Origin of the sequence: Sinorhizobium sojae CCBAU 05684 (assembly GCF_002288525.1) — a bacterium.
Taxonomy (GTDB): domain Bacteria; phylum Pseudomonadota; class Alphaproteobacteria; order Rhizobiales; family Rhizobiaceae; genus Sinorhizobium; species Sinorhizobium sojae.
Genome location: NZ_CP023068.1, coordinates 1,945,250 through 2,001,256, shown reverse-complemented (window position 1 = coordinate 2,001,256; position 56,007 = coordinate 1,945,250). Strand labels below are relative to the sequence as shown.

Below are 56,007 nucleotides of genomic sequence, written 5' to 3'. Positions count from 1 at the left end.
CGCAGAAGAGAATGATTTTCGCCACTTCCTCGCCGCTGAAACCCCAGCGCGAATAGAAGCGGTAGCGGACGGCTCCGCTGCTCAAGGCCGCCACGCCCACATTGTGGCCGATCGCGAGGCTGGTGAAAGAGGTGATGGCCACCCGGCGGTAGGCGAGCCTTTGCCCGACATAGCGCACCGCCAGCGCGTCGAACAGCGTGAGGCAGAAATAGGAGAGGCAGACGAAACCAATGCCGGCGAGGAGACGGCCCAGAGGGATTTGCAGGACCGCGTCCAGGATTTCGCCGAATGTGTATCGGCTGAGCGCCCGGTAGATCAGCCAGGCGGCGACTCCGACGGCGGCGAATATGAATAGTCTCGCAATGATCTTCTTCGGCAATGGTCCCGTTCCTCAGTCGCGTCCATCGGAACGAAAAGCAGGTCCCACGTGTTCCCGGATGCGAAAGGGCCGTACTGGAATGCCTCGACCGATACGCCTCCTGACCTATAACGTCCACAGCTGCTTCGGCACCGACCGCAAGCTCGACCCCGGGCGCATCGCCGAGGTGATAGGCGAATGCAAGCCCGACATCATAGCGCTCCAGGAGGTCGACGTCGGCCGCGCGCGCAGCGGCGGAATGGACCAGGCGCACATGATCGCCGCGCATCTGCGCATGGAGGCGCACTTTCATCCCGCTCTGCATCTGAAGGAAGAACGGTATGGTGATGCGGTGCTGACGGCCTTGCCGATGCGCCTTGTCAAGGCGGAAGCCCTGCCGTCGTCCGGAGAGCCCAGAGGCGCGCTCTGGGTGGAGGTCGACATCGGCCATGTCACACTTCAGGTCATCGTCACCCATCTCGGGTTGGGTGGTTCCGAGCGTATCCGGCAGATGACGACCCTCCTTGGTCCCGGGTGGCTTGGAGGAATACGGCAATCGGAATCGCGCGTGGTCTTGGCGGGCGACCTCAACGCGATTGCACGCTCGGCCGCCTACAGGGCTCTCGCCGGCCATCTCAAGGATGCCCAGCTTCTTTCGAATGCCAAGCCGCGGCCGACCTTTCCGTCGCGATTGCCGCTTCTTCGTCTCGATCATGTCTTCGTCGGCGACGGAATAGGCGTGAAGGCCTGCCGGGTGCATGACAGTGCGATGGCGCGCTCGGCCTCCGACCATCTTCCGGTGCTGGTCGAGCTCGAAATCGAACCTCACAGGAGGTCAGTCGAAAAGGACATCCTGCCCACTTACGGAAGCGGGGCGCCGCCGCTCCCATAGCGCACCGAAAATTCGAACCGATTATCGGAACGCACGACAGGAGTTCAAAGAGGTACAGCGCCCTGTGTGCATCCAGCGGCGCCGTAACTCTGGGGGCCGGCTCAATAGCCGCCCACGATCGGCAGGATTTCGCCGGTGATGTAGCTGGAGCAATGTGGCGAGGCCAGGAAGACATAGGCCGGCGCGATCTCCTCCGGCTGGGCTGCGCGCTTCATCGGCGTGTTCGAGCCGAATTTTTCGACCGCCTCGGCCGGCTTGTCGGAGGGATTGAGCGGCGTCCAGACCGGGCCGGGTGCTACCGCATTGACGCGGATGCCTTTCGCCACGAGCTGGCCGGAAAGCGCACGCGTGAAGGCGTGGATGCCGCCTTTGGTCATCGAGTAGTCCAGAAGGTCCTTCGATCCCTCGAGCCCCGTCACCGAGCCGGTGTTGATGATCGCCGATCCGTAGGGCATGTGCGGGATCGCGGCCTTGGCCATGTAGAAATAGCCGTAGAGATTGGTCTTCAGCGTCTCGTCGAAATGCTCCTCGCTCAGATCTTCGATGTCATAGGTATGAACCTGGAAGGCCGCATTGTTAACGAGCACATCGAGATGGCCGAACGTCTTCACGGTCTCTTCCACCGCCTGACGGCAGAAGGCCGGGTCCTTCACGTCGCCGCGGATTGTGAGGCAACGCCGGCCTTCCTTCTCGACGGCGCTCCGGGTGTCGCTCGCATCCTGGGTCTCGTCGAGATGCGCGATCGCCACGTCCGCGCCTTCGCGCGCGAAGAGCACGGCCACGGAGCGGCCGATCCCGGAATCGCCGCCGGTGATCAGTGCGACCTTGTCCTTCAGCTTCTCCGATCCCTTGTAGAAGGGCGCATCGTACATCGGCTGAAGCGGCAGCTCGGCTTCGCTGCCGGGCTTTGGCTGATGAACCTTCGGAAGCGGCGGTTCGGGATAGCGCCGGGCGCCTGCCTGCATCGAACCCTTGCTTTCAGGCTTGCCCTTTTTGTCGGCGGCCGCCACTTCGGTCTGGATCTCGCGTTGCTTCTTGGCGGTAGCGGAAGATTTCATGGGGAGGCTCCTTTCGGTTCTGGCTCTAGAACTCGTCCGGAGGGCAAAAGTTGCGCGGTCAGTAGAATGCATCGCTTTCCACGGTCGAACTAACCCTCCAGATCTCGCCGACGCCGCGGAGCCCGCGATTTCCTGGATTCGGCGGATGGCAGGTGTTCTCTGAATCCATTGGTGCGGGCGAGGCGAGCGCGCATACAGCGCCGTGGGTTCTGGGGCCGATTTCAAAGCCGATACGCTACCGGGTCCTGAGACTAGAGTACGAGCATAGCGACCGTGGCAAGGCCCATGACGATCGCCGTGAGGCCGCCGAGGGCCGCCATCCACCAGGGCGCGGTCAGTCGCCCCATGATGCGCGGATTGATGGCCATGATAGTAATGGCCGCGATCAGCGGGGCAGCGAGCATACCGTTGATAACCGCACTCCAATAGAGCATCAGGAAAGGATCGAGGCCAACAAGGAACACGGCGACGCTGCCGAGCGTCGCTGCGGCTATGGTCCCGTAAAATGCCTTGGCCCTTTTAAGCGGTCGATCCAGTCCCTGCGGCCATTGAAAGAGTTCGGCAACGGCATAGGCAGCGGATCCGGCCAGGACGGGGACTGCCAACATTCCCGTGCCGATGATTCCGGCGGCGAACAGGATGAAGGCAAACTCGCCGGCGATCGGCCGGAGAGCCTCCGCTGCTTGCGCCGACGTTTCGATGTGGGTCACGCCGTTCCGGTGAAGCGTGGCGGCCGTCGCCAGTATGATGAACAGCGCGACGAGATTGGAAAAGCCCATGCCAATAAGCGTGTCGAGGCGGATACGCGCCAGTTCCGGTGCGGCTGTCTCGGGATCGGCCTTCAGTCTTGCCTGCTGGCGACGGCGGAGCTCCTCGATCTCCTGCGCCGCCTGCCAGAAAAACAGGTAGGGGCTGATGGTAGTGCCCAGGATCGCCAGCAGCGCCATTGCGTGCCGACCGTCCAGGGAAATTTGCGGGAGAAAGATGCCGCGCAGTGCCTCCGGCCAGGGGATCTCAACGGCGAGGATGACGGCGACATAGGCAAAGAGCGAGAGGGTCAGCCACTTGAGTAGAAGCGCGTACCGCCGGTAGGGCACAAACACCTCCAGCCAAACGCAGAGAAACGCGAAGAGCACGGCGTAGAGGACCTGTGGGCCATCGATAAGGAGGTAAAGTGCGGCCCCCATGGCCGCGAGATTGGCGCCTATATTGACGAAATTTGCGGCAAACAGCATCGATACGGCTGTCCTTGCCAGCCATAGGGGATAGTGCCGGCGCAAGTTCTCGGACACGCCACGGCCGGTCACCGCGCCTATGCCGGCACTCAATCCCTGGACCGTCACCATCAGGGGATAGGTAAGGATCATCGTCCAGCCCAGGGTGAAGCCGAATTGCGCGCCGACTTGGCTGTAGGTGGCGATGCCGCTCGGGTCGTCATCGGCGGCCCCGGTCACGAGCCCTGCGCGGAGCCCTTTGAAGATGTTCAGCGCCTCGTGTTTTTCGGCTTTTTGGGGAGACGAGGTTTCCGCCATATCAGGCCGCCCCATACGTCTGATCGCCGGCAGCCGGCACGGACGAGCCGCTTCCCCGCCAGCGGCGTAACTCGGCACATTCGTCTAAAGTCTTCCATCCACGAGTGGCCATCCAGGGCTTTCCGACGCAATTCATTCGCGCTCAACGGTGTCGCCTTGCAAGCGAGCCGCGGGAATAATGCCTTGGACACCACCTTGTTCCCTGTTCAGGCGATTGGCTGCACCGCCCTCCCGACGGTCGGTGCCGCGCGAAACGCTCACGGCGCCGTGACGACGATTGCGGAACACCGTCCGCTTCCGCTTCGGCAGTAGCTGTGGCTCACGCTGGAATCGAAATAGGCGGCGTCCCCTTTTCCGAGCAACACGGTCTCCTTGCCCACCGTCAATTCGAGCTCTCCGTCGGTTACGAAGACCAGCTCGGCACTTCCGTGCTGGTGCGGGTCGGACGGTCGCGAATCCATCGGAAATTCCGCATAGAAGCTCTCCATCCGGCGATCGGGAGCCGGATAGTCGAGGCTCTCGAACAGGTAGGCCGGCTGCCCCTTGGCCGGCGGAACCGGCAGGCGCAGGCGCTCGCCAGCCCGAACGACTGAGACCCGCGGCCGCTGCGTTTCCTGGCTGAAGAAGTGGTCCAGGCCGACGCCGAACACCATTGCGATGCGCACGAGGGTCGGAAGCGTGGGGAAGAGCCGCCCCCGCTCGATCTTGGACAGCATCGCGGTGGACAGCCCCGTATGGGCGGCAAGCTGCGTCAGGGCGAGCTTCTTCTTGAGGCGAAGCGCGCGAAGCCGGGGGCCGATCTGATAGCGCTCCAGTTCCGTTTCGAGCGTCTGCGAAAGTCCGTCCATCAAGTCGTTTTCCTCTCATGCCTTGTCTGTCGAGAAGTTTATCATGGCATGAAAATAAATGTAACTTTCACGAAAAGTTGAGTGGAAAGAAAAACTCCTTTCTCTACATGAAAGTAGAACCGTGTGGCATGAGGCCGACGGTTCCGAACAGGAGTCCAAGCAAATGACGTTCAAGTTTGCACAGAAAGCGGCCCTTGCCGTCGTAACCATGGGACTGGTTCTCGGGCTGAAGGCCGGCATCGCTGCAGAGAAGGATATCGTCGACACGGCCGCCGGGGCCGGGCAATTTCAAACGCTCGCCGCTGCTATCGACGCTGCAGGTCTCACCGAAACGCTGAAGGGCGCCGGTCCATTCACGGTCTTCGCCCCGACCGATGACGCTTTTTCCAAGCTGCCGGCCGGCACGGTCGAAAACCTTCTGAAGCCGGAGAACAAGGAGAAGCTGGTAAGCGTGCTGACCTATCACGTGGTTCCGGGCAAGGTCTTGGCGGCGGATGTGGTGAAGCTGAACGAGGCGAAGACCGTCAACGGCAAGATGATCACGATCAAGGCGTCCGGCGACGGCGTGATGGTCAACGACGCCAATGTCACGGCGACCGATATTGGCGCCTCGAATGGCGTCATCCACGTCCTCGACGAGGTGATCCTGCCGCCGGAAGGCTGACAAATGAGGCTCAACACTCGAGGGGTGCGCGTCGGCGCCCCTCGATGGAGGAAAAGATGAAGACTGTGAATCTGATTACACTCGCCCTCGTCATTGTGGGCGGAATGAACTGGGGTCTCCTAGGACTTTTCGGATTCGACCTCGTGGCTGCACTGTTCGGCGTAGGCTCGGCGATTTCGCGCATCGTCTATAATGCAGTCGGTGCATCCGCCGCGGTGCAGCTCGTGCCGCTCCTCTCAACCTTGGGCGGCGGCAGATTCACCGCCGAACGGGGCTGATGCCGTTACTGCTCCGCGCGTGTTTTTCGGATTCAAAGGTCGCTGTAGCGCTTCGAATTGCTGCGTGTCTTCTCCTCAAATCGACGTCGATTGCAGGAGACATGCGGTCGGGGAGCGGTTCGGCCGGCCGCTTCCCGGCGAGGGCATCACCAAAGGCGAATGATCATGTCTTGCACATGGGTGGAAGTGAACGACCGCATGCAGCAGGGCTACCGATACGCGCTGACTGCGCCGGTAGGGCAACACTTTCACGCGGACTTCACGCCGGACCTCACACCCGCAGAAATGCTGGCGTTCGGCGTTTTCGGCGGTAAGTACATGACGGATTGCCAGGACGAGTTCCCGAAGGAGTGGTTCGCGGCCGCGCGGCTGTCGCCACGACGGAACGCTCGGCTCAATTTCTTCGGAGTCGAAGCCAGCCAGCGGCTCAGCTTGTGGCGTGCCAAGGGCTGGCTCCATCCCGACGATCCGCGCGGCTGGTTTCAGTGGTACTGCCGCTACTTCCTGGGCCGGCGGTTGCCCGGCGAAGACGAACGACAGATCGGACGATGGAAAGCCATGCGGCGCCACCTGGCCCAGCTTCGCCGCCATTGCGAGCCGTGCGACTGGCACTGCCGCCCGCGGCAGCGTCAGGCGCTGCTGCAATGGGCATATGACAGCCGCGGTCTGGATGCCGCGGTGCCGAAGTGGCGAGAGGAAGGGAACTCGGGCCCCGTTCGCGGCTTTAGCGGGAGCAGGTGCCGACGGATGCCTATCGAGGCGGCACCTTTGACCGGTGTGGGAGAGGGTCCATGTTGTTGCGCGCGCGGGAGGAGATCATGAGCGAGGGGTTGGCGCTATCTCGTGGCGCTTGCGCTCAATCTCGCCATCGCCCTCGCTGAACTCATCGGCGGCATCCTGTCCGGCAGCCTAACGCTGATCGCCGACGCGGCCCACAATGCGAGCGAAGGCCGATGCGCTGAGGAAGCGCATCAAGGAGCCGCTCATCGACCGCTACGGCATCGGCCATGTCATGCTGGAAATCGAGTTTACGGCCAGCGTCGATCACAACCGCGACGTCATCGGCAACGAGCATTGAGGAGGGAACCCGCGGCGGCCGCATCGGGAACGGAATCGCCCGTCGGTGGTTTGGCATTCACAACACAAACCACTGGAGGAGCACATGCTGAAGAAATTGCTCGTTGCGGCCGCACTCTGCGCGGGCCCCGTATCGCCGGTCTTTGCCCAGGCGGACCTCATATGCGATCAGGACGGACTACAAGCGCTTGAGGCCGAGATCGCGCAGATCGAGGATCTGCAGCGAAAGAGCCAGGCGGAACAGGCGCTCGCCGAGGCGAGGGCGGCCCTGGCCGCGAACGATATAGACAATTGCAAGCTCCATATGGGTGAGGTCACCACGGCAGCCAAGCCGCAGAGCGATCCGCTCTGACGCCGACAATCGGGACCTGATTTCCTATAGGGGACCGAAGCCGGGGCATGAGCCCCGGCGCTTCACCGATTCCAACCTTTGTTTTCCGCCCTTTTCGTGCCCGCCGAACCGAACTCGGCTGAGGCAGGGCCGCCTTGGCGCCGGTGCGCCGAAGCGGGCTGCGGCGGCGCCTCGGCCCCGGAATGCAGATAGCCGGCGTCGAATTCCGCAATTCGCGCCAGACCAGCCGGATCCAGGATGACGATGCCGTTGCGGTGCTGTTCGATCAGCCCCATCGCCTTGAGCTTGCCGATCGTACGGCTGACATGCTCCGTCGTCAGGCCGAGAAAGTCACCGATCCACCTCTGTTGCAGCAAGATGCGTTTCGAACGCGAAGGCGGCACACCCGCGAGTTCGCGACGCAGGCGGAATTCGGTCAGCAGATGCGCCAGTCGCCGGATCGCGGGTCGTCGGCCGACGCTCAGCAGGCGCTCGAACAGGATGGAACGGCTCCGGGTCTCCTGATGCAGGAGCAGGATTGGTATCTGCGGATAGCGCGCAAAGAGGTCGAGAACCCTGCCGGTCGAGATCTCCACGATTTCCGCGTCCGTGAGCGCGGCAAGAAAATGGTCCGACTCGCCGAAAAGGATGCAGCCGAGGTCACAGAACCTCGTCGGGAAAACCAGATCGGCACTCTGTCTCTCGCCGTTCCGGAGAATCCGATACTGAACCGCCAGCCCCTCGACGAGTATTCTCGCGACGTCGCCGGGTTCGTCCGGCCTGTATATCGTATCACCTCGCTGGAACCGCCGGATTTCTCTCGGGGTATTCAGGATCGCCTGCTTTTCCGATTCAGCGAGAGGCAGATGACGGACAAATCGTATCATACGTCCCTTCCGTTCGTGATCGTCTCCTGTCGGCCATAGGGTGGACGGCCTGCGAGAGCGTTCGAATGGCCTTTTGGCAAGGCGAGGGCCATCGGTATTGGCTGTCCATGATCTGGATCAATGATCGCTGTGGATCATTTTCGTTACTTTAGCACGGCATAAAACAACAATCGCCCTGGGGATCATGAATTGGGAGAAGACGATGGCTGGATACTCGGTACACCGTTTTCGCGGATTGGAGCGTCAGGAGGAGACCGGACCTGGGCCGGATTTCCGCGTAACCTACTCCAGAAGCTCAGGATGGCAGATCGAGATTGTCTCACGACATGCGCATGAATGGGCCAAGGCAAACGCCAGCCCGGCACTCTTTAACAATGAGGGCGGTCGCATCTCAACCGACCTCGCTGGCGTCAATCATCTCGTGTACAATGCGCGCACGGATGGTTTGAAGACCGAATATATCGGCCCGCGTCGTATCCTCACATTCTGACCGCGCACCTTTTGCGCAACGACCCCGTCGCTGGCGGCTTCCAGGAGGGAGCCGCCGACGTCCCAGCGGAGGGAACGGCCATGAACCGGCACGTTGCAGTACCGACAGAGGTGTGGGCTGCGATTGCCACTTATCTGCGCGACAGGCGGGGAACGCTCGTGGAGATCAGCGATGCGGTCAGTGTCGTCCGGCGCGGAGTTCCGCCTGTCAGGCTGAGCGATCGGCAACTCGGCGATGCCATCGCGGGCGAGGCGGTGAAGATCAACTGTGCTGTCTTCTTCGACACTTGCTTTCGGAAAGATGGTTGACCGCACCGGGAGCGAGCCGTCAAGACAACTGCATCGGCCCCGGGGGCAGATGCGGCTTGACGCTGGTCAATGCCCCTCGACGCGTCGGATGCAATGCTAGAAGTAGTTTGCTCCGCAGCGCCAGAACAGGCGCATCGGCTCACCTCACCCTTTCCGAATGGATGGTCGGGCATATCTTATTTTAAATTTCGCTCCGACGGTGCCCTCCGGCATTTTGACGAAAGTGCCGGATATTTCGTTCCGACGGCAGCATCGGCCCGAAAACCGGAACCCGTTTCTCGGACGCACGATACGCGGATGCACGGCTTTTCAGCGTCCTTTGTGCGTTCCGAGGGACGCGGAGCTGCAATTCCCAGCGGAAGGCGAGGATGATGCCGCGCAACGCAGAACGGACGGCAGCCCCTGAAAAGGTTTCGGAGGCCGGCTCGGCCCGTAAGGAGGAGCCCTATCGCCAGAGTGTCGGGCAGGTCGCTGCCGCCCTCGAGACCGACACGGAACAAGGCCTTAGCGCCGAGGAGGCGGCACGGCGGCTATCCCGTTTCGGGCGCAACGAACTGACGGAGGAGAAGCCGCCCTCGCGCTGGCGGCGATTTCTCTCCCAATTCAAAGACGTTCTCGTGCTGCTGCTGATTGCGGCGGCGCTGATCTCCGGGCTTCTGTGGCTGGTCGAACCGGACACGCAACTGCCCTACGAGGCCATCGCGATCCTGGCCATCGTCTTCCTCAACGCCGCCATCGGCTACCTGCAGGAGGCACGCGCCAGCGAAGCCGTTACCGCGCTGCGGCAGATGACGGCAGTTCAATCGACGGTTCTGCGCGGCGGTGAGCAGCGGGAGATCGCCATTGCCGAGCTGGTGCCCGGGGACGTGCTTCTGCTCGAGGAAGGCGATGCCGTTTCGGCGGATGCGCGGCTGATCGAGACGGCGAGCCTTCGCGCAATCGAGGCGGCGCTCACCGGAGAAAGCCAGCCGGTCGCCAAGGACACCGAGCCGCTCGCACGGGCGGCTGCGCTCGGAGACCGCAGCAACATGGTCTTCAGCGGGACCTCCGTCGCCCGCGGACGGGGCCGCGCGATCGTCACGGCTACGGGCATGCGGACGGAAATGGGGCGGATCGCCGGCCTGCTCAAGGTGACGCGGGACCAGCGGACGCCGCTCCAGCGCGAGCTCGACCGGGTTGGCCGCCTCCTCGGCGCAGCGGTCGTCGCCATCGCCACCGTCATCATCGCGATGATCCTGTTGATCGAAGAGATCGACGGGCTCACCGCCCTGTTCGACGTCCTGATCTTCGGCGTCGCGATCGCGGTCGCCGCAGTGCCTGAAGGGCTTCCGGCGATCATCACGGCCGTGCTCGCGGTCGGGGTACAGCGCATGGCGGTGCGCAATGCCGTTATCCGGCACCTGTCGGCGGTCGAAACACTCGGCTCCGCCGACGTCATCGCCTCCGACAAGACCGGCACGCTGACCCGCAACGAAATGACGGTCCGGCGGGTCGTGACGGCGAGCGGGGCGGTCGAATTCGAGGGCACGGGCTATGCGCCGCAGGGCGCCATGCACCGGCCCGGAGGCGAGGCTGTCGAGGCGGCGTTGAAGGAGGAGGTGCTGCTTGCACTGGCCGCCGGCGCCCGCGCCAACAATGCACGGATCGAGGAAGTGGAAGGTCGCTGGACGGTGAAGGGCGATCCAACCGAGGGGGCGCTCGTTGTCGCCGCATGCAAGGCGGGCCTCGGCAAGGAGGTCGCCGACCGCTTTGAGCGGGTGCATGAACTCCCCTTCTCCTCCGAGCGGAAGCTGATGAGCACGATCCATGAGGATGGCGATGCGGGCCCCTTTCGCCTCTTCACCAAGGGAGCGCCGGAAGTGCTCCTGTCGCGCTCGACGCAGGAACTGGTCGGCTCGGAGCCTCGGCCGCTTACCGAGGAACGGCGCTCGCAGATTCAGACCGCCAACGAAGAACTCGCGGGGCAGGCGCTGAGAACGCTTGCGACGGGCTATCGTTCGCTGCCTTCCGGACAGCTGGGCGGAGCCGACGGCAGATCGGCGGAACGGGACCTCATCTTCCTCGGCCTCATAGGCATCATGGATCCGCCGCGCGAGGAGGCCAGGCGCGCGGTCGCGCGCGCCCGCTCGGCAGGAATCCGGCCGGTCATGGTCACGGGGGACCATCCCCGCACCGCGGCCGTGATCGCGCGCGAGCTCGGCATTACCGAGGACGAGCGCGCCGTGACCGGCACCGAACTCGAGACCATGTCCGATGAGGACCTCGACCGTGTCGTTGCGGAGACCTCGGTCTTTGCCCGTGTCGACCCGGAGCACAAGCTGCGCATCGTCGAGGCCTTCGGGCGTGCGGGCCTCACCGTCGCCATGACGGGCGACGGCGTCAACGACGCGCCGGCGCTCAAGGCCTCCGATATCGGCATCGCCATGGGCATCACCGGCACGGATGTTTCCAAGGAAGCCTCGGACATGGTGTTGGCTGACGACAATTTCGCGACAATCGTCGCTGCCGTCGAGGAGGGGCGGACGATCTTCGCCAATATCCGCAAGTTCATGCGGTACCTGCTCTCCTCGAACATCGGCGAGGTCATGACGATGTTCTTCGGTGTGCTCCTGGCAGAAGCGATCGGGCTTAGGGCGGCGGGAAGCGGCGGCATCGTGCTGCCGCTGCTTGCCACTCAAATCCTCTGGATCAACCTGGTCACGGATGGAGCCCCCGCCCTGGCACTCGGGGGCGACCCGGCCGATCCCGATGCGATGAGGAGGCCGCCGCGACCGCGCGACGAGGGGGTGGTCACGCCGCGCATGTGGATTGGGATCGCCTTCGTCGGCGCCATCATGGCCGCAGGCACGATCCTGGTACTCGACGCCTCACTTCCGGGCGGCTTCATCGACGGCTCGGGCACGCTCGCCTATGGCCGGACCATGGCGTTCACCACCTTGATGCTGTTCCAGCTCTTCAACGTCTTCAATGCGCGCTCCGACGAGCAGAGCGCATTTGTCGGCCTGTTCGCCAACCGATGGCTCTGGGCCGCGGTGGGGCTCTCGCTCGCCTTGCATGCCGCCGTGATCTACGCGCCGTTTCTGCAGGCAGCCTTCTCCACCGTTGCGATCGGCATCGGCGACTGGGCGCTCTGCGCCGCCGCGGCAAGTTCCGTGCTGTGGCTGCGGGAGATCGAGAAGTTCTTCACGCGGAGGCTGGCCGGCCGACATCGGCGCCGCGCAGACGACGGGATGGCCGATGCTTACTGAGCGACGAATCCGCCGTCGACCGGGATGTTCGCCCCGGTCACGAAGGATGCGCGATCGGAACACAGCCACACGATCAGTTCCGCGATCTCCTCCGGCGTTCCAATGCGGCCGATGGGGTGCAGCGGGTTCATCATTTCGCGCGTCGTCATCGCGCCACCGGTCGCTTGTTCGGCGAGCGAGTCGAGCATGCGCGTGTCGACGCCGCCGGGACAGACCGCGTTCACTCGGATGCCCTGCTTTCCATATTCGAGGGCGGCATTCTTGGTAAGCCCATTAACCCCGTGCTTCGACGCGACATACGGCGCCAGGCCAGGAAAGCCGATCAGGCCGGCAACGGAGGCAAGGTTGACGATCGAACCGCCGCCATGCTTCAGCATCTGCCGGATCTCCGCTTGCAAGCACAGGAATGTCCCCCGCAGATTGACGGCGATGATGCGGTCGAAATTGTCAAGCGGTTGCTCGACCAAGGGAAGGATTTTGCCTTCGATGCCGGCATTGTTGCAGGCGCAATCGAGCCGGCCGAAGCGTTCGATCGTCCTGGCTACGAGCGCATCGACCTCCTCGGGCAGCGAAATATCGGCTTTCACGAAGAACGCCTCGCCACCACGCTCCTCGATCATGGCGACCGTCTGCTCGCCACCCTCGATGTCGACATCGGATACCACGACCCTTGCTCCCTCAGCGGCAAAGGCCAGGGCGGCGGCACGTCCGATGCCGGCAGCCGAGCCCGTCACGAGAGCGGATTTTTCGGATACCATGTCCATACCGGTCTCTCCCTTGTTTGGAACGGAAAATCCAGACTAGCACAGGCGGCCCGGCTCGGATTGACCGAGGTCAAGCGCGAAGCCCCAGTCATGCCGCCTCGACTCGCTGCAGCATTCGCTTCAATTCTTTCCGGCTCGAATAGGAGTTCTGGGTCCCCGCGCGGGACACCGGATACCGGCGCCCACTGCAAAGGTCCTTAAACTCGTCCTCGCAGACGTTGTTTCCTCTCCGAGGGAACAAGGCCGCGCGTTGATTGTTCGGGTAAAATCAGGAATCGGCCAACTCATCTCGGGAGGAGCCAGAATGAGCAACGAAGACAATCCCCGCGTGCCAAGCGATCCATCCGGCCTGCCAAAAACGTCACCGGGTGCCGACGCTCCACAGGGCGAAGGCATCGAGAGGACGGGTGAGAGCGGGGCGGAACGCGACCTGCAGAAAGCGCTTTGGGACGACCTGGACGAAGGGCGGCGGTTTGCCAAGGAACAGGTCGAGCAAGTCAAGACGGACGTCGCCCGCAAGGCGGAAGGCCAGAAGAACGCGGCGGCACGCCAATTGAGCGGCGTCGGAACGGCCATCGAGAAAGTCGGCGCCGAGCTCGAGCAATCCGATCAACCGGCGCTTGGCCGCTATGCCAGGCAGATCGGCAATTCGCTTCGCAAATATGCCGGCGACGTGGAGGGTCGAAGCCTCGGCGAGATCGCTGCCGTGGCCGAAGATTTCGGCCGCAGGCAGCCACTCGCTTTTCTGGGCCTTGCGGCTATCGCGGGTTTGAGTGCCAGCCGTTTCCTCGTCGCCTCTTCGGAACGCCGCACCCGACGGGAGCCCTCCGGACAATCGCCCTCACCGGATCGGCCGCATCAAGTCCAGGAGGTACTGCGCAATGGTTAATCAACGAGACGATCGCCCGTTGACCGAGCTTCTGACGGGGCTGGTAACGGACATATCCGGGCTCTTCCGCAAGGAAATCGATCTTGCGAAAGCCGAGGCATCCGAAAACCTCAACCGCGCCGTGGGCAGCATTGAAACGCTTCTCATCGGACTGGTCTTCGCCATCGGCGCCATCGGTGTGCTGCTGACCGCGGTCGTGCACGGTCTGGCGGCATTTCTCGTCGCCCAGGGCATGACCGAGCCGAATGCCGATGCGCTGTCCGCCGCCATCGTCGGCGCCGTGGTCGCATTGCTCGCATGGGCAATGGTGTCGCGCGGCCTTTCGACATTGCGGGACAGCAGTTTCAAGTTCGACAGAACGGCCGCGTCGTTGCGGCGTGATGTCGACGTCGTGAAGGAGAGAGTGCAATGAACGCTTACGCGCACTCGGCTGCCGAGCTGCAGCGGGAGATCGCGGCCGACCGCGAGAAGATCGAGGCAAGGTTGCATGCGATCCAGGATCGCATGTCGCCCGGCCAGCTGATGGACGAGGTGATCCACTACGCCAGGACGAGCGGCGGCAACGACTATCTGCACAATCTCGGCGTGGCTCTGCGGTCGAATCCGATTCCGGTCGCGCTGGCCGGGATCAGCATTGCATGGCTGATCGCCAATCCGGGCTCACGGGCGCCGCAATACAACGAACCGGAGAGCGAGCCGGACGACTATCCTCTGGCAACGGTCAACGGCCTGATCAAGCGCACCGGCCCCGTGGAAGAGAGTTTCGGCGAACGCTACAGCCACTTCGCCGATGAAGCGGGCAACCGCTTCCGGGCGCTCACCGATGCCACCGGACGTCGCGCAGGGCACTTCGTCGACCAAGGCGGCAAGATGTATCGTGGCTTTGCCGACGCCGCCGGCAAGCAGATCGAAGACATACGCGACGAGACCGGCGCCCTGTTTGACGAGGCCACCGGCTGGACATCGAGGACATGGCGGCAGGTGAGTGAATCGACTGGCCGCATGGCCCACTCCATAGCCGAGACCGGCAGATCCGTCGCCGGAAGCGTACGCAACGCCGGCAGATCGCTGGAAGAGGAGAGCGCCCGCGTGAATGCGGCGATTCTCAAGCATTTTCGCGATCAGCCCCTGGTCGGCGGGGCGCTCGCATTCGCCGTCGGCGCTGCCATCGGAGCCGCGCTGCCCCGTACCGAGACCGAGGACGAGGCAATGGGCGAAGCATCGGACCGGATGCGCGAAGACATCGCCGACAGGGCGAGTGAAGCGGCCGGCGAGGCGGTGGGTGCTGCCGAGAAGGTCGTGCAGAAATCCAGCGATGCCGCGCTTGAAGCGCACGACGCCGCCCTGGAGCGCCTGCGGGAAACGCTGCGGGAATGATCGGTGCTGTGCGTCCTAAGGGACGCACACGCAGTGGCTGGCAATGCGAACGATGGACCGGCAAACGATCGGGACTGGGATCGCCTGATGAATCCTCGTGAAAAAGCAAACGAGGCGACGATGAACGCGCGGCAGGAGGCGGAGGGGGGACGAAACCCCATCTCGATGACTGACCTGCGCGACGTTTTTTGGCGTCTTGTGGCCCAGATCAGGGACGACCGCGTGACGCTGGTCGCGGCCGGCGTCACCTTCTATCTCATTCTCTCTCTGTTTCCAGGGCTGGCCACGCTCGTCTCGATTTACGGTCTCGTCTCGGATCCGGCCACCATCGCCAATCAGATTTCCTTCCTCTCGGCGGTCCTGCCGTCCGAGTCGCTCGAAATCGTCACGGACCAGTTGAATACACTGGCCTCGCAGACGGCATCGAGCCTCAGCATCGGCTTCCTGGTGGGGCTGCTCATAGCGCTCTGGAGCGCGCGCAACGGGATGTCGGCGCTCTTCGAGGCGATGAACATCGCCTATGACGAGAAAGAGGAGCGCGGCATCGTCCGGCTGACGCTGTTGAGCCTCGGCTTCACGCTGGGCGGCCTGCTGATCATCGCCGTCCTCATCGCGGCGATTGCGGTCCTGCCGGCATTCTTTGCGCTGTTTCCCGGCGAGCCCTGGCTGGAGAACGTGGCGAAGCTCGTGCGATGGCCCGTGCTGCTCCTGGTTCTCGGCGCCGGAATCATGGTGCTCTACCGCTACGGTCCGAGCCGCGATCCGGGCAAGCTCAAGTGGCTGACCTGGGGCGTGGGTTTCAGCCTGGTCTCGTGGCTGGCCGCTTCGGTCCTGTTCTCCTATTACATCGACAACTTCGCGAACTACAATGCGACCTACGGCACGCTGGGTGCCGCGATCGGCTTCATGCTCTGGATCTGGCTTTCCACCCTGATCGTGATCGTCGGGGCAGAACTCAACGCCGTGCTGGAACGCAAGACGGCGCGGGACCCCGGGCAGACCGGCGAAGGCGACACGCCCGCCACGGACAGGGCCGGCGGCGCGAAGGATTAGCAAAGGCGACCCTTTCTCTCCGCCGCCCATTCCTCCTATAGTGGCGGTGCGGAATCCACAACGAAGGCGGTCGCAATGTTGAAGCGCGCGATGGTCGCCCCGAACGACTATGACTACTGCGTGATCGGTGGCGGCATCGTCGGTCTGGCAACGGCCGGCGAACTGCTTCGGCGCGAGCCGGGAGCCCGGCTGCTCGTGCTGGAAAAAGAGGATCGAGCGGGCCTTCATCAAACCGGCCATAACAGCGGCGTCATCCATGCGGGCATCTATTATCAGCCGGGGTCCTTGAAGGCGCGGCTCTGCCGGGAGGGAGCGCGGGCGACGAAGGAGTTCTGTTCGCGCAACCGGATCGCCTTCGAGGAGTGCGGCAAGCTTCTCATCGCGACGAACGATCTCGAGATGGAACGCATGGAGGCGCTGGCCGCCCGCGCCGTGCAGAACGGAATCGTTTTCGAGCGCTTCGATCATGGCCGGCTGCGCGCTGCCGAGCCGTCGATCACCGGCCTTGGCGCATTGTTCGTGCCGTCCACCGGCATTGTCGCCTACGGCGCAATCTGCGCGGCCATGGCCGTGGACATCGCCGAGAGAGGCGGCCAGGTCCTGTTCCAGGCGCGGGTGACCGCAATCGACGAGCATGAGAGCGGCGTCACGGTCAAGGCGGGCGGCGAGACGTTCCGCGCCGCTCGGCTGGTCGCCTGTGCCGGCCTGCAATCGGACCGGCTGGCGCTTCTCGCCGGGCTGGCGATCGACCATCGGATCGTGCCCTTCAGAGGCGAATATTACACGCTGCCGGCGAGCCGGGCCGGGATCGTCCGGCACCTGATCTACCCGATCCCGGATCCGGACCTGCCCTTTCTCGGCGTGCATCTGACGCGCATGATCGACGGTAGCGTCACAGTCGGGCCGAATGCCGTGCTCGGCTTTGCGCGCGAAGGCTATGAAAAGGGCAGCGTGGATTGGAAGGACATGGCGGACATGGCCGGCTTTGCCGGCTTCTGGCGCGTGCTTGCCAGGAACTGGCGCTCCGGCCTCGACGAATTCGGCGGTTCTCTTTCCAGACGGCGCTACCTCGAAAAATGCCGCAAATATTGTCCGTCCCTGACCCTTGCCGATCTGACGCGGCCGGGTGCCGGCATCCGGGCGCAGGCGGTTCTGCGCGACGGGTCCCTGGTGCATGATTTCCTGTTCGTGGCGTCCGAGCGCATGCTGCATGTCTGCAACGCCCCGTCGCCCGCGGCCACATCCGCCATCCCCATTGCAGGCATGATCGTCGATCGCCTGCTCGAGAAACCGGTGATGCGGGAGACAGAGGAACCAATCCTGAAGCCGGGTTGATCGGAGAACCATTCGCAAGGCCGGCGATCGCGGTGTTGCTCCGGCCGGCGCGGGCACGTATTTCTCTTGTCGACAAGAGGAATGCCAGATGACCCATAGCAGTACCGACACCACTTCCGGCCCGGAACGCAAGCGCGGTTCCGGTGTCAAGATCGTCTATGACGTCTTGCGCGACGAGATCCTCGATCTCGTGCTGCCGCCCGGCAGCCCGATCGACGAGGTGCAGCTCGCCGAGCGCTTCAAGCTGTCGCGCACGCCGATCCGCGAGGCCCTGGTGCGGCTCGCAGGCGAGGGGCTGATAGACACGCTTCCGAACCGATCGACGATGGTGTCGAACATCGACTTTCTGAACCTGCACACCTATTTCGACGCGCTGGTGCTGATGTATCGGGTAACGACGCGATTGGCGGCCGAGTACCATCGTCCGGAGGACCTGGATCCGATCCGCGCGCGCCAGGCGGAGTTCGCCGCCGCCGTGGAGGCCCAAGATGCGCTGGCTATGATCGCCACCAACGCTGCCTTCCACTCGGCCATCGCCGAGGCCGGACGCAATCTATATTTCACCGGTCTTTTCAATCGGCTGCTCGACGAGGGACGGCGAATCCTGCGGCTCTACTATCAATCCTATGACGACCGGCTGCCGCAGCGCTTCGTCGACGAGCACGAGGAGATGATCGCCGCCATCGCGGCGCGCGACGTCGAGGCGGCCGACCGGCTGGCGCGGACGCATGCCGAGCAGATCGTCGAGCAGATACAGAAGCTTTTCGCCCGCAATGGGCGGCTGGATATCAGCCTCACTCCAAATTCTGTCGACAAATAAAATACAAGATGTATTATCGCTTCGGTTCGGTCGGACGAAGTGCCGGTGGCGGCGCCTTTTTCCCGCTGTAAATCTTTGAATAGACGCATCGAGCCTTCCGAAATTCGGTGCTGACTTTCGGGCCGATGCGCGAGAGCCAACAGGAGTTTGCGGAATGAAAGCGAAGATTTTTTCCGGTGTCGTGCCGGCGCTGATGACCCCTTGCAAGGAAGACCGCAGCCCGGACTTCGATGCCCTGGTCCGCAAGGGCAAGGAACTGATCGGAGAAGGCATGTCCGCGGTCGTCTATTGCGGCTCGATGGGCGACTGGCCGCTCCTGACGGACGCGCAGCGAATGGAGGGCGTCGAACGGCTGGTGCAGGCGAGCGTGCCCGTCATCGTCGGCACAGGTGCCGTCAACAGCGCATCGGCTGTCGCGCATGCGGCGCATGCCGAGAAGGTGGGCGCTGAGGGTCTCATGGTGATCCCGCGGGTCCTCTCGCGCGGGCCTTCGCTCGCGGCGCAGAAGGCGCATTTCAAGGCGATCCTCTCCGCCGCGCCGAACACGCCGGCGGTGATCTACAACAGCCCCTATTACGGCTTCGCGACCCGAGCCGATCTGTTCTTCGCGTTGCGCGCCGAGCATCCGAATCTCGTCGGGTTCAAGGAATTCGGCGGGCCTGCCGACTTGCGCTATGCGGCCGAACACATCACCAGCCGTGACGACGACGTTTCCCTGATGATCGGTGTCGACACCGCCGTCCTCCACGGCTACGTGAATTGCGGCGCGACCGGCGCAATCACCGGCATCGGCAACGTTCTGCCGAAGGAGGTGATCCATCTCTGCAGGCTGTCGGAGGCTGCCGCCCGCGGCGACGTGGAAGCGCGCCGGCGTGCCCAGGAGCTGGAGCAGGCGCTCGCGGTCCTCTCCTCCTTCGACGAAGGCCCGGACCTCGTCCTCTATTTCAAGCACATGATGGTGCTGAAGGGGGAGAAGGAATATACCCTTCATTTCAATGAAACCGACGCGCTGACCGATAGCCAGCGCGGCTATGTGGAGGCACAGTTCAAGCTGTTCAACAGCTGGTATGCCGAGTGGAGCAAGTGCTCCGGCGCCGTGGAAGCCTAGCGCGTGGCCCGAAAGTCGGACGCTCCACGCTGACGCGGTTCGCAGAAAGGAAATTCGAATGGCGGTCACCCCCAAAGGCGATTACCGTGCTGCGAGCCGGCGATGACGGGCGAAGCCGACGTCATCGTAATCGGTGCCGGGGTCGTCGGGCTGTCTGTGGCGGTCGCTGCTGAGGCGCGCGGGCTGTCGGTCACCGTGCTCGACCGTGAGGGACCGGCGGCCGGGGCTTCCGCCGGCAATGCCGGCGCCTTCGCCTTTACCGATATTCTGCCGCTCGCCTCGCCGGGAATCCTGAGGCAGGCGCCGAGATGGCTTCTCGATCCGCTCGGGCCGCTGACGGTGCCCCCCGCCTACGCACTCAGGATCGCGCCGTGGATGTTCCGCTTCTGGCGCGCCTGCGCGCCCGGGCGAGTCGCCCGTTCGACCGCGGCGCAAACGGCCTTGATGGATCTCTCGAAGGCCGAACTGGAGCCGTTCCTGAAGCGGACCGGCACGATGCCGATGCTGCGCAAGGAGGGCAACCTGCAGGTCTATGAGGGCGAAGCGGAGTTCAAGGCCTCGCTTGGCGGCTGGAAAGCGCGGGCGGAGCACGGCATCGTGTTCAACCACCTCGACGCGGCCGGCATGGCCGAGATCCAGCCGGGCCTCGCGCCGCGCTTCACCCGCGGGACCTTCACGCCAGGCTGGTACTCCATTTCCGACCCGAAGCTCTATACGCTGGCGCTTTCGGATCACGTCCGCGCCAAAGGCGGCGCGATCGAGCGGGCGGAGGTCATGGCGCTTCAGCCGGTCGAGGGCGGGGTGGACGTGCTGAGTGCGGACGGAAGAGCCCGGCGAGCGGCACAAGTCGTGCTTGCGGCGGGGGCTTTCTCCCACCGGATCGCCCGAACGATCGGCGAGCGCATCCCGCTCGAGACCGAGCGGGGCTACAACACGACGCTTCCATCCGATGCCTTCGATCTGCGCACCCAAATCACCTTCGGCGGCCACGGCTTCGTCGTCACGCGTCTGTCGACCGGCATCCGCGTCGGCGGTGCCGTGGAACTCGGCGGTCTCGAAATGCCGCCGAATTTCCGCCGGTCTGAGGCCATGCTGAAGAAGGCGCAGGCCTTCCTGCCGGGGCTGAAGCCCGAGGGCGGTGTGCAGTGGATGGGGTTCCGCCCCTCGTTGCCTGACAGCCTGCCGGCGATCGGCCGCGCCCGTGCGACGCCGAGGGTGATATATGCTTTCGGCCACGGCCATCTCGGCCTCACCCAATCCGCAGGCACCGCACGGCTGGTCGCCGATCTGCTGAGCGGAGCGCCTCCCGCTATCGACATCGCATCCTTTTCGCCGCAACGCTTCTGACAGAGGTTTCGAGCATGGCCACCCATACCTTCTCCTGCATCGACGGGCACACCTGCGGGAACCCCGTCCGGCTCGTTTCGGGCGGCGGTCCGCGTCTCGAGGGCGCCAACATGCTGGAAAAGCGGGCGCATTTCCTGCGCGAGTTCGACTGGATCCGCACCGGCCTGATGTTCGAGCCGCGCGGCCACGACATGATGTCGGGCTCGATCCTCTATCCGCCGACGCGGCCGGATTGCGACGTGGCGGTGCTTTTCATCGAAACTTCCGGCTGCCTGCCCATGTGCGGACACGGCACCATCGGGACGATCACCATGGGGATCGAAAACGGCCTGATCACCCCGCGCGAGCCCGGAAAACTGTCGATCGATGCGCCGGCCGGCCGGGTGGACATCACCTATCGGCAGGAGGGACGCTTCGTCGAGGAAGTGCGGCTTACCAATGTTGCGGGCTTCCTTCATGCCGAAGGGCTGACGGCAGAGGTGGAGGGGCTCGGCGAGATCGTCGTAGACGTCGCCTATGGCGGCAACTTCTATGCCATTGTCGAGCCGCAGAAGAACTTTCGCGACATGGCCGACCACACGGCGGGGGAACTTGTCGGCTGGAGTCCGAAGCTGCGGGCAGCCCTCAACGCCAAATACGAATTCGTCCATCCCGAACATCCGCAGATCCGGGGCTTGAGCCATATCCAGTGGACGGGCAAGCCGACGCAGCCGGGCGCCCATGCCCGCAATGCGGTGTTCTATGGTGAAAAGGCGATCGACCGGTCGCCCTGCGGCACCGGCACCTCCGCCCGGATGGCGCAACTCGCCGCCAGGGGCAAGCTGAAGGTCGGCGACGAATTCGTCCATGAATCGATCATCGGCTCGCTCTTCAAGGGCCGGGTCGAGGCGGCGGCCACGGTCGCGGGTCGCGATGCGATCATCCCCTCGATCGCCGGTTGGGCGCGGATGACCGGTTACAACACCATCTTCATCGACGACCGCGATCCCTTCGCGCATGGCTTTGTGGTGAAATGATCGAGCAGCAAGCGGCGCGCGGCATTCTCGGGGGTTCGGCCGAGGGGCCGGTCATCTTCGCGCGCGAGGCGCTGAGCTTCTGGGGCGGGGTCGATCCTGCGAGCGGGCGTGTCATCGACGTGCACCACCCCTTGCACGGCGTCGCGCTCAGCGGGTCCATTCTCATGATGCCGTCGAGCCGCGGGTCCTGCTCGGGATCGGGCGTGCTCCTGGACCTCGTGCTGACGGGCCGTGCTCCCGCCGCGCTGGTGTTCTCGGAAGCCGAGGACGTGCTGACGCTCGGGGCGCTGGTCGCGTCTGAAATGTTCGGAAGGACGCTGCCGGTCCTGCGCCTGGCGCCGGATGCATTCGCGGCCCTTGCGCGGGCGGAGTCCGCTCGGATTGGCGACAAGGCGATCAAAGCAGACGGCCTGACGATTCCCGTCTCCCCGCCCGCGACCGCCGCGCTCGACCTCTCGGAGGCCGATCGGGCCATGCTGGACGGGCGAGAGGGCATTGCGGTGCAGCAGGCCATGCGCATCGTCTGCGCCATGGCGGTCGGGCAGGGCGCGCGCGATCTCGTGGACGTGACCCGCGGCCATATCGACGGCTGCATCTATGCGAGCCCCGCGAACCTGACCTTTGCCGAGGCCATGGCAGGACTCGGTGCCAAGGTCCGGGTGCCGACCACCATGAACGCCATTTCCGTCGATTATGCCGGTTGGCAGCAGCAGGGCGTGCCGCCGGCATTCGGCAATGCCGCGGCGCGGCTTGCCGACGCCTATGTCCGCATGGGATGCCGGCCGACCTTCACCTGCGCGCCCTATTTGCTCTACGGTGCGCCCGGGGCCGGCGACGTGATCGCCTGGGCGGAATCGAATGCCGTGATCTTCGCCAACAGCGTACTCGGCGCCCGCACCGCCAAGCACCCCGATTTCCTGGACCTCTGCATCGCGCTTACCGGGCGGGCGCCACGCTCCGGCGTTTATCTCGATCATCATCGCAAAGCCCGGCGCGTAATCGACGTGGACCTGCCGAATGGGGTGGACGATGCATTCTGGCCATTGATCGGCTATCTCGCCGGTCGGGCGGCTCCCGATCGCATTCCGCTCCTCAGCGGTCTCGCTCCGGCAGAGCCCTCGCGCGATGACCTGAAGGCGCTCTGCGCTGCCTTCGGCACGACGTCGGCCGCGCCGATGCTGCAGATCGAGGGCGTGACGCCCGGGGCGGACGGCGCCGCTGCCGATGCGGACGGGGCGAGGATCACGCGTGCCGACATGATCGCGGCCTGGTCGCTCCTGAACGAGGGGCCGGAGGAGGTGCAACTCGTCGCCATCGGCAGCCCGCACGCGTCGTTGTCGGAATGTCGCGCGCTGGCCGAGGTCTTCGCCGGCCGCAGGCGGCACCCGGGCGTCGCCGTGGTGGTCACGGCGGGGCAGGAGGTGATCGCGGCCGCACGCAGCGAAGGCACGCTCGCGCGGCTCAAGGCGAGCGGCGTGGAGGTCCTGCCCGACCTCTGCTGGTGCTCGATCTCGGAGCCTGTCTTCCCGACGCGGACCCGCGCGGTGATGACGAACTCCGGCAAATACGCCCATTACGGTCCCGCTCTCTCCGGTCGCCCCGTCCGTTTCGGCAGCCTCGCCGGTTGCGTCGAGGCGGCTTTGACCGGGCGCGTCCCTGCACGGCTGCCGGATTGGCTTTCCTGAGAGGAGATTTCGATGCGCAGCACCAAGACCATTCATGTGATCTCTGCCCATGCGGAAGGCGAGGTCGGCGACGTGATCGTCGGCGGCGTCGCGCCTCCGCCCGGCGAGACGATCTGGGAGCAGAGCCGCTGGATCGCCCGCGATAAGAGCCTGCGAAACTTCGTCCTCAACGAGCCTCGCGGCGGGGTTTTCCGCCACGTCAATCTGCTGGTGCCGCCGAAACACCCGGAAGCCGACGCAGCCTTCATCATCATGGAGCCGGAGGACACGCCGCCCATGTCGGGTTCCAATTCGATCTGCGTCTCGACGGTGCTGCTCGACAGCGGCATCCTGCCGATGAAGGAGCCGGTGACGGAGATCACGCTCGAAGCACCCGGCGGGCTCGTCCGGGTGCGCGCGGAGTGCCGCGACGGCAAGGCCGAACGTATTTTCGTCCGGAACCTGCCGAGCTTTGCCGACCGGCTCGACGCCGGGCTTGAGGTCGAGGGGCTCGGCACGCTCACCGTGGACACCGCCTATGGCGGCGACAGCTTCGTGATCGTCGATGCGCCTTCCATGGGTTTCGGGCTCACCGCGGACGAGGCGCATGACATTGCCCGCCTCGGCGTCCGGATCACCAACGCGGCCAACGCGCAACTCGGCTTCCATCACCCGGAAAATCCCGACTGGACGCATTTCTCCTTTTGCCTCTTCGCCGGCGCCATCGAGCGCGGTGAAGAAGGCCTTCGCACCGGTGCGGCCGTGGCGATCCAGCCGGGCAAAGTCGATCGCTCGCCGACAGGCACCGCGCTGTCGGCGCGCATGGCCGTACTCAAGGCGCGCGGAAAGATGGCCGAGGGGGAGCAACTGACGGCGGTGTCGCTGATCGGCTCGACTTTTTCCGGCCGCATCGTCGGCACGACCACCGTCGGCGACCGGCCGGCCATCCTGCCGGAAATCTCGGGCCGCGCCTGGATCACCGGCATGCACCAGCACATGCTGGATCCGTCGGATCCGTGGCCGGAGGGCTATCGCCTGACCGACACCTGGGGGGCGCGCTGATATACGCTACCTACGCGGCGCCGATCGCCGCGTGGCGAGCCAGCTGCCGACGGCGATCAGCCCGAGAAACAGCGAAACGGCACCCATGCGTGCCGCCTCGCCGGAGACGACGGGTGCGAAGGCACTGGCCTCGGTGCCGAACGATCCCCGCGTGCGGTGCAGGCCGCGCACGGGGGTTTCGAGATTGTCCTTCCGGTCGGCCGGCAAAAGTTGTTGCGTCTCTTGCGCCTCGAAAGCCTGTCTTGACAGGAGGCGGTCAAGAAAGCCCGGAGCAACGACGTTTCCGAGGATGGCCTTGACGGTGCTGAGCCCCACCCAGACTTCGCGATTGTGCTGGTGCGCGGCCTTGAAAATGGCTGCCGCCGCCGTTTCCGGCTGGATGACCGGCGGAACCGGACGGGGTTCATGGTCGAGATGGGTGCGGGCCCAGTCGAATTGCGGCGTGTTGACAGCTGGCAACTGCACCATTGTCAAGCGAATGCCGCTGCTCTCGTGCAGAAGCTCGCAGCGCAAGGAATCGGTGAAGCCGCGGATGGCGTGCTTTGCCCCGCAATAGGCCGCCTGGAGTGGAATGCCGCGATAGGCGAGCGCGGATCCGACCTGGACAATGACCCCGCGGTTGCGGCGGCGCATCTGTCGGAGAGCCGCCATGGTCCCGTAGACGTAGCCGAGATAGGTGACCTCCGTCACGCGCCGGAACTCCTCAGGCGTCGCGTCCGCGACCGGCGCGAAGACCGTTGCCATTGCGTTGTTCACCCAGACGTCGATGGGGCCGAGTTTTTCCTCTACCTCTTCAGCGGCGGCGAAGACGGCGTCCGCGTCGGCGACATCGATCGGAATCGCCAGGGCTCTCGCGCCGATCGCCTCCATTTCCGCCGCCGTTTCCTTGAGCGATGCGGCATCGCGGGCGATCAGGGCCACGGCGGCGCCGGCGCGAGCGAAGCGGCGCGCGGTCGCGCGGCCGATACCGGCCGATGCTCCGGTCACGACGACGACATCTCCTCTGGTTCTGAAAGCGCGTGCGGTCATGATTCATGCCTCCGGGTGGATCAGCGTCAGCCCCGTCTCCGGGTCGTGTTTCTTGCGCAGATGTGCCGGGGATTCCGTGAGCACGACCTCGAGCGTGGGCCGGACGTGCGCCTCGGCGAGATGGCCGGCAATCGCGCTGCCGTCGCGTCTTCCGAGCACGGCATGGATATGGATCGCGCGTTTCCCGTCCGGAGCAAGCGCCACGTCGCCGTTCAGTGTTGCGACCTCCACCTGCTCGTGCACGGGAATTGGAAGATAGGTCTTTGCCTCCCAGTCGAAATAGCGCATTTCCGCGTCGCTGAAGGCGCCGATCGCCGAGAACTGCGATGCCGACAGCTGCTCGCGCTCGGCGAAGTCCGAGAGGCACGCCATCACCCTATCGCCCGCTTCCAGCACGAGGGCAAAGGTGCGCTGGCCGTCGATCTCGGCGAGAAGTTTGCTCTGCATGATTTGACCTCCACGGATGGAGCCGCCGGTGCGGTGGTCCGTGCGGCAGTTGACGAATTTGCCCGCCGCGTCGCGCAGCTTCGCCCGGCAAACCCGAGCGGACGGGCTTTGTTCCGTCGCCGGGTTCGTGGCGCTTCCGCCGGGAACATAAGCTTTGGAGCTTGGTTTAGCCTCAGGGGCCAGCGACCGGGGGAGCGACCGGGGGAGGGCGGCCGATCAAGCCGACAGCGATTGTTCCTTAGAAATCCGGAGAATAGCGATGGCCAAACCAACTGCAGCCGACATCCTCGTCGACACATTGATCGATTGGAACGTCGATACGATCTTCGGCATTCCGGGCGACGGCATCAATGGCCTCATTGAGGCACTGCGCACCCGGCAGGACCAGATTCGCTTCATCCAGGTGCGGCACGAGGAGGCCGCGGCGCTCGCCGCATGCGCCTATGCCAAGTGGACCGGCAGGCTCGGCGTCTGCATGGCCACATCCGGCCCCGGCGGCATCCACCTCTTGAACGGGCTTTATGACGCCAAGCTCGATCGCCAGCCGGTGCTTGCCATTACCGGCCTGCAGTTCCACGACCTTTTGCAAACCTACACCCAGCAGGACGTTGAGCTCGACAAGCTGTTCGTCGACGTCTGCGTCTATAATGCCCGGGTCATGGGGACGAACCATGTGGAGAACACGGTCGAGCTCGCCTGCCGCACGGCGCTTGCCTATCGCGGCGTGGCGCACATAACCATGCCGGTCGATATACAATCCATGCCGGTCGATGCGAGCCGTCGCTCCAAGCGCAACGTGGCCGAGCACGTCTCCGATCTCATGGCGGTTTCGGCGCAACTTCCGAGCGACGACCAACTCGCCCGCGCCGCATCCATCCTCAATGGCGGTAAGAAGACGGCGATCCTCGCCGGCCAGGGCGCGCTCGGCGCTCGGGAGGAGATCGCCGCATTGGCGGAGCGACTCGGCGCGCCCGTCGTCAAGCCGCTGCTCGGCAAGGCCGTCCTGCCGGACGACAGCCCCTATTCCACCGGCGGCATCGGTCTGCTCGGCACCAGGCCCTCCCAGGAGGCGCTCGAACAATGCGACACGCTGCTGATCGCCGGCAGCAACTTTCCCTATATTGAATTCTACCCGGAGCCGGGGCAGGCGCGCGCCGTGCAGATCGAGCTCGATCCGCAGCTCGTCGGCTTGCGCTATCCTGTCGAGGCGGCGCTCATCGGCGATACGGCCAAGGTGCTGGCGGAGCTGCTGCCGCGGCTCGACTATCGCGAGGATCGCTCCTTCCTCGAGACGGCGCAGGCTGGCATGAAGGAGTGGCGCGACCTGATGGCCGAGCGCGGCACCCGGCAGGACATGCCGATGAAGCCGCAGGTGGTGGCGCACGAGCTCAATAAGCTTCTGACGGACGACGCCATCATCGCCACCGACTCCGGCACCATCACCACCTGGGCCGCCCGGCACCTGATGATCCGGGGCAACATGCAGTTCTCCTGCTCGGGCAACCTCGCCACCATGGCCTGCGGTCTGCCCTACGCGATCGCCGCAGCCGCGGTCTATCCCGGGCGGCAGGTCATCTGCTTCATCGGTGATGGCGGGCTAACCATGCTGATGGGCGAACTTGCAACCTGCGTGAAATACGATCTCGATGTGAAGATCGTCGTGATCAAGAACAATACGCTCGGCCAGATCAAATGGGAGCAGATGGTCTTCCTCGGCAATCCCGAATATGTCTGCGACCTGCAGCCGATCGACTTCGCCACCGTGGCCAAGGGCTTCGGGCTGAAGGGTTTCGTCATCGAGGATCCGGCCGAATGTGCCGAGACCCTGCGTGAGGCGCTTGCCGCGCCTGGCCCGGTGCTCGTCGAGGCAGTCGTCGACCCTCATGAGCCGCCGATGCCGCCGAAGGCAACTCTGAAACAGGCGGCACGCCTTGCGGAGTCGCTCGCCCGCGGCACGCCGGCACGGGGCAAGATCGCGCTCACCATCGTTTCGGATACGGTGCGGGAGCTTGTGTGATGGGCGAAGACGCACGCAGGCCGGAAGCCCGCCTTTCGCGGCCGAGTGTCCGGGCGTTCCGGATCCCGACCGACGCATCGGAGGCCGACGGCACCCTGGAATGGGAGGCAACTACCCTGGTGTTGGTCGAGATCGCCGCCGCCGGCAAGACGGGGCTCGGCTATAGCTATACCAGCACCGGCGCCTGCGCGGTCATCGACGGTGTCCTTGCCGAGGTCGTCGAGGATGCGGACGCCTTCGACATACCAGGCCTTTGGAAGGAGATGGTCGGTGCCGTGCGCAATCTCGGCTGGCGGGGCATCTGCGCCTCGGCGATCTCGGCCGTCGATGTGGCGCTGTGGGACCTCAAGGCGAAGCTCATCGAGGCTCCGCTCGTGCGGCTTCTCGGCCGCGCGCGGGAGGCGGTGCCGATCTACGGAAGCGGCGGTTTCACCTCCTATCCCGATGAGCGTCTCGCCACACAGCTCTCGGGTTGGGTCGATGGAGACGGCTGCCGCGCTGTAAAGATGAAGGTCGGGCGGCCGTCCGACCACCATCTGCAGCGGTTGCGGACCGCCCGTTCGGCAATTGGCGGAGCGGAGCTCTACATCGACGCCAACGGCGCCTTCGACCGCAAGGAGGCTCTGGCCTTTGCGGCTTTCAGCGCCGAGCTGGGGGTGACCTGGTTCGAAGAGCCGGTGTCGAGCGACGATCTCGAAGGCCTGCGCCTCATGCGCGACCGCGGACCGCCGGGGATGCGCATCGTCGCCGGTGAGTATGGCTACGAGCCTTTCTACTTCCGCAACATGCTCGGGGCGGGGGCCGTCGACGTGCTGCAGGCGGATGCCACGCGCTGCGGCGGCTTCACCGGCTTCCTTCTCGCGGCTGCACTCGCCGACGCGCACAACGTGCCGCTGTCCGCCCATACCGCACCGGCCCTGCACTTGCCGGTCGCGGCGGCGGCACCGCGGCTGATGAATGTCGAATGGTTCCATGATCATGTCCGTATCGAACGGATGTTGTTCGACGGTTCCCCGGTGCCGCGGGGCGGAACGATCCGGCCGGATCTAACTCGCCCCGGCCTCGGCCTGGCGTTCAAGGACAAGGACGCGGAAAAGTACGCCCTGTGAGCCGGATGACCGGGAGAACCCGATGGCGCACACGATAACAATCAACCGCCGCCGGACGGGTGGCGAGCGTGTGACCGAAGCCTTCGTCGCGGTGCCGGAGGATAGGCGGCAGGCGCTCGGCAGCGCCCTGCGGCGTTCGGTCGAAGGCGAGGTGCGGTTCGACACCGGCAGCCGGGCGCTCTACGCGACCGACGCCTCGAATTACCGGCAAGTACCGCTCGGCGTCGTCCTACCCCGCACGCTAGACGATGTGGTCACGACGGTCGCGCTTTGCCGCGAACATGACGCGCCGCTCCTGCCGCGTGGCGGCGGAACGAGTCTTGCCGGAGAGGCCTGCAACGTCGCGGTCGTGCTCGACTTCTCTAAATATCTCGACCGGATCGTCTCGCTCGATCCGGAGCGCCGCTTGGCCGAGGTCGAGCCAGGATGCGTGCTCGACAGACTGCGCGAGGCTGCCGAGGCGTACAACCTGACCTTCGGTCCCGACCCCGCGACCCACGACCACAATACGTTGGGCGGGATGATTGGCAACAATTCATGCGGCGTGCATTCGGTCATGGCAGGCCGGACTTCAGACAATGTGGAGGCGCTCGACGTCCTCACCTATGACGGCGCAAGGATGACCGTCGGCCGCACGAGCGACGCCGATTTTCGTGAGATCGTCGCCGCGGGTGGCCGCCGAGCCGAGATATACAGGGCCCTCGATGACTTTCGCCGCAAATACGGCGATCACATCCGAGACCGCTATCCGAAGATCCCGAGGCGCGTGTCGGGCTACGAGAATCTCGACGAACTCCTGCCCGAGAACGGCTTCAACATCGCCCGCGCGCTCGTCGGCACGGAGGGGACCTGCGTCACCGCGCTCGGGGCTACGCTCAGTCTCGTACCGAGCCCGGCCGCCCGGGTGCTCGCCATCATCGGCTTCGAGGATATTTTCGCGGCCGCCGACGCCGTGCCCGATGTGCTGCGCCACGGACCGATCGGTCTCGAGGGCATCGACGACCTTCTCGTTCGCTTCGTCAGGCAGAAACATCTCTACCCCGAGGATCTGGACGCGCTACCGGAAGGCGGCGGCTGGCTGGTTGCCGAATTCGGCGACGACGACCGGGAGGCCGCCGCGGCCGTCGCGTCGCGGGCGCTCGATGCGTTCAAACAAAGAGGCTGCAGCACCGCACTCATCCGCGACGAGGAACGGCAGGGGAGTATCTGGGCACTGCGCGAGGCGGCCCTTGCCGCCACGGCGCATGTGCCGGACATGCCGGAGACCTGGCCCGGCTGGGAGGACAGTGCCGTGCCGCGCGAAGCGCTCGGCCGCTACCTGCGCGACCTCAAGGCCCTGCTGCACGAGCACGGCTACGAGGCCTCGTTCTATGGTCATTTCGGCGATGGGCTCGTCCATTGCCGTATTCCGTTCGACCTCAGAACCGAAGCGGGGCTCGCCAACTGGCAGAGCTTTCTCGATGAAGCTGCCGAACTTGTCGCTCGCTATGGCGGTTCGATCTCCGGGGAACATGGCGATGGCCAGGCACGCGGCGCGCTGATCGAGACGATGTACGGCAGCGAGCTGGTCCAGGCTTTTCGTGAATTCAAGGCGATCTGGGACCCGGCAGGCCGCATGAATCCGGGGAAGATCGTCGATCCCTTCCCGATCACCGCCAATCTGCGCGTCGGGCCGACCTACCAACCGCCCGAAGCTGCGCATGTCTTTGCCTATGAGGAGGACGGCGGCAGTTTCACCAGGGCGACCCGGCGCTGCGTGGGCGTGGGCGCCTGCCGCCGGACAGAAAGCAGTGAAGGCGTGATGTGCCCAAGCTATATGGCGACGCGCGAGGAGAAGCATTCGACACGCGGTCGTGCTCGCCTCCTTTTCGAAATGCTTCACGGCGGCACGATCACCGACGGCTGGAAGAGCCGCGCAGTCGAGGAGGCGCTGGATCTATGCCTCGCCTGCAAGGGCTGCAAGAGCGATTGCCCGGTCAAGGTGGACATGGCCACCTATAAGGCCGAGTTCCGCGCACAGCACTACGCAGGCCGGCTCAGGCCGCGGGCCGCTTATTCCATGGGGCTTATTCATCGATGGTCGCGCCTTGCCGGCGCCGTTCCCTGGCTCGCCAACGCGTTCACCCAGACCCCGGGGCTCTCGGCCGCCACGAAATGGGCCGGCGGCATTGCGGCGGAGCGGCGCCTGCCCGCCTATGCCGCCGAGACTTTCACACATTGGTTCCGCAGGCACGAAGCGAAGACTGGCGGCGGCCGGCGCGTGCTGTTGTGGCCGGATACGTTCAACAATTACTTTCGGGTCGAAACCGCGATCGCCGCAACCGAGGCGCTGGAGGCGCTCGGCTATCACGTCGTGATCCCCGATCGGACGCTTTGTTGCGGCCGTCCGCTCTACGATTGGGGCCGCCTCGAGGAGGCGAAGGCGCTGTGGCAGCAGACCTTCGACGCGCTCGCGCCGGAACTACGAGAAGGCACCCCGATCATCGGTCTTGAGCCGGCCTGCGTCAGCGCCTTTCGCGACGAGCTTCCCGGGCTCTTCCCGGGCGACGAGCGCGCCCGCCGCCTGGCCGACACCACCTCTCTCCTGACGGAGTTTCTCGTCCGGGAGGAGACCGATCTTATCGGAAACACGGGCGGTCGCGCGCTTGTTCAGATCCATTGCCATCATCATGCGGTTCTCGACGTCGAAGCGGAGCGGCAGGTTCTCGACCGCCTGGGCCTTGGTTACGAGATCATGGCTTCGGGCTGCTGCGGCATGGCCGGTTCCTTCGGCCTGGAGAAGGCGAAGTATGCCGTCGCGATGAATGCAGCGGAGCGGATGCTGCTGCCGACTGTCCGCTCCGCGCCGGACGATACGATTATTCTCGCCAATGGCTTCAGTTGCCGCGAACAGATCGAGCAGGGGAGCGGCCGGCAGACCCTGCACGTCGCGGAGCTCCTGGCTCGCTCGCTCCGGCACCAGTCGACGGGGATGGCGCGGTAGGGAAACAAGCATTGCTGGAGGTCTAGATGGCTAAGTCGAAGCAAGAAGCAAGTGCCGCCGGTAAGCCGCGGGAAACCGGCCGGGCAAACGAGGCCGCACGGTCTGCGCGAGAAGAGGAGCGGGCCCGAGAGACGCCGGAGGCGCGGCAGGAACGAAAGCAACGTGTGCTGACCCAGGGGCAGCCTGCCATAGTCGGCAGCATTGCCGATGCGGTCAGCGTCAAGAACCTCAATCTGTTCTACGTGGCCGCGCCCGACGGGCAGCTACCCTTGAAGGGCGACCATGGCTTCGGGCTCTATCTCAACGACTGCCGCTTCCTTTGCGGCTATGAGATGACCATCGCAGGCGTGGCCCCTCTTCCCCTCGCCTCGACGGCGGAGCGCGGCTTCCGGGCGCTTTTCGAGCTGACCAATCCCGATCTGCATCTCGATGGGAACAAGCTCATTCCGAACGAGGAGCTCGGCATCCGCTGGGAACGCATTCTCGACGCCGACCAGGCGGCCGCGCACGAGATCCTGACGTTTCGAAATTTCGGCCAGGATGCGTGCGATTTGCCGGTGACCTTGCGGTTCAATGCCGGATTCGAGGATGTCTTCAACGTTCGCGAGCTTTTGCTGGAGGTGCCGGGCAATCCCGATCCGCCCGCCTGGCGAGACGGCAAGCTGCAGTTCGTCTATCACGGTGCCGACCGCATCCGCCGCAAAGTTACCATTCAGTTCTCGCCGGCGCCCGATAGCACCGAAGAAACCGCGGCGACCTTCCGGATCAATGTGCCCGCGCGGGACGCCAGCGCCATTTCAGTTACGATCGCCTGCAGCGAGCAGGCGGAGGACGAGGAGCCGGAACGCCGCATGCCGCAGCTGTCCACGCGCGTGAACGATCTCATCGGCAGCCTGCGGAAGGACTCGAAACGGTGGATGGGGCAGCATACGAAAATGCAGAGCGACAGCCTGCTGCTCAACAGCGTCGTGGACCGGTCGCTGCGCGATCTCGGCATGCTGCGCTCGCAATTGCAGGGAGAACAGTATTTTGCCGCCGGCGTGCCCTGGTTCGTGGCGCTGTTCGGCCGCGACAGCCTGATCGTCGCGCTCGAAATGCTCGCCTTCAAGCCGGACATTGCAACGCAGACATTGCGCCTGCTCGCCCGCTATCAGGGGGAGCGTGTCGACGGCTGGCGCGACGAGCAGCCCGGCAAGATCCTGCACGAGCTTCGCGTGGGCGAGTTGGCGGGCACCGGGGAAATCCCGCATACCCCCTTTTACGGCACGGTGGACGCGACCCCGCTCTTTCTGCTTCTCCTGGGCCGGCTTTCCGCCTGGACGGGCGATCTGGCGCTCTTTCACGAGCTCAGAGATCCGGTCGAACATGCTCTCGCGTGGATTGACGAATACGGCGACATTAGCGGCCAGGGCTATGTCGAGTACCAGTGCGCCTCCGAAAAGGGTCTGGTGAACCAGGGATGGAAGGATTCGGGCGACGCCATCGTGCGGGCGGATGGCACGCTGGCAACGCCGCCGATCGCACTCGTCGAGGTGCAGGGCTATGTCTATGCGGCAAAATATTCGATCGCCGATCTCTACGAACGCGCCGGAGAGCCCGAGCGGGCAAGTGAGCTGCGCCGCGAGGCCGACGCGCTCAGGACCCGATTCAATCGCGATTTCTGGTGCGAGGAAGACGGGATTTTCGTGCTTGCTCTCGAGGCCGAGGGCCGGCAAGCCGCGGTGGTTTCGTCCAATCCGGGGCAGGCCTTGTGGACGGGTATCGCCGACGAGGAGAAGGCCCACCGAACGGTGGCTCGCCTGCTTAAGGACGACATGTTCAGCGGCTGGGGCGTGCGAACCCTGTCGACCGAAGAGCGACGCTATAATCCGGTGGGCTATCACCTCGGAACCGTCTGGCCGCACGACAATGCGCTTCTCGCCGCAGGCTTCCGCCGGTATCGCGAGGACGCAGCCGCTCTGAAGATCTTCACGGCCACGACCGAAGCGGCGATGCACTTCCGGCACCACAGGCTGCCGGAGGCGATGGCGGGCTTCCGGCGCGAGGACTTCCGGGTGCCGGTGCACTATCCCGTGGCCTGCCACCCCCAGGCCTGGGCCGCCGGAGCGGTCCCCTTGCTTCTGACCACATGTCTCGGATTGGAGCCGGACGCTTTCGCGGGGAAATTGCGGATCGTGCGCCCGCGCCTGCCAGACTTCGTAGACCGGATCGAGCTTCGCGACCTGCACGTGGGTCAAGGCACGGCCGACCTGGAGTTCCGGCGGACCGCCAACGGGGCCGCGGTCGATGTACTCCGCACGACCGCGCAATTGGACGTCGATGTCGAAGAGTGAGTGGCGAAACGCTCACGCCTGAAGGGTCTGAACCGGACACGGCGTGGTTCGCGATGACAGACGCGGACTGGCAGGCGGTGAAGCCGGCCTGTCTCGTCTGGCTGGATCCGGCGAACTTCGATGAGAATGGCCATCAGCGGACGAAGCTGGCGACCGAGACACGCTGACTAGCTTGCGCCATGTGGGGACGGGATGATCTTCAATAGCCGTTGGGCAGCCGGTATTGCAGCTCGACGAGCGATACGGAGAACTCGCGCCTCACGGGATGCAGCTCCTTTCAACATCACGCGCTACGAATCTTGCGGCACGTTGCCAGGCTTCATCCGTGTCGCCGCGATAGGTCAAAAACCGGTCACAGGTCGGTTTGTTGGAGTTGAGATCCAACAGTGCATATTTAACCCAGCCGACCAAGGTGCTCATCTTGTGAACCTCCCCGATGAGCAGATGGCTCGCACCAGCGGATTTCGCTTGCTTGGAAAGCTCTGCGATCCCTAGCTTGCGGGCTGTGCACTGCTCATGCTCGCAAGCCAAAGAAGTGAGGGTGATCTTGCGGTTTTCCGCCAGTTTCTCGCGCACCGTCAACATAAACGCCGTCAGTCGCGCTTCGTGTTCGGCCATCTGGTTTGCGACTTCGCCGGACGTGTCCCTGAAGTCGAAACTGGCAACGGCCAGCGGTTCCACCGTCTCGGCGGCGGCAACTGATGCAAGGGCGCTTGCACCGAGCAGGGCTGAGAAGATAGCCCGAACTGCAGAGTGGAATCCCGGCCGTATATTCATCGACCCCTCCCGAAATCTATACGATTTGTACCACTTTCGTCCTTCTTCGCCGAGATAACTAGAGGACGCTCGCAGCGCTTAGCATGGATTTTGGCATGACTTATCGGAACCACCTGGCCGCACGATTCCTTGGCACGACCAGACGTTGCGGTTGTGGGCCGGGCCTCGGGCGAGGAACAAATGCGCAAGCCAGCGGTTTCAATCGCAAATCGCTACAGCGCCGACATGCAGCAGGAGGTGCCGATGAGCCTGGAGCACTCTCGACCCGCCATAACCGTGGTGATCCCGTTCCATTTGCTGTTCGCGCAGTTTCCGGTCGTCTGCTTCACTCTGACGCTTTTGACCGACATCGCCTATTGGCAAACCGGATTCCTCATGTGGCAGAACTTCTCCGAGTGGCTGTTGCTTGCCGGACTGGTCTTCGGCGTCATCGCGGCGGTGGTCGGCGCGGTGGAATTCCTGCTTCGGCCGGCCCGTTTTGAGGGCCGGACGGTTTGGCCCCATGCGATCGGCTATGTTCTGATCCTCGGGCTTGCCTTCCTGAACAGTCTCGTCCACGCCGGCGACGGCTGGACCGCCGTCGTGCCGTGGGGACTGATCCTGTCCGCGGCGACCGTGCTCCTTATCGTCATCATCGCCGCGCTCGACGGTTCGCTCGCCCATCGGCATGCACGAGCCCATCGACACCCCGGGAGTGAAATATCATGAACAGACCCGCCATGCCGCGCGCCAGCGCGCTCGTCGCTGGCTGCGTCACCCTGTCAATGCTTGCCGGTTGCGGCGACGACGGCGATTTCGACGTTTCTCAGCAGATCGGCCCCGATCCGGTCCTGCCGGAACCCACGGCGGACCTGCTGCCCGACATGAAGATCGCCGAAGTCGTCGGATGGCAGGAGAGCGAGAAGCCCGGCGTGCCCGAGGGCCTCGTCATCGCTGCCTATGCGAGGGACCTCGTCAATCCGCGGACGGTCCACACCCTGCCGAACGGCGACGTTCTCGTCGTGCAGGGGCGTGCACCGCCCGGCAAGCCGATATCGAGGCCCAAGGACATGATCCGGGGCTGGATCATGTCGGTGGCCCGCGGCGGCGGGGGTGGCCCGGAGAAGGACAGCAATCTCATCACCCTGCTGCGAGACACCAACCGCGATGGCCAGGTGGACGATCGGCGCGATCTTCTGACGGGGCTCAACTCTCCCTTCGGCGTCGCATGGACCGACGGAACGCTCTACGTGGCGGCGGCCGACGCTATCCTCGCCTATCCCTATGAGCTTGGCCAGGCGGAGATCACGGAAGCTCCGAGCGTACTGACGCCGCTTCCCGGCGGGCCGATCAATCACCATTGGACCAAGGACCTGGCACTGAGCCCCGACGGCCGTTATCTCTATGCCTCGGTAGGCTCCAACTCCAATGTCGGCGAGCGTGGGCTGGAGGCTGAAAAGGGGCGCGCCGCCATATGGCAGGTGGACCGCGAAACGGGCGCTGCCCGCGTCTTCGCTTCAGGCCTGCGCAATCCCAACGGTCTGGCCTTCCACCCCGAAACCGGCGCCCTCTGGACCGTCGTCAACGAGCGCGACGAGCTCGGGCCAAATCTCGTGCCCGACTACATGACATCGGTGCAGGAAGGGGGCTTTTACGGCTGGCCATGGAGCTACTTCGGCGATCACGTGGACGAACGGGTCCACCCGCCGCGGCCGGAGATGGTGGAGAAGGCGATCGTGCCCGATTACGCCCTGTCCAGCCATGTGGCTGCGCTCGGGCTCGCCTTCACCAACGGCTCAGCCATGCCGGAAGCCTATGCCAATGGCGCCTTCGTCGGAATGCACGGCAGCTGGAACCGCGACACGTTCAATGGCTACAAGGTCGTCTACATACCGTTCGAGAACGGCCGGCCGGCAGGCATGGCTGAGGACGTGGTGACCGGCTTCCTCAACGGCGACCAGGCGCGTGGCCGGCCGGTGGGCGTCGGCATCGACGGCACCGGCGCGCTCCTCATCGCCGACGACGCAGGCAATACGGTCTGGCGTGTCGCGGCCGCCGACGGCTCGGTGACGCCGCGCCCGGTCGGAACGGACGGCCAGGACGGGGCCACGCTCACCAGCGATGTCGGAGAAGAGGCGGACACCACCGCGACGGGCGCAACCGAGCCGCAGCCGGCCGAACCGCTGCAAGTCGAGCCGGCCCAGCCGGAAAGCGGGGATGCGCAACCGCCGAGGCCGGCGCAGATGGAGACCGCCCCGGCGACCCTTCCGGAGGGGACGGCGCAATAGGGCGGATCGTGGGGGACGATGCTTGCGTCGTCTCCCGACCTACAATTTTATGGCGAACGGAACAACCTTTGCCTTGGCCCGGCGGCCGCATCGACCGCCAAGACCTGGCAATTTTTCGGCCACAGGGTCGCGTGCCGTCCACGGCACACCCTCTCTCAGTGTTTCCCGGATTTCCCGGCTCGCTGTCCTTCGGCCTGCTTGCCTGATTGCGAGCCTGAGGCTGAGATCGACTCCTGTCGCTTGCCGTGCTGCACTTGGATCTTCCGGCTTCTTTCCTCATCCGGTCCCTTGGGCAGGGTCACGGTGAGCACGCCGTCGCCAAAGTCCGCCTCGACCTTGTCCGGATCGACCGAATAGGGCAGCCGCAACGAGCGCTGGAACGTGCCGTAGGAGCGTTCCATGAAGTGGTAGTTCTCCTTGTCGTCCTTGCGCTCGAACTTCTTCTCGCCCCGGATGGTGAGCATGTCGCCGTTCAGCGACACGTCGATGTCCTCCTCTTTGACCCCGGGCAGCTCGGCACATATGCGTACCTCATTCTCGGTTTCGCTCACATCGATGTCCGGCAGGATCATGCCGCTGCCCTCCGAGCCGCGCTGGGAGGGGCCGCCGAACCTGCCGCGGAAGACGTCGTCGAACAGACGGTTCATCTCCTCGTGCAGCGAGAGAAACGGATCGCCGAAGCCACGTTCGGTCAGGCCACCGGAACGGAAGGGGGATAAGGGATTTCGTGCCATGATTTCCTCCTTGGGCTGGATTCTGGGCGCGCCAGGAGATTGCCTCGGGCGCGCCGGTGAAGTGCGCAATCCGAACTCCAGATGCGAGCTTAGGTTCCCTTCAGGAGTGGCGAAGGTGAATCGGTTCGCGAGCTCTCGAAATCCTGCCGGAACACTTCGCCCGTACCGCTGTTTGGACCCCGAGAGCGGAACACGGCGTCAGGGGGCCGGCGGTGGGTGAAATACGAGGGCGAAAATCATGGATCCGAGGACCGAGATAGCGCTGCGCACCGGCAACAGGATGCCGGTGATGGGCGTCGGCACATGGCAATTGACGAACGACACGGCCGGCACGATCGAAGCGGCCCTGGAGCTTGGTTACCGCATGATCGACACGTCGGGCGACTACGGCACCCAACCGGGCATCGCCGACGGCATCAAGAGGAGCGGTATCGACCGCGGGGAGTTCTATCTGGTCACGAAGGTCGAGGAAGTGGGTGATGCCTATCAGGCGACGCGCAAGAATCTGGACGAGCTGCAGCTGGACCATGTCGATCTCATGCTCATACATCGCCCGCCGAGAACCGGGGCGGGAGAAGACCTGTGGCGGGGCCTGATCCGGGCGAAAGAGGAAGGGCTGACGCGGGACATCGGCGTCAGCAACTATTCGGCGGATCTCATCGACGCGCTGGGGGAAGTGCCCACCGTCAACCAGATCGAATGGAGCCCGTTCGGCTACAGCGAGGACATGCTGCGCTACGCCACGGAAAGGCACATCGTCATTCAGGCCTATAGCCCGCTTACGCGCTCAAAGCGGCTGCGAAACGCGGCGCTGGCGGAGGTCGCCGCCAAATACAACAAATCGCCGGCGCAGGTGCTCATTCGCTGGAACCTACGGCGCGCCACGGTCCCCATTCCCAAGGCCAACCAGCCGCAGCATCTGGAAGAGAACATCGACGTGTTCGATTTCGAGATCAGCGAGGGAGACATGGAAATCCTCAATGGCTTGAACGAGCGTTACTCCTCGCTCGGAACGCTTCCATACGTTTGAGCATCGCGCCGGGAGGCCGAATACGGCCTCGATCTCGGTCCGGAGCACGAGGACAATGAGCACGCGGAAATCGTCCCGCGGCAGCGCATGTTGAAGTCCCGTCATCTGACCAGGCCGCTGTTTGACGGTCGCTGGGCCTGAGCGGCCGTCGGCCGTCGGAAGCCGCTTTCCGCATCGCCGGCTTAAGGGTTCCGGCCGCCGCTGCCATAGGGACGCGTGATGATCTCGAGCAGATGGCCGTTCGGGTCCTCGAAATAGAGGCCGCGCCCGCCATCGTGATGGTTGATGTCGCCGGGCTTTTCCTGGCCGGGGTCCGCCCAGTAGTCCAGCCTCCGCGCGCGGATTCGGCCGAATATCGCGTCGAATTCCGCCTCGCCGACGAGAAAGGCGTAGTGCTGTCGCACGATCTCACCTTCCGTTTCCATATAGTCGAGATTGGCGTCATTGTCGGTCGTGACCACCTGGAACGGCCCCCAGTGTCGCGGGGCCGGCAAGCCCAGCATATCGGCCAGGAAATCTGCCGAGGCCTTGGCGTCGTGAGCCGACAGGATCGTATGGTTGAAGTCGATTGCCATGGTGATCTCACGGAGACGTGGGTTCGATTTTGGGAGGTTTCGACCGGTTAACACGCCCGCCCGCCTCTTGTTCCGGGACCTCGGATGCGCTTTGATCGATCTCTCCATGCCTCGCCGGGGGGCGCTCAGGATCGGGGCCGAAGGCCTGTCCACCGCAAGGCACTCGCAGCCGCTGCCCTGATACCGTCCGTTGGACAGGTTGGCAGCTTCGGCCCGCCCAAGCCCCAGGCCCGTGCGGTTTCAACGGTCGAGGAGATGCCCACATCCAGAAAGAAGGCCCCGCTCTTTTCGTGGCCCGCGGCCGTATCGAGGGGAGCGCCGTGGGCCATGCCGGACAGAGTGTGGAGTTCTATGACGCCGCGCCCGCTTGCGTTTTTCCAGATATGCAACGTTCGGCTGCCGCGCCGTTTTGTGGAGGACGGATGCGGGCCGATGCCGTGCACGCCGCGCCACTGCTCCACGATGGCCGTTGCATTTGCGGGCACCACCGTATCGTCGCCGGTGCCATGCCAGACGGAAATCCGCGGCCAGGGCCCTTTATGGTCGAAGGCGCTGCGGATTTTGGCTTGCAGTGCTTCGGTATTCGGAAGGCCATATCCTCGCATACGATCGAAGGCTTCCGGTACCGTCGACGCCGCCATGTACGGCAGGCCCGCGAGAATTGTGCCGGCGGAGAACACATCCGGATAGGCCGCCAGCATCGCGTTCGCCATGGCCCCGCCCGCGGACAGGCCGGTAATGAAAATTCGGCTCCGATCCACATTGCAGCGCTCGATCATGTGCTCGACCATCTGCCGGATGGACAGAACTTCTCCGGAGCCTCGTCTGACGTCGGCCGGATTGAACCAGTTGAAGCAGAGATTGCTGTTGTTGGAGCGAACCTGTTCCGGGAAAAGAAGTGCAAAGCCGTAATCGTCGGCAAGGCGCGACCATCCGGAACAGGCGTCGTAGACGGCGGACGACTGCGTGCATCCGTGCAAGACGACAACGAGTGCGGGGGAGGGTGCTATGCTCTGCGGTGCGTAGCACCAGCCTCGAAGTTCGCCCGGGTTCGGCCCGAAACGCTCCAGGGGTTTGAGCGGGGAGGCGACGGTACGGGGAACCTCGCTGGCGTAACGCTGTCGGGATAGTCGTCTCACAGTATCTGAAAGAGATCTCATGCTGCCTCCGTTTAGGGCTGCGCATCACTCGCGAAGGGTCGCTCTAGATCACGATGACTTTAGGTCGGATCGACTAAAATCATGGTTTAACGGGTTAGCGCGGGATGCAGGCGGAAAACCGCGCACACATTTCCTGCCCCCGCGCTAGCACTTTGAACTGCGGCGTTCCTATCCGCACATCGAATACGGCTTTGTTGCTGAGGAAACGCTTTATAGCGGCGATTGGTTGCTGCACTGCACAATGAATATCGCCACTGGAGCGATCAAGCGGATCACTTCATCGTGAGGTCCGGGCTCCAGCTTGAAACGACGGCACGCCGCTCCAATTCCCGGGGCAAATTCAGCCTCTATGCGGAGGACGCCGATGGCCGCTTTTTCCTCCAGAACCGGATATCGCTTCGTCAGAACCGCTTTCCTGGCGCTCGCCTCGGCTGCGGCGTTCGCACCCGGCCCGGCGCGCGCCGAGGTCTTCGCGCGCGTTCCCGCGGCGCGCGAAATGGCGGTCTGCGGCGACACATTGTTCGTCGGAACCAAGGGGTCCTCGGTCTATGCCGTTCCCCTGTCCGGCGGCCGCGCCCGCCGGGTCGCCTCCGGGTTCTCCGCCCCGAACGGGGTCGCATGTTCCCGCGGCCGTCTGTTCGTAGCTTCGAGGGACAGGGTGACCGCCTTCGAGATCGGGCGCGGAGGCACTCTGAGCGGGAGGCGCGACATTCGACATGGATTGCCGAATTCGGGAGCCCACAGCCTTCGCTACATCGCCGTCGGTCCCGATTCCCGGCTTTATGTCTCGTTGGGGTCGCCCTGCAACATCTGCCTGCCGCGGGGCCTACAGGGCACGATCGTCAGCATGAACCAGGACGGCTCCGGTCTTCGGCGCGTCGCCTGGGGCGTGCGCAATTCCGTCGGCTTCGACTGGCGCGGCGGCACCATGTATTTTACCGACAACGGCGCCGACCGCATGGGTGACGATATCCCACCCGACGAGTTGAACGTGCTTCGGCCGGGCGGCTTTTACGGCTTCCCCTATTTCGGTGGCCAAATCCGGCTCAGCGGTTTCGAGCACGCCACGCCGCCGGCAAGGCAGATTCCGCCGGTTCTCAACTTCCAGGCCCATGTCGCGGCCCTGGGCATTCACTTCTTCCGCAGCCTTGGCGGCGATGCGCTTGTCGCCCAGCACGGCAGCTGGGACCGGTCGGTACCGGTCGGCTATCAGGTCGTGCGGGTGCGCTTCCGCGGCGGCCGCCCGGTCTCGGCGACGCCTTTCATCAGAAATGTCGGCCGGCCCGTGGACGTCAAGGAAGCCCCGGACGGCGCCATTCTGGTCTCCGACGATGCAGGAGGCGCAATTCACGTCTTCAGGCGGTGACGCCGAATGGCTGCGGCGACGAGTACCGGTTAGGCGACCGGGCGGCCGCGGGACGAGCCACGATCAAATCACCGCATCATTTCCGCGAGGCTCCTGCCTGCCCGATGCAGTTCCTCCGGCTCGAATCCGGAATAGCCGAGGATCAGCCCTCTTCGTTTCGGGGCGGCAAGGTAATGGGTCGAAAGCGGCAAGGCGCCGATGCCGAGCTCCAGAGCCGCGATAGCCAGTGCCTCATCGTCGCATTCGTCGGCAAGGTCGGCGATCAGGTGCAGCCCCTGCTCCGGCGCGGTCGCTTTGCCCTGGAGCCCCTCGATAAGGGCATTCCGGCAGGCTTCCGCGCGCTTGCGCACCCGCCGCAGATGGGCCGCGAAGTGGCCCTCGTTCAAGAGATCGGCAGTGGCGCCCTGCGGCAGGCTGGGTGGCTGGCGGTCCATCTGCCGGCGCAGCGCCAACACGGGCTCGACCAGCGGGTCTGGCAGGATCGCGTAACCGACACGAAGGCCTGGAAAGAGCACTTTCGAAAAACTGCCGAGATAGATCACCCGGCCGGCATCATCCATGCCCTGGATGGAGGCGAGCGGGGGCCCGGAAAAACGGAATTCGCTGTCGTAGTCGTCCTCGAAGATCCACGCATCGTTGCGCTTTGCCCAGTCGATCAAAGCGAGCCGGCGCCGCATGGTCAGTGTCACGCCGAGCGGAAATTGATGCGACGGCGTGCAATAGACGGCCGCAGCCTTTCCGCCGATTGCTTCACCGGCGGCGACATCGATGCCCTCCCCGTCAACCGGGACCGGCACGATATCGAGGCCAACGCCGGAAATCGTCGCGTGAGCCGAAAGGTAGCAGGGATCCTCCAGCCAGACCGCGTCACCGGGCCGCAAGATGGCGCGCATCACAAGGTCCAGCCCGTGGCGGATGCCTGAAGTCACGATGACCTGACCCGGATGGCAGCGGACGCCGCGCGCCACCCTTGCGTAGTCGGCGATCGCCCGGCGCAATTCGCGCTCACCGCTTGGATCGCCGTAGTTGTAGAAGTTCGGCTGCGGCCGCTCCAGCCGGCGATGCAGAAGCTGGCGGAATATCTGCCGGGTTCGCTCGTCCGCCATCGCGATGCCCAGGGTGCAAGGGTGCGGAGGTCCGGAATGGTCCGTCTCGTCCCCGACGGTTTCCGGCCCCTCCGGACTGAGTTGAGGCACCTCGGCCGCCACGAAGGTGCCGGCGCCGACGCGCGCCTCGGCAAAGCCTTCTGCAACCAACACTTCATAGGCGTCTACTGCGGCCCCGCGCGAAAGGCTGAGGCGGCGGGCGAGATCGCGCGTCGTCGGAAGCTTGGCGCCAGCCGGCAACTGACCCGTCTCGATCAGCCGGCGAATGGCCCTGTAAAGCGCACGCGATCGCCTGCCCGCCTCCGGCATCACAGGAATGAGTGCCGAAAAGTCCGGCAAAATGGTCTGGTTTTTTTCCATTGAATTGGCTCTATTCTGGACCAATCGGATGGTGCAGTCATGGACCAGCAGGCTCATAAACACAAGGCGCAGCATTCCATGTCCGGCAATACGATCCTTCCTCCCCTTGAAAACGAAGCGAGTCCAGGCTCCTATCCCGTTTCCGAACGCAACAAACTGCGACGGTTGCATGAGCGTGGGCGCTACGACGTCGAGGCGGTTCATGCGGTGCTCGACGCGGCGATGCTCTGCCATGTCGCCTATTCGATCGACGGCGAGCCTTTCTGCACGCCGACGATACACTGGCGCGAGGGCGGCCGGCTTTACTGGCACGGTTCATCGGCGAGCCGCATGCTGCGTCAGCTCAAGGCCGGCGCGCGCGTGTGCCTCACGGTCAGCCATCTCGACGGACTCGTGCTCGCCCGCTCCGGCTTCCACCACTCGGTGAACTACCGCTCGGCCATGTGCTTCGGTACGGCGCGGATCATCGATGACCAGCATGAAAAGGAGCATGCGCTCGAGGCGCTCATCGAGCGCTTCTATCCGGGACGTGCGCGCCTGCTTCGTCCATTGGCGCGGCAGGAGATCAAGGCGACGATGGTGATCGGCATGGAGATCGAGGAGGCTTCGGCCAAGATGCGCGCGGCAGGTGTCGGCGATGACGAGGAGGACTATGCGCAGCCGATCTGGGCGGGCGTCATTCCAGTCCGCACCGTAATCGACCCGCTCGAGGCCTGTTCGCGGCTATCACCAGATGTGCCGGTGCCGGAGGGGCTTTCGGGCTTTGCCCCGGGACGCGGGCTCGACGAGGTGCTGCTGGAGAACCAGCGGCGATACGAGCTGAGCGCGGGCTGAGCGCCCTAGCGCGGGATGAGGAAAAGTGTGCGCGGTTTTCCGCCCGCATCCCGCGCGAACTTCTTAGAATCGATCACGTTCATGATTTTAGGTCGATCCGACCTAAAATCATTGTGATCTCATGGCCCGTTTCGGCCGCGCCCGTTCGGGCGCCGCGCCCCTCCCTCTGCAAGTCCACACCGGTCGGTCTGCGCCTTGCGGGGCTGCGTTGTAACCCAGGGCACAATTTCATGCGAAAGAATGCGCTATTCTCACCTTCGTTAACGCGCAGCAACTCCTCCCATTTGCGCAAGACGTCGATCGGTTGCACTCCCTCCTCCCGGGCCCGATCGGTTCAAAGACCCCGACGCCTCCTCCGCGCTCGGGGTCTTTTCTATGGTACGGGGGTCACCGTCCGCTTTCATGACCGCATGCCTTCCCTTACAATCCCATGCGGACGAAGAGGAGTTCTGCCATGAGCGAAGACGCCTTCAACATGTCGACCCGCAAGTTCCTGAAGGAAGTCGGTGTCACCTCGCAGCGCAAGATCGAGGAGACGGTGCGTGAAGGCCAGGTCGGCGGCAAGACGCTGAAGGTCCGCATGACGCTGACGGCGGAAGGCACTGGCCTCAATCACGTAATCGACGGAGAGATCGAGCTTCCCTAGGCCCGGCTGGCGAGCCGGGACCTTCGCAAAACGCGATGCACGGATTCTACAGTGCCGGTCACGCCCCAAGCCTCTGCCGCTCGGCGATCCGCCAGGCGCGCGGCGTCATGCCATTGTGGCGGACGAAGAAGCGCGAGAAATAGGCCGGGTCGGAAAAGCCCAGACGGAAGCTGATTTCCTGCACGCTTGAGCGGGTAAAGACAAGCTCGCGCCGGGCGGCGGTGAGGAGCCTTGCAGCAATGATTTCCTGCACGCTTTTTCCGGTCATCGCCCGTGTGATGCGGTTGAGATGCGTCGGCGACAGGCTGAGTTCTCTTGCATAGAAGGTGGCCGGCCGATGCAAGAGATAATGTTGCTGAAGGAGCGCCTCGAAGAGCTCCATCCGCCGCTCGTTATTGGTTTCCCCCGGCGCATTCCCGTTCGGCGGCGCTTGTGCAAGCCGTGCCGCCAAGGTCAAAACCGTAATCAGATAGCTGTCGAGGAGTACGGTGCGGTGGCTGCGCCGTGCCTCCCATTCTGCGGCAAGACGCTTCAATGTGTCGGCGATATATCGCCCGTCTTCTCCACCACCGAGCGGCGCCAGGCGCGGTGCAGCGAGCCACGAGCCCAGCCTGCTTCGTCCGCCCGAAGAAGCCGGCAGATGGGATGCGAGAATCGTGAAGACGAAGCCGTCCACGTCGCGAGAGAAACGAAAGCCGTGACTTGCGGCCGGCGGGACGGTGATGACCGTCGGCGGCGAAATAGGCTCCGTCCGCTCGCCGAAGATCGCATCGCCGGAGCCGCCGGCGATGTACAGGATCTGAAAGAAATTCTCGTGGCGGTGCAGTCCGATCTCCCAATGGTGAAGGCTGCTGCGAGACGGAATCGTCTCGCAGTGCAGCCAAAATTCCGGCCGTTCTCCGGATTCTTCGCCATAGAGTTCATAGGTCGGGACGGGGCGCTTCATCGAACTCCTTCTGGGTCAATGTTCTATTTGTGCAATTTGTTGGCGGAAAAGTCCATTGAGGCGCCTGCCGGTGGTGCGCAGAATTTGACAAGTGTCAGGCCCCGATTGTGGCAGGACATCGACCGGGCCGACGGGGGGTCCAGGGAGGGCCGACAGGGGGGTCCAGGGAGGAAAGCATGCGCACACAGGTCGCCGTCATCGGATCCGGTCCATCCGGCCTGCTGCTCGGGCAATTGCTCACCCGAGCGGGGATCGACAATGTCGTTCTCGACCGTGCGAGCAAGGACTACATCCTCGGTCGGGTACGGGCCGGCGTGCTCGAGGAGGGCACGGTTCGGCTGATGGATGAGGCGCATTCCGGCGTCCGCATGCACGCGGAAGGCCTGCCGCATGACGGCTTCTCGCTCGCCTTCGATGGCCGCGATCACCGCATCGACCTCGTCGGTCTGACCGGCGGCAAGCGGGTGACGATCTATGGCCAGACCGAGCTCACGCATGACCTGATGGACCATCGCGAAAAGGGGGGAGCGCTCTCGATCTATGAGGCGGCGAACGTGACGCCTTGCGAATTCGAAGGACACGCGCCCTACGTCACCTATGAAAAGGACGGCATCACCCACCGCATCGACTGCGATTTCATTGCCGGATGCGACGGCTTTCATGGGGTGAGCCGGAATGCGGTACCGGGAAAGGCGATACGCACTTTCGAGAAGGTCTACCCCTTTGGCTGGCTCGGCATTCTCGCCGATGTGCCGCCGGTCAGCCACGAACTGATCTACGCCAACCACCCGCGCGGCTTCGCACTCTGTTCGATGCGATCGATGAGCCGCAGCCGCTATTACATCCAGTGCTCGCTCGATGAGCAGATCGATGAGTGGACCGACCAACGCTTCTGGGACGAACTGCGGCGCCGGCTGCCGCCTCACCATGCCGAGTGCATGGTGACCGGGCCCTCCTTCGAAAAAACCATAGCGCCGCTACGCTCCTTTGTTGCCGAGCCGATGCGTTTCAACCGGCTGTTCCTCGTCGGCGATGCCGCCCATATCGTGCCGCCGACCGGCGCCAAGGGGCTGAACCTTGCCGCGAGCGACGTGCACTACCTGTTCGAGGCCCTGCTCGAGCACTATCAGGACCGCTCCAATGCCGGTTTGGATTCCTATTCGGCCAGGGCCCTGGCACGCGTCTGGAAGGCGGTTCGCTTTTCCTGGTGGATGACGACGATGATGCACCGCTTCCCTGATACCAGCGATTTCGACCAGAAGATCCAGGAGGCCGAGCTCGACTATCTCACCCATTCGCGCGCCGCGGCGACGGCGCTGGCGGAGAATTATGTCGGCTTGCCGTTCTAAGAGCAACGCCATCGATTTTGTTAGTCTGAAATATTGTTCATTGACATAACAATAGTTCTGCATAACAAATTGATGAGGGAGGAAATGCGATGATCAAAGGGCACGTGGCCGTGGTGACGGGAGCGGGCAGCGGTCTTGGGGCGGCGACCGCGCGGCACCTTGCCGGGCTCGGCGCCAAAGTCGTCTGCATCGATCTGAGCGAGGACGCGGCAGCGGCTGTTACCGCCGACATCGGCGGATTGGCCTTGGGCGCCGACGTCTCCGACGCGGCGGCGGTGGAGGCGGCATTCGGTCGCCTCTTGGACAAGCTCGGCGTGCCGCGCGTCGTCGTCTCCTGCGCCGGCATCGGCACGGCGGCCCGCATCCTGCCGCGTGACGGCAACCTTACCATCGGTGCGTTCGAGCGCACGCTGCGGGTCAACCTGCTGGGCACCTACACCGTGATGAGCGTTGCGGCGCGGGCAATGGCCGCGGCCGAGCGGCTCGACGGGGATGGCGCAAGGGGTGTAATCATCAATACAGCCTCAATCGCCTATGAAGACGGGCAGCTCGGGCAGGCCGCCTATTCCGCCTCGAAAGGCGGAGTGGCCTCGATGACGCTGCCAGCCGCCCGCGAACTGGCGCGTTTCGGCATCCGGGTCATGGCCATCGCTCCGGGGCTTTTCGAAACCGCCATGAGCGCGGGTCTGCCCGACGATGTCCGCGGGGAAATCCTCAAGGCGGTGCCGTTTCCTTCAAGGATGGGCGACGCGAACGAATTCGCCCGGCTGGTGCAATGCATCGTCGAAAATCCAATGCTGAACGGCTCGGTGATCCGCCTGGACGCGGCCGCGCGCATGCCGATCAAATAGGAGATGGCTTTTGTCACAGGCGCACGTCAAACCCAAAGCCGCAGCACGGATTCTGACCGTCGAGATCGATGGCCCGCTCGCCATTTTGACCATGAACCGGCCCGAGAAGCGCAATGCGATGTGCGACGCCCTGCTTGATGCGATCGACGCGTTCTTTGCGAGGCCGCCCGAGGGAGTCCGCGTCGTCATCCTGACCGGCAAGGCGGGGCATTTCTGTTCGGGGCTCGACCTCAGCGAGCACGTGACCCGCGATGCCGAGGGCACGATGCGGCATTCGCGCAACTGGCACCGGGTGATGGATCTCGTTCAGTTTTCGGGCCTGCCGGTTGTTTCGGCCATGTACGGCGCCGTCATCGGCGGCGGGCTGGAGCTTGCGGCCTCGACGCATGTGCGGATTGCCGAGCCCTCGGCCATATTCCAGCTGCCGGAGGGGCGGCGCGGCATCTATGTCGGCGGCGGTGCCAGCGTCCGCATCGGCCGCATCCTCGGCTCCGACCGGATGTGCGAGATGATGCTGACCGGCCGTAAATACGGCGCCGAGGAAGGATTGGCATTGGGCCTCACGCACTATGTAGTGGGCGAGGGCGAGGCGATGTCGCTCGCGCGCGAGCTGGCGCAGAAGATCGCGGAGAACGCCCAGCTTTCGAATTTCATGATGATCCAGGCTATCAGCCGGATCTCCGACATGTCGCGCAGCGACGGCCTCTTTACCGAGAGCCTGGCGGCGGCCGTGTCGCAGACCAGTGCGGATGCGCAGGAAGGCCTGCGGGCCTTCCTCGAAAAGCGGAAGCCGGAATTCCGATAGAACGCAATAGCCAGAGTGGTAGGTCGAGATAGAGGGAGGAATATCGATGGCCAGCTTTACGAGACGGACGATTTTAGCGTCGATCGGGGCGGCGCTAGCCGCGCCCGCAATCCTGACGCGGGCGCATGCCGCCGAGGTGACCCTTCGGCTGCATCACTTCCTGCCGGGCGTTGCGCCGATGCAGACGAAGTTTTTCGAGCCCTGGGCCGCCGAACTGACCGCGGCCTCGAACGGGGCGATTGAGGTGCAGATCTTCCCGGCCATGCAGCTTGGCGGCAAGCCGCCGCAACTTGCCGACCAGACGCGGCAGGGCATTTGCGACATCGCCTGGACGTTGCCGGTCTATACGCCCGGCCGGTTTCCGGTTGCCGAGACCATGGCGAACCCCTTCATGGTGACCAACGCCGAGAAAACCTCGGTGGCCATGCACAAGCTGATGGACGAGTTCGGCCAGAACGAATACCGCGGCATGAAGGTCCTGGCCTTCCACACCCATGATGGCGGTAAGCTGCACACCCGCGACGCGCCAGTGCGAAGCAAGGCCGATCTGAAGGGCCTGAAGCTCAGGGCGCCCAACCAGTCGACCGGTGATCTCCTGGCCAATCTCGGCGCGGAGGTGGTCTTCTTCCCGGTAACGGAAATGGTGGTGGGCCTCTCGAACGGCGTGATCGACGGTTGTTGCCTGCCCTATGAGGTCGTACCGGCCTTCAAGCTGCAGGAGTTGACATCCTACAGCGCGGCGCCGGCGCCGGCGGCACGCGGGCTCTATGCCAATACCTTTGCACTGGTCATGAACCAGGCCAGATACGAAAGCCTTTCGGACGATCTGCGCGGCGTCATCGACGCGGCGTCCGGCATGGCCCTGTCGCATCGGCTCGGCAAGCAGTTCGATGAATTCGAGGCCTTCGGCAAGTCGGTGGTCGAGAAGCAGGGCAATCAGATCGTCGAGATTCCGGTCGAGGAAGTCGCGGCCTGGCGCGAGGCCGCGGCGCCGATCTATGACGCCTGGATCGCCAAGCTCAACGATGCGGGCCATGACGGCGCCGCAATCATGGCCCGTGCGAACGAACTGCTCGACGGGGGCTGACCATGGCGGAACGCCTTCCCATCGGGGGCGAACAGGAGGGAGACTCCCTCCTGTTCCAGCTGCTCCATGTCTCCTGTACAGCGCTCGCAGGTCTCGGCGGGCTGGTCGTTCTCGGCGCTGCCTTGATGGTGACCCTATCAGTTGCCAGTGCCACCCTGGGCCTTGGCGCCATCCGCGGCGAGTTCGAATTGGTGGAACTCTCCTGCGCAGCCTGCGCCTCATTGTTTCTGCCGCTGTGCCAGTTGGCGAGGGGACATGTCATGGTCGACGTGTTCACCAACTGGTTGCCGGGTGCGGCCAACCGGACCATTGACGCGATCTGGACGCTGGTCTTCGGGCTGGCCTGGGGCCTTCTGTGCTGGCGGCTCTTCCAGGGCATGGTCGAAGTGCGTGGCTACGGCGACCGGACCATGCTCCTCAGCGCCCCGATCTGGTGGGTCTACATTCCGGCGGTCCTGGGCACCGGCCTGTCGGCCGTCGTTGCTGCCCTGCAGGGACTTGCAGCGCTGTTCCCTAGCACTTTCCGGATAGGGACCTCTTCATGACGCCTTTTGCAATCGCCATCCTCCTGGTTGTAGCGCTCTTTATGCTGATCTTCATTCGCATGCCGATCGCCCTCGCCATGGGGCTGGTGGGCGCGGTGGGCTACGTCCAGTTGAGCTCGGCAGCGGGGCTGATGGCCTATCTGAATACGGCCTGGGTCGACAAATTCATGTCCTACGACTTCGCCGTCGTCCCGCTCTTCATCCTGATGGGACATCTGGCGACGAATTCCGGCATCTCCGCATCGATCTTCGCCGCGGCGCGGTCCTGGATCGGGCATCTGCAAGGAGGTCTTGCGATGGCGGCGGTCGCCGGCTGCGCGCTATTCGGCTCGATCTCGGGCTCGTCGCTCGCAACCGCCTCGACCATGACGCGCGTGGCCATGCCGGAGATGCGCAAGCACGGCTTCTCCAGCGCACTTTCCTCCGGCGCGCTGGCGGCGGGGGGAACGCTCGGGATCCTCATCCCACCCTCGGTGGTGCTGATCATCTATGCGCTTCTGACCGAGCAGAACATCGTCAAGCTGTTCCTCGCCGCGACCATACCCGGCATATTGGCCGTTATCGGCTTCATCCTCGCCATTTCGGTCTATGTGCGGCTCTATCCCGAAGAGGGGCCGACCAGTGAACGGGCGAACTTGCGTCAGCGGCTCCGCTCGCTGCGCGACATCTGGCACGTGGCCCTGATCTTCGTGATCGTCCTCGGTGGAATCTATGGCGGCTTCTTCACCCCGGCTCAAGGCGCGGCGATCGGCGTGGTACTGACCCTTATCCTCGGGCGACTCAAGGGCAAGCTCACCCGCCGGAAGGTCATCGACAGCCTTGTCGACACCGCCGGATCGACCGCAATGATCTTTGCGATCGTCTTCGGGGCCGATCTGTTCAACGTGGCGCTGGCGCTCAGCCGCATGCCGGTCGAGGTGGCCGAGTTCTTTGCCGGCTCGGGCATTCCGCCGATGTTGATCCTGCTCTCGATGGTCGTCTTCTACCTCGTCATGGGCTGCCTGATGGACAGCCTCTCGATGATCCTGTTGACCGTGCCCGTCTTCTTCCCGACGATCATGGCGCTCGATTTCGGCCTGACCCCCGAGCACCTGGCAATGTGGTTCGGCATCATCTCCCTCATCGTCGTCGAAATGGGCCTGATCACCCCGCCGGTGGGCATGAACCTCTTCGTCATCTCGGCCCTGGCCAAGGATATTCCCATGATCGAGATCTTCCGAGGCACGCTGCCGTTCATCATTGCCGAATTCACCCGCATTGCCGTCATCATCAGCTTTCCGGCCCTGAGCTACTGGCTGGTTGATGTCGTCGCGAACTGAGGAGGCCCGACCATTTCTGCGACCGCCAATTCCGATCCAGTCACGGATTCCGTGGAGCCGGACGATAGGCTGCTGCGCCAGTTCGTCGGCTACAACATGAAGCGGGCCTTCATTCCCGTCCAGGAGGACGTGAGCGAGACGCTCGCAACACTGGGCCTGCGGGTCGGCACGTTCTCGGCGCTTGCGGTTATCATGGCGAGCCCCGGCATCTCGCAGACCCAGCTTTCGCAGATCCTGAATATCAAGCGCTCCGGCGTCGTGCTTGTCGTGGACGAACTGGAGGGAATGGGCGCCGTTGAACGCACGCCGGTCGAATCGGACCGCCGCGCCTATGCGCTGCAGGTAACGGCGGAAGGACGGGAGCTGTGGCAACGGGCCGAATCCGCCGTGCAGGCGCACGAGGCGGCGCTTTTTGCCGAACTCGACCCGGAGGAACTGCGTGTCCTTCGGGGCTTGCTTGACCGCGCCGCCCGAGCGGCGCGGCGCCGACGGGGGGAAAGGCAATGATCGACACGATGACCGGGCTGCGGACTGTCCCGCATTCCGTTTCCATGCGGCAGCTCCCGGGGCATCTGCTCCTGACCTCGAACCTGCCGCTCGATCCGGTCGCGAGGCGCACCGCCGACTGGCTGCACCGCTGGGCCGAGGAGGCGCCCGACCGGGTGTTTCTTTCCGAGCGTGCGGGCGAGGGCTGGCGCGACATCACCTACGCCGGGGCGCTCGGGCATGTGCGGGCCATTGCCGCCGCGCTCATCGCGCGGGGTCTCGGGCAGGAGACGCCCGTCGCGATCCTCTCCGGCAACTCCGTCGATCACGCGTTACTTTCCTTCGCCGCGCAATATGCCGGCGTGCCGACGGTGCCGCTCGCCGAGCAGTATTCTCTGATCCCCGAAGCCCATGCGCGGCTCGCCTACCTTATGGACAAGGTCCGGCCAAGGCTCGCCTTCGTCGACGACGCGGGCCGCTATGCCGGCGCGCTGTCCCTGCCGCAGTTCGACGGCATCGAGATCGTCGCGACTACAACCGAGGGCGCCTCCCGGCCCGTCACTCCCTTCGCGGAACTGCTCGAAGGGGACGCGGCGGCCGATATCGACAGGCGCCTTGCCATGGTCGGTCCGGATACGGTCGCCAAGATACTCTTCACCTCCGGATCTTCGTCCGACCCGAAGGGGGTGCTGACCACCCAACGCATGCTGTGCGCCAACCAGTCGCAGCTGGCCTCGGTCCTGCCCTTTCTAAAGGACCGGCCGCCGCGTATCTGCGACTGGCTGCCCTGGAATCATGTCTTCGGCGGCTCGCATAACGTCAACATGATGTTGGCGCATGGCGGAACGCTGAGCATCGACAACGGCAAACCCACCAAGGCGCTGTTCGACGAGACCATACGCAACATCATTGCAAGACCCGGAACGCTCTCTTTCAACGTGCCGGTCGGCTTCTCGATGCTGGTGCGCGAAATGGAAACCAACGATGCCCTTCGGGAAGCCTATTTCCGCGACCTCGACATGATCTTCTATGCCGGCGCGTCGCTGCCGCAGGACGTCTGGACCAGCCTGGAGACCATGGCGATGGAGGTTCGAGGGCGCATCCCGCTCATGATCTCGAGCTGGGGCATGACCGAAACGGCGCCGGCGACCATTATGGTGCATGAGCCAATGGGGCGTTCGGGCCTCATCGGCGTGCCGCTGCCGGGAACCGAAGTCAAGCTGATCCCCGACAACGACATGCGCTGCGAGTTGCGCGTGAAAGGACCGAACATCATGCCGGGATATTTTGGCGACCCGGCCAAGAGCGCCGAGGCCTTCGACGAGGAGGGCTTTCTGCGGACAGGGGACGCGGTCCGGTTCGTCAGTAGCGACGATCCCAGGTGCGGCCTCACCTTCGATGGCCGCGTTTCGGAGGATTTCAAGCTCCAGACGGGTACCTGGGTCCAGGCCGGCAAGCTGCGGCTGGAAGCGCTGGAGGGCCTGCGGGGGCTGGTTCAGGACGTCGTGGTCTGCGGCCATGACCGCGATGCGATCGGACTCTTCATCTTTCCGCGCCCCGATCAGGTGTGTGGCGAGAACAGTTCGGATGGCGCCGTGATCGATGCGGCGCTGCAAGCCAGGATCGAGGAACGGCTGCGCGACATGGCCGGGGCGGCCACCGGGTCGGGCCGGCGCATCGGCCGCGCGATTATCCTGTCCGAGCCGCCTTCGCTCAAGGACGCGGAGATCACCGACAAGGGCTCGCTCAACGTGCGCAGGATCATCATGCGCAGGGCCGCGCTGCTCGAGCGTCTCTACGACAACGAAGATCCGGCGCTGATACGCGTCTGACGGAGGTTAGAATGGTGGATTTTGCCAAGGTCCGCGCGATCGACATCCATACCCACGCCGAAGAGCCCTGCGGCTGTCACGCGGACGATGGCTATGACGAACTGCAGTCAACGATGGCGAGCTATTTCGGCGCTCCATGGAGACACCCGCCGACCATTCCGAAGACGGCCGCGCATTACCGTGCGATGAACATCGCGGCGATAATCTTCCCCGTCGACGCCGAACGTGAGACGGGCTATCGCCGTTACTCCAACGACGAGGTACTCGAACTCGTCAAGCAGAACGACGACGTCCTGATCCCCTTCGCCTCGATCGATCCCTGGAAGGGCAAGATGGCCGTGCGCGAGGCGCGCCGGCTGATCGAGCAGCATGGCATCAAGGGATTCAAGTTCCACCCCACCATGCAGGGCTTCTATCCCAACGACCGGATGGCCTACCCGTTCTATGAGGTGCTGGCCGAACACGGATGCGTCGCGCTCTTTCACACCGGGCAGACGGGTGTGGGCTCCGGCATGCGCGGCGGCAACGGAATGCGCCTCAAATACTCCAATCCGATGCATCTCGACGACGTCGCGGTCGATTTCCCGGACATGAACATCATCGCGGCCCATCCGAGCTTTCCCTGGCAGGAAGAGGCGCTGGCCGTCGCGCAACACAAGCCGAACGTCTACATCGACCTGTCGGGATGGTCGCCGAAGTATTTCCCGCCGATCCTGGTGCGCTACGCCAACAGCCTCCTGAAGAAGAAGATGCTCTTCGGCTCCGACTGGCCGATGATTGCGCCCGAGAAATGGCTCGACGCCTTCGACAAGGCGGATTTCAAGGACGAGGTGCGCCCGCTGATTCTCAAGGAGAATGCGATGCGCCTTTTGGGTGTCGGCACGTGATTTCCTTCGCTGCGCCGGTCGAGGACATTCTGTTCTCGCTGCGCCGGGTGGCCGATGCTCCCTCTCTGCCGAATTGGGACGACGAATTGGCCGAAGGGATCGTCGGCCATTTCGCCGCCTTTGCCGAAGGCGTGATCGCGCCGCTCGACGGGCCTGGTGACCGGCAGGGCTGCCGCCTCGACAGTGGCCGTGTCCGCATGCCGGACGGCTTCGGCGGGGCTTTCGCGCAACTCGCGGAGATAGGCTGGCAGGGGCTGAGCGCGCCGGAATCCCTGGGCGGCATGGGGCAGGGCCCCCTCGTCGCCGCAATGGTGTCTGAAATTTTCTCCGGGGCCTGCCATTCCCTTCAGATGGTTTGCAATCTCGTTCCGGGCGCGATTTCCACGCTCCTGAAGTTTGGCACCGAGGCGCAACAGTCGGTCTGGATACCCCGTCTGGCAGCAGGCCACGCGCTGTCCACCATGTGCCTGACAGAGTCCGGCGCCGGGTCCGATCTCTCACGCATCCGCACGCGGGCGACGCGGCAGGGCGATGGCTGGCTCATCGACGGAGAAAAGATCTTCATCTCGGGCGGCGATCAGGACATGTCGGAGGACATCCTGCATCTCATTCTTGCCCGGACCGGCACGATCGACGACGGCGTGAAGGGCCTTTCACTCTTTCTCGCCAGCAAGTCACAGGCGGGCTCTTCGATCAAGGTCACACGCATCGAGGAGAAGCT

Annotated in this window: 53 protein-coding genes and 2 pseudogenes (2 of these 55 only partly in view); 41 read left to right on the top strand and 14 right to left on the bottom strand. The window is 64.3% G+C overall.

Annotation, left to right across the window (positions count from 1 at the left end; translation table 11 throughout):
* Positions 1-379, bottom strand: the beginning of a protein-coding gene (locus SJ05684_RS27095) for a putative bifunctional lysylphosphatidylglycerol flippase/synthetase (protein WP_034855403.1). 560 nt of this gene lie to the left of the window's left edge; only the first 379 of its 939 coding nucleotides appear in the window; its start codon is at positions 377-379; its stop codon lies off the left edge, out of view.
* 79 nt (positions 380-458) lie between these two features.
* On the opposite strand from SJ05684_RS27095, the gene SJ05684_RS27090 reads away from it, so the two are divergent.
* Positions 459-1,250: an endonuclease/exonuclease/phosphatase family protein gene (locus SJ05684_RS27090; RefSeq protein WP_034855402.1), complete on the top strand. Its 792-nt coding sequence runs from the start codon at positions 459-461 to the stop codon at positions 1,248-1,250.
* 101 nt (positions 1,251-1,351) lie between these two features.
* On the opposite strand, the gene SJ05684_RS27085 is transcribed toward SJ05684_RS27090, so the two are convergent.
* The 3 genes from SJ05684_RS27085 to SJ05684_RS27075 all read right to left on the bottom strand — a co-directional run bounded on the left by SJ05684_RS27085 (position 1,352) and on the right by SJ05684_RS27075 (position 4,688).
* Positions 1,352-2,308, bottom strand: a complete 957-nt coding sequence (locus tag SJ05684_RS27085) for an SDR family oxidoreductase (RefSeq protein WP_095694395.1) — start codon at positions 2,306-2,308, stop codon at positions 1,352-1,354.
* 251 nt (positions 2,309-2,559) lie between these two features.
* Complete coding sequence (locus SJ05684_RS27080; protein ID WP_034855366.1) at positions 2,560-3,840, bottom strand: NRAMP family divalent metal transporter; 1,281 nt, start codon at positions 3,838-3,840, stop codon at positions 2,560-2,562.
* A gap of 257 nt (positions 3,841-4,097) precedes the next feature.
* A complete protein-coding gene (locus SJ05684_RS27075; protein WP_034855364.1) occupies positions 4,098-4,688 on the bottom strand; it encodes a helix-turn-helix domain-containing protein in 591 nt (196 codons plus the stop codon).
* 208 nt (positions 4,689-4,896) lie between these two features.
* On the opposite strand from SJ05684_RS27075, the gene SJ05684_RS27070 reads away from it, so the two are divergent.
* From SJ05684_RS27070 to SJ05684_RS27050, 6 genes and pseudogenes are all read left to right on the top strand, one after another.
* A complete protein-coding gene (locus tag SJ05684_RS27070; protein WP_085939083.1) occupies positions 4,897-5,352 on the top strand; it encodes a fasciclin domain-containing protein in 456 nt (151 codons plus the stop codon).
* A gap of 56 nt (positions 5,353-5,408) precedes the next feature.
* Entirely contained in the window at positions 5,409-5,630 is a 222-nt protein-coding gene (locus SJ05684_RS27065) for a DUF378 domain-containing protein (protein WP_034855393.1), read from the top strand.
* A 165-nt stretch (positions 5,631-5,795) separates the two neighbouring features.
* Positions 5,796-6,299: pseudogene (locus tag SJ05684_RS27060) on the top strand (hypothetical protein); the annotation flags it as partial.
* A gap of 174 nt (positions 6,300-6,473) precedes the next feature.
* Positions 6,474-6,527 (top strand): annotated as a pseudogene (locus SJ05684_RS31105) (hypothetical protein); the annotation flags it as partial.
* A 40-nt stretch (positions 6,528-6,567) separates the two neighbouring features.
* Positions 6,568-6,708, top strand: coding sequence for a hypothetical protein (locus SJ05684_RS30730; protein WP_244426645.1), 141 nt, complete (start codon positions 6,568-6,570; stop codon positions 6,706-6,708).
* 84 nt (positions 6,709-6,792) lie between these two features.
* Positions 6,793-7,059: a hypothetical protein gene (locus SJ05684_RS27050; RefSeq protein WP_050980036.1), complete on the top strand. Its 267-nt coding sequence runs from the start codon at positions 6,793-6,795 to the stop codon at positions 7,057-7,059.
* A gap of 62 nt (positions 7,060-7,121) precedes the next feature.
* Here the strand turns inward: SJ05684_RS27050 and SJ05684_RS27045 are convergent, their stop codons facing one another.
* On the bottom strand, positions 7,122-7,925 hold the full coding sequence (locus SJ05684_RS27045; protein ID WP_034855362.1) for a Crp/Fnr family transcriptional regulator: 804 nt from the start codon (positions 7,923-7,925) through the stop codon (positions 7,122-7,124).
* Positions 7,926-8,127: 202 nt separating this feature from the next.
* Here SJ05684_RS27045 and SJ05684_RS27040 point away from each other — a divergent pair, with 202 nt between their 5' ends.
* From SJ05684_RS27040 to SJ05684_RS27030, 3 genes are all read left to right on the top strand, one after another.
* Complete coding sequence (locus SJ05684_RS27040; RefSeq protein ID WP_050980035.1) at positions 8,128-8,415, top strand: hypothetical protein; 288 nt, start codon at positions 8,128-8,130, stop codon at positions 8,413-8,415.
* 80 nt (positions 8,416-8,495) lie between these two features.
* Positions 8,496-8,723 (top strand): hypothetical protein, encoded by a 228-nt coding sequence (locus SJ05684_RS27035; protein WP_034855360.1) that lies wholly within the window; start codon positions 8,496-8,498, stop codon positions 8,721-8,723.
* 368 nt (positions 8,724-9,091) lie between these two features.
* Positions 9,092-11,971, top strand: a complete 2,880-nt coding sequence (locus SJ05684_RS27030; protein WP_085939082.1) for a cation-translocating P-type ATPase — start codon at positions 9,092-9,094, stop codon at positions 11,969-11,971.
* On the opposite strand, the gene SJ05684_RS27025 is transcribed toward SJ05684_RS27030, so the two are convergent.
* Entirely contained in the window at positions 11,965-12,735 is a 771-nt protein-coding gene (locus tag SJ05684_RS27025; protein ID WP_034855358.1) for an SDR family oxidoreductase, read from the bottom strand. The two genes, SJ05684_RS27030 and SJ05684_RS27025, sit on opposite strands and share 7 nt — an antisense overlap.
* Before the next feature lie 304 nt (positions 12,736-13,039).
* Here SJ05684_RS27025 and SJ05684_RS27020 point away from each other — a divergent pair, with 304 nt between their 5' ends.
* The 11 genes from SJ05684_RS27020 (at position 13,040) to SJ05684_RS26970 (ending at position 24,406) form a co-directional block, all read left to right on the top strand.
* Positions 13,040-13,624, top strand: coding sequence for a hypothetical protein (locus SJ05684_RS27020; protein ID WP_034855356.1), 585 nt, complete (start codon positions 13,040-13,042; stop codon positions 13,622-13,624).
* Complete coding sequence (locus tag SJ05684_RS27015; protein ID WP_034855354.1) at positions 13,617-14,036, top strand: phage holin family protein; 420 nt, start codon at positions 13,617-13,619, stop codon at positions 14,034-14,036. Before SJ05684_RS27020 ends, SJ05684_RS27015 begins: the two co-directional genes overlap by 8 nt.
* Entirely contained in the window at positions 14,033-15,001 is a 969-nt protein-coding gene (locus tag SJ05684_RS27010; protein ID WP_034855352.1) for a DUF3618 domain-containing protein, read from the top strand. Before SJ05684_RS27015 ends, SJ05684_RS27010 begins: the two co-directional genes overlap by 4 nt.
* Before the next feature lie 87 nt (positions 15,002-15,088).
* The gene (locus tag SJ05684_RS27005; RefSeq protein ID WP_050980034.1) at positions 15,089-16,054 is read left to right on the top strand and encodes a YihY/virulence factor BrkB family protein; all 966 of its coding nucleotides are present in this window, start codon (positions 15,089-15,091) and stop codon (positions 16,052-16,054) included.
* Positions 16,055-16,129: 75 nt separating this feature from the next.
* Positions 16,130-17,389 (top strand): L-2-hydroxyglutarate dehydrogenase, encoded by a 1,260-nt coding sequence (gene lhgD / locus SJ05684_RS27000; protein ID WP_244426644.1) that lies wholly within the window; start codon positions 16,130-16,132, stop codon positions 17,387-17,389.
* A gap of 88 nt (positions 17,390-17,477) precedes the next feature.
* The gene (locus SJ05684_RS26995; RefSeq protein WP_034855351.1) at positions 17,478-18,209 is read left to right on the top strand and encodes a GntR family transcriptional regulator; all 732 of its coding nucleotides are present in this window, start codon (positions 17,478-17,480) and stop codon (positions 18,207-18,209) included.
* 154 nt (positions 18,210-18,363) lie between these two features.
* Positions 18,364-19,317, top strand: coding sequence for a dihydrodipicolinate synthase family protein (locus SJ05684_RS26990; RefSeq protein WP_034855349.1), 954 nt, complete (start codon positions 18,364-18,366; stop codon positions 19,315-19,317).
* Positions 19,318-19,419: 102 nt separating this feature from the next.
* Positions 19,420-20,664, top strand: a complete 1,245-nt coding sequence (locus SJ05684_RS26985) for an NAD(P)/FAD-dependent oxidoreductase (protein WP_034855347.1) — start codon at positions 19,420-19,422, stop codon at positions 20,662-20,664.
* Between the two features lie 14 nt (positions 20,665-20,678).
* Positions 20,679-21,680 (top strand): 4-hydroxyproline epimerase, encoded by a 1,002-nt coding sequence (locus SJ05684_RS26980; protein ID WP_034855345.1) that lies wholly within the window; start codon positions 20,679-20,681, stop codon positions 21,678-21,680.
* Positions 21,677-23,365 carry a cis-3-hydroxy-L-proline dehydratase gene (lhpI, locus tag SJ05684_RS26975; RefSeq protein ID WP_034855343.1) on the top strand — a complete coding sequence of 563 codons (1,689 nt, stop codon included), beginning with the start codon at positions 21,677-21,679 and terminating at the stop codon, positions 23,363-23,365. Before SJ05684_RS26980 ends, lhpI begins: the two co-directional genes overlap by 4 nt.
* Before the next feature lie 12 nt (positions 23,366-23,377).
* Positions 23,378-24,406, top strand: a complete 1,029-nt coding sequence (locus tag SJ05684_RS26970; protein WP_034855342.1) for a trans-3-hydroxy-L-proline dehydratase — start codon at positions 23,378-23,380, stop codon at positions 24,404-24,406.
* A gap of 6 nt (positions 24,407-24,412) precedes the next feature.
* Here SJ05684_RS26970 and SJ05684_RS26965 read toward each other — a convergent pair whose 3' ends face one another.
* Entirely contained in the window at positions 24,413-25,435 is a 1,023-nt protein-coding gene (locus SJ05684_RS26965) for an SDR family oxidoreductase (RefSeq protein ID WP_034855340.1), read from the bottom strand.
* A gap of 3 nt (positions 25,436-25,438) precedes the next feature.
* Positions 25,439-25,882 (bottom strand): PPC domain-containing DNA-binding protein, encoded by a 444-nt coding sequence (locus SJ05684_RS26960; protein WP_034855338.1) that lies wholly within the window; start codon positions 25,880-25,882, stop codon positions 25,439-25,441.
* A 259-nt stretch (positions 25,883-26,141) separates the two neighbouring features.
* Between SJ05684_RS26960 and SJ05684_RS26955 the strand changes: the two genes are divergently transcribed.
* From SJ05684_RS26955 to SJ05684_RS26940, 4 genes are read left to right on the top strand one after another with little or no spacing between them, the layout of a single operon-like run.
* Entirely contained in the window at positions 26,142-27,899 is a 1,758-nt protein-coding gene (locus SJ05684_RS26955; RefSeq protein WP_034855336.1) for a thiamine pyrophosphate-dependent enzyme, read from the top strand.
* Positions 27,899-29,008 carry an enolase C-terminal domain-like protein gene (locus SJ05684_RS26950; protein WP_034855335.1) on the top strand — a complete coding sequence of 370 codons (1,110 nt, stop codon included), beginning with the start codon at positions 27,899-27,901 and terminating at the stop codon, positions 29,006-29,008. Before SJ05684_RS26955 ends, SJ05684_RS26950 begins: the two co-directional genes overlap by 1 nt.
* 22 nt (positions 29,009-29,030) lie before the next feature.
* Positions 29,031-31,991: an FAD-binding and (Fe-S)-binding domain-containing protein gene (locus SJ05684_RS26945; RefSeq protein WP_085939081.1), complete on the top strand. Its 2,961-nt coding sequence runs from the start codon at positions 29,031-29,033 to the stop codon at positions 31,989-31,991.
* Between the two features lie 26 nt (positions 31,992-32,017).
* The gene (locus SJ05684_RS26940; protein ID WP_050980033.1) at positions 32,018-34,324 is read left to right on the top strand and encodes an amylo-alpha-1,6-glucosidase; all 2,307 of its coding nucleotides are present in this window, start codon (positions 32,018-32,020) and stop codon (positions 34,322-34,324) included.
* Between the two features lie 258 nt (positions 34,325-34,582).
* Here SJ05684_RS26940 and SJ05684_RS26935 read toward each other — a convergent pair whose 3' ends face one another.
* Positions 34,583-35,101, bottom strand: a complete 519-nt coding sequence (locus SJ05684_RS26935) for a DUF2380 domain-containing protein (protein WP_050980032.1) — start codon at positions 35,099-35,101, stop codon at positions 34,583-34,585.
* A gap of 243 nt (positions 35,102-35,344) precedes the next feature.
* Between SJ05684_RS26935 and SJ05684_RS26930 the strand changes: the two genes are divergently transcribed.
* Both SJ05684_RS26930 and SJ05684_RS26925 read left to right on the top strand, forming a co-directional pair.
* Positions 35,345-35,809 carry a DUF2231 domain-containing protein gene (locus SJ05684_RS26930; protein ID WP_034855374.1) on the top strand — a complete coding sequence of 155 codons (465 nt, stop codon included), beginning with the start codon at positions 35,345-35,347 and terminating at the stop codon, positions 35,807-35,809.
* Positions 35,806-37,368, top strand: a complete 1,563-nt coding sequence (locus tag SJ05684_RS26925) for a PQQ-dependent sugar dehydrogenase (RefSeq protein WP_034855334.1) — start codon at positions 35,806-35,808, stop codon at positions 37,366-37,368. Before SJ05684_RS26930 ends, SJ05684_RS26925 begins: the two co-directional genes overlap by 4 nt.
* A 155-nt stretch (positions 37,369-37,523) precedes the next feature.
* Here the strand turns inward: SJ05684_RS26925 and SJ05684_RS26920 are convergent, their stop codons facing one another.
* Positions 37,524-38,102, bottom strand: a complete 579-nt coding sequence (locus SJ05684_RS26920) for an Hsp20/alpha crystallin family protein (protein ID WP_034855332.1) — start codon at positions 38,100-38,102, stop codon at positions 37,524-37,526.
* Positions 38,103-38,340: 238 nt separating this feature from the next.
* On the opposite strand from SJ05684_RS26920, the gene SJ05684_RS26915 reads away from it, so the two are divergent.
* On the top strand, positions 38,341-39,132 hold the full coding sequence (locus SJ05684_RS26915) for an aldo/keto reductase (protein ID WP_034855331.1): 792 nt from the start codon (positions 38,341-38,343) through the stop codon (positions 39,130-39,132).
* Between the two features lie 182 nt (positions 39,133-39,314).
* On the opposite strand, the gene SJ05684_RS26910 is transcribed toward SJ05684_RS26915, so the two are convergent.
* Both SJ05684_RS26910 and SJ05684_RS26905 read right to left on the bottom strand, forming a co-directional pair.
* Positions 39,315-39,707, bottom strand: a complete 393-nt coding sequence (locus SJ05684_RS26910) for a VOC family protein (RefSeq protein WP_034855329.1) — start codon at positions 39,705-39,707, stop codon at positions 39,315-39,317.
* 125 nt (positions 39,708-39,832) lie between these two features.
* Positions 39,833-40,867: an extracellular catalytic domain type 1 short-chain-length polyhydroxyalkanoate depolymerase gene (locus SJ05684_RS26905; protein ID WP_083846162.1), complete on the bottom strand. Its 1,035-nt coding sequence runs from the start codon at positions 40,865-40,867 to the stop codon at positions 39,833-39,835.
* A gap of 364 nt (positions 40,868-41,231) precedes the next feature.
* Here SJ05684_RS26905 and SJ05684_RS26900 point away from each other — a divergent pair, with 364 nt between their 5' ends.
* Positions 41,232-42,233, top strand: coding sequence for a PQQ-dependent sugar dehydrogenase (locus tag SJ05684_RS26900; protein ID WP_034855327.1), 1,002 nt, complete (start codon positions 41,232-41,234; stop codon positions 42,231-42,233).
* Between the two features lie 68 nt (positions 42,234-42,301).
* On the opposite strand, the gene pdxR is transcribed toward SJ05684_RS26900, so the two are convergent.
* Positions 42,302-43,699 carry a MocR-like pyridoxine biosynthesis transcription factor PdxR gene (gene pdxR / locus SJ05684_RS26895; RefSeq protein WP_083846165.1) on the bottom strand — a complete coding sequence of 466 codons (1,398 nt, stop codon included), beginning with the start codon at positions 43,697-43,699 and terminating at the stop codon, positions 42,302-42,304.
* A gap of 78 nt (positions 43,700-43,777) precedes the next feature.
* Between pdxR and SJ05684_RS26890 the strand changes: the two genes are divergently transcribed.
* Both SJ05684_RS26890 and SJ05684_RS26880 read left to right on the top strand, forming a co-directional pair.
* Positions 43,778-44,533, top strand: a complete 756-nt coding sequence (locus SJ05684_RS26890) for a pyridoxamine 5'-phosphate oxidase family protein (protein ID WP_050980030.1) — start codon at positions 43,778-43,780, stop codon at positions 44,531-44,533.
* 454 nt (positions 44,534-44,987) lie between these two features.
* Positions 44,988-45,179: a DUF6494 family protein gene (locus SJ05684_RS26880; RefSeq protein ID WP_034855324.1), complete on the top strand. Its 192-nt coding sequence runs from the start codon at positions 44,988-44,990 to the stop codon at positions 45,177-45,179.
* 58 nt (positions 45,180-45,237) lie between these two features.
* On the opposite strand, the gene SJ05684_RS26875 is transcribed toward SJ05684_RS26880, so the two are convergent.
* Positions 45,238-46,125, bottom strand: a complete 888-nt coding sequence (locus SJ05684_RS26875) for a helix-turn-helix domain-containing protein (RefSeq protein ID WP_095694394.1) — start codon at positions 46,123-46,125, stop codon at positions 45,238-45,240.
* Between the two features lie 176 nt (positions 46,126-46,301).
* Between SJ05684_RS26875 and pobA the strand changes: the two genes are divergently transcribed.
* From pobA to SJ05684_RS26825, 10 genes are all read left to right on the top strand, one after another.
* Positions 46,302-47,474, top strand: coding sequence for a 4-hydroxybenzoate 3-monooxygenase (gene pobA, locus SJ05684_RS26870; protein ID WP_034855315.1), 1,173 nt, complete (start codon positions 46,302-46,304; stop codon positions 47,472-47,474).
* A gap of 89 nt (positions 47,475-47,563) precedes the next feature.
* Positions 47,564-48,325: an SDR family NAD(P)-dependent oxidoreductase gene (locus SJ05684_RS26865; RefSeq protein ID WP_034855314.1), complete on the top strand. Its 762-nt coding sequence runs from the start codon at positions 47,564-47,566 to the stop codon at positions 48,323-48,325.
* A 10-nt stretch (positions 48,326-48,335) separates the two neighbouring features.
* A complete protein-coding gene (locus SJ05684_RS26860; protein WP_280109803.1) occupies positions 48,336-49,130 on the top strand; it encodes a crotonase/enoyl-CoA hydratase family protein in 795 nt (264 codons plus the stop codon).
* Between the two features lie 46 nt (positions 49,131-49,176).
* Positions 49,177-50,217 carry a TRAP transporter substrate-binding protein gene (locus SJ05684_RS26855; RefSeq protein WP_034855313.1) on the top strand — a complete coding sequence of 347 codons (1,041 nt, stop codon included), beginning with the start codon at positions 49,177-49,179 and terminating at the stop codon, positions 50,215-50,217.
* A 2-nt stretch (positions 50,218-50,219) separates the two neighbouring features.
* Positions 50,220-50,762, top strand: a complete 543-nt coding sequence (locus SJ05684_RS26850) for a TRAP transporter small permease (protein WP_050980029.1) — start codon at positions 50,220-50,222, stop codon at positions 50,760-50,762.
* Positions 50,759-52,081: a TRAP transporter large permease gene (locus tag SJ05684_RS26845; RefSeq protein WP_034855312.1), complete on the top strand. Its 1,323-nt coding sequence runs from the start codon at positions 50,759-50,761 to the stop codon at positions 52,079-52,081. The genes SJ05684_RS26850 and SJ05684_RS26845 overlap by 4 nt, the downstream gene beginning before the upstream one ends.
* 51 nt (positions 52,082-52,132) lie before the next feature.
* Complete coding sequence (locus tag SJ05684_RS26840) at positions 52,133-52,588, top strand: MarR family winged helix-turn-helix transcriptional regulator (RefSeq protein WP_050980028.1); 456 nt, start codon at positions 52,133-52,135, stop codon at positions 52,586-52,588.
* The gene (locus tag SJ05684_RS26835) at positions 52,585-54,399 is read left to right on the top strand and encodes a feruloyl-CoA synthase (RefSeq protein ID WP_034855311.1); all 1,815 of its coding nucleotides are present in this window, start codon (positions 52,585-52,587) and stop codon (positions 54,397-54,399) included. The genes SJ05684_RS26840 and SJ05684_RS26835 overlap by 4 nt, the downstream gene beginning before the upstream one ends.
* A gap of 11 nt (positions 54,400-54,410) precedes the next feature.
* Positions 54,411-55,286 carry an amidohydrolase family protein gene (locus SJ05684_RS26830; RefSeq protein ID WP_034855310.1) on the top strand — a complete coding sequence of 292 codons (876 nt, stop codon included), beginning with the start codon at positions 54,411-54,413 and terminating at the stop codon, positions 55,284-55,286.
* Positions 55,283-56,007, top strand: partial view of an acyl-CoA dehydrogenase family protein gene (locus SJ05684_RS26825; protein ID WP_034855309.1) — the 5' end (the start) only. The gene runs 850 nt beyond the window's last position; the window shows 725 of its 1,575 coding nt (coding positions 1-725); it begins with the start codon at positions 55,283-55,285; its stop codon lies off the right edge, out of view. Before SJ05684_RS26830 ends, SJ05684_RS26825 begins: the two co-directional genes overlap by 4 nt.

Coding starts and splice junctions, on each gene's coding strand:
- SJ05684_RS27090 (WP_034855402.1), top strand. CDS start 459: ATGCCTCGACCGATACGCCTCCTGACCTATAACGTCCACAGCTGCTTC.
- SJ05684_RS27085 (WP_095694395.1), bottom strand. CDS start 2,308: ATGAAATCTTCCGCTACCGCCAAGAAGCAACGCGAGATCCAGACCGAA.
- SJ05684_RS27080 (WP_034855366.1), bottom strand. CDS start 3,840: ATGGCGGAAACCTCGTCTCCCCAAAAAGCCGAAAAACACGAGGCGCTG.
- SJ05684_RS27075 (WP_034855364.1), bottom strand. CDS start 4,688: ATGGACGGACTTTCGCAGACGCTCGAAACGGAACTGGAGCGCTATCAG.
- SJ05684_RS27070 (WP_085939083.1), top strand. CDS start 4,897: ATGGGACTGGTTCTCGGGCTGAAGGCCGGCATCGCTGCAGAGAAGGAT.
- SJ05684_RS27065 (WP_034855393.1), top strand. CDS start 5,409: ATGAAGACTGTGAATCTGATTACACTCGCCCTCGTCATTGTGGGCGGA.
- SJ05684_RS30730 (WP_244426645.1), top strand. CDS start 6,568: ATGCGAGCGAAGGCCGATGCGCTGAGGAAGCGCATCAAGGAGCCGCTC.
- SJ05684_RS27050 (WP_050980036.1), top strand. CDS start 6,793: ATGCTGAAGAAATTGCTCGTTGCGGCCGCACTCTGCGCGGGCCCCGTA.
- SJ05684_RS27045 (WP_034855362.1), bottom strand. CDS start 7,925: ATGATACGATTTGTCCGTCATCTGCCTCTCGCTGAATCGGAAAAGCAG.
- SJ05684_RS27040 (WP_050980035.1), top strand. CDS start 8,128: ATGGCTGGATACTCGGTACACCGTTTTCGCGGATTGGAGCGTCAGGAG.
- SJ05684_RS27035 (WP_034855360.1), top strand. CDS start 8,496: ATGAACCGGCACGTTGCAGTACCGACAGAGGTGTGGGCTGCGATTGCC.
- SJ05684_RS27030 (WP_085939082.1), top strand. CDS start 9,092: ATGATGCCGCGCAACGCAGAACGGACGGCAGCCCCTGAAAAGGTTTCG.
- SJ05684_RS27025 (WP_034855358.1), bottom strand. CDS start 12,735: ATGGACATGGTATCCGAAAAATCCGCTCTCGTGACGGGCTCGGCTGCC.
- SJ05684_RS27020 (WP_034855356.1), top strand. CDS start 13,040: ATGAGCAACGAAGACAATCCCCGCGTGCCAAGCGATCCATCCGGCCTG.
- SJ05684_RS27015 (WP_034855354.1), top strand. CDS start 13,617: ATGGTTAATCAACGAGACGATCGCCCGTTGACCGAGCTTCTGACGGGG.
- SJ05684_RS27010 (WP_034855352.1), top strand. CDS start 14,033: ATGAACGCTTACGCGCACTCGGCTGCCGAGCTGCAGCGGGAGATCGCG.
- SJ05684_RS27005 (WP_050980034.1), top strand. CDS start 15,089: ATGAATCCTCGTGAAAAAGCAAACGAGGCGACGATGAACGCGCGGCAG.
- lhgD (WP_244426644.1), top strand. CDS start 16,130: ATGTTGAAGCGCGCGATGGTCGCCCCGAACGACTATGACTACTGCGTG.
- SJ05684_RS26995 (WP_034855351.1), top strand. CDS start 17,478: ATGACCCATAGCAGTACCGACACCACTTCCGGCCCGGAACGCAAGCGC.
- SJ05684_RS26990 (WP_034855349.1), top strand. CDS start 18,364: ATGAAAGCGAAGATTTTTTCCGGTGTCGTGCCGGCGCTGATGACCCCT.
- SJ05684_RS26985 (WP_034855347.1), top strand. CDS start 19,420: ATGACGGGCGAAGCCGACGTCATCGTAATCGGTGCCGGGGTCGTCGGG.
- SJ05684_RS26980 (WP_034855345.1), top strand. CDS start 20,679: ATGGCCACCCATACCTTCTCCTGCATCGACGGGCACACCTGCGGGAAC.
- lhpI (WP_034855343.1), top strand. CDS start 21,677: ATGATCGAGCAGCAAGCGGCGCGCGGCATTCTCGGGGGTTCGGCCGAG.
- SJ05684_RS26970 (WP_034855342.1), top strand. CDS start 23,378: ATGCGCAGCACCAAGACCATTCATGTGATCTCTGCCCATGCGGAAGGC.
- SJ05684_RS26965 (WP_034855340.1), bottom strand. CDS start 25,435: ATGACCGCACGCGCTTTCAGAACCAGAGGAGATGTCGTCGTCGTGACC.
- SJ05684_RS26960 (WP_034855338.1), bottom strand. CDS start 25,882: ATGCAGAGCAAACTTCTCGCCGAGATCGACGGCCAGCGCACCTTTGCC.
- SJ05684_RS26955 (WP_034855336.1), top strand. CDS start 26,142: ATGGCCAAACCAACTGCAGCCGACATCCTCGTCGACACATTGATCGAT.
- SJ05684_RS26950 (WP_034855335.1), top strand. CDS start 27,899: ATGGGCGAAGACGCACGCAGGCCGGAAGCCCGCCTTTCGCGGCCGAGT.
- SJ05684_RS26945 (WP_085939081.1), top strand. CDS start 29,031: ATGGCGCACACGATAACAATCAACCGCCGCCGGACGGGTGGCGAGCGT.
- SJ05684_RS26940 (WP_050980033.1), top strand. CDS start 32,018: ATGGCTAAGTCGAAGCAAGAAGCAAGTGCCGCCGGTAAGCCGCGGGAA.
- SJ05684_RS26935 (WP_050980032.1), bottom strand. CDS start 35,101: ATGAATATACGGCCGGGATTCCACTCTGCAGTTCGGGCTATCTTCTCA.
- SJ05684_RS26930 (WP_034855374.1), top strand. CDS start 35,345: ATGAGCCTGGAGCACTCTCGACCCGCCATAACCGTGGTGATCCCGTTC.
- SJ05684_RS26925 (WP_034855334.1), top strand. CDS start 35,806: ATGAACAGACCCGCCATGCCGCGCGCCAGCGCGCTCGTCGCTGGCTGC.
- SJ05684_RS26920 (WP_034855332.1), bottom strand. CDS start 38,102: ATGGCACGAAATCCCTTATCCCCCTTCCGTTCCGGTGGCCTGACCGAA.
- SJ05684_RS26915 (WP_034855331.1), top strand. CDS start 38,341: ATGGATCCGAGGACCGAGATAGCGCTGCGCACCGGCAACAGGATGCCG.
- SJ05684_RS26910 (WP_034855329.1), bottom strand. CDS start 39,707: ATGGCAATCGACTTCAACCATACGATCCTGTCGGCTCACGACGCCAAG.
- SJ05684_RS26905 (WP_083846162.1), bottom strand. CDS start 40,867: ATGAGATCTCTTTCAGATACTGTGAGACGACTATCCCGACAGCGTTAC.
- SJ05684_RS26900 (WP_034855327.1), top strand. CDS start 41,232: ATGGCCGCTTTTTCCTCCAGAACCGGATATCGCTTCGTCAGAACCGCT.
- pdxR (WP_083846165.1), bottom strand. CDS start 43,699: ATGGAAAAAAACCAGACCATTTTGCCGGACTTTTCGGCACTCATTCCT.
- SJ05684_RS26890 (WP_050980030.1), top strand. CDS start 43,778: ATGTCCGGCAATACGATCCTTCCTCCCCTTGAAAACGAAGCGAGTCCA.
- SJ05684_RS26880 (WP_034855324.1), top strand. CDS start 44,988: ATGAGCGAAGACGCCTTCAACATGTCGACCCGCAAGTTCCTGAAGGAA.
- SJ05684_RS26875 (WP_095694394.1), bottom strand. CDS start 46,125: ATGAAGCGCCCCGTCCCGACCTATGAACTCTATGGCGAAGAATCCGGA.
- pobA (WP_034855315.1), top strand. CDS start 46,302: ATGCGCACACAGGTCGCCGTCATCGGATCCGGTCCATCCGGCCTGCTG.
- SJ05684_RS26865 (WP_034855314.1), top strand. CDS start 47,564: ATGATCAAAGGGCACGTGGCCGTGGTGACGGGAGCGGGCAGCGGTCTT.
- SJ05684_RS26855 (WP_034855313.1), top strand. CDS start 49,177: ATGGCCAGCTTTACGAGACGGACGATTTTAGCGTCGATCGGGGCGGCG.
- SJ05684_RS26850 (WP_050980029.1), top strand. CDS start 50,220: ATGGCGGAACGCCTTCCCATCGGGGGCGAACAGGAGGGAGACTCCCTC.
- SJ05684_RS26845 (WP_034855312.1), top strand. CDS start 50,759: ATGACGCCTTTTGCAATCGCCATCCTCCTGGTTGTAGCGCTCTTTATG.
- SJ05684_RS26835 (WP_034855311.1), top strand. CDS start 52,585: ATGATCGACACGATGACCGGGCTGCGGACTGTCCCGCATTCCGTTTCC.
- SJ05684_RS26830 (WP_034855310.1), top strand. CDS start 54,411: ATGGTGGATTTTGCCAAGGTCCGCGCGATCGACATCCATACCCACGCC.